The following is a 55,464-nucleotide window of genomic DNA, read 5'->3' as shown; positions in this document are numbered from 1 at the left end:
CGCGCAGGCTCCTAGGCCGCGGCGTCCAGCAGGCCGTGCCGCCGCATCAGCTCGGCGGTCATGCTCTCCTCGAGCGAGTAGACGCCCCGCTTCTCTTTCCAGACCAGCGACTTGTCCTGCAGCGCGCCGAGCGCCGCCTGGACGTTGGACACCTCCGGCACCATCGTCTCGCCCGGCGCCAGTGCCGAAAGCATCGCGCGGTAGCGCTCCATGGTCCCCGCCTCGAAGGGCGCGTACTTCTCGCCCTCGCGCGCCAGCACCCGCAGAACCGCGGACTGCAGCGGGGTGAGCGCCTGGATCACCCGCAGGGTCTGCAGGTCGGCTTCCTCGATCTGCTCGTCGACGGCCTTGGCGAAAGCCGCCGCGGCATCGGCCGGCCCGATGTTGAAGTCGAAGCGGATGCTGTCGGCGGCGGCACCGAGGATCTCCGGCCGATGGCCTGCCCGCTCGAAGAGCTTCGTGACCGCATCCGGATCCAGCGGGCCCGCCAAGCCGACACCCTTGCAGAACCACTGGATGTAGTCGGCGTCCAGGGGCGGGAATGCGACCAGGGGAGCGCCGAAGAAGGCCTGGTCCTTGCTGTTGCGCAGCATCGCCAGCTTGTCGCGGTTGGAGCCCGTGGCCACGATGCGCAAGCCGTGGTGCTTGCTGCTGTTGAGCTCGTCCCGCGCGGCCTTCAGCGCGAACAGGGCGTCGTAGCCGCCCTCCGTGGCGATCGCGTGCTGGGCCTCGTCGATCAGCAGCACGATCGGCTGCCCGGTCTCGTCGGAGAGCGCCGCCAGGGCCGCGCTCAGCGAGATCTCCTTGCCCAGTCCGACGCGATCGAGCGAGAAGGCCACGCCGCCCACGGTGACCTTCTCCATGCCGGCCGTCCTGGCAAGCCGGGCCACGACGCCCTCGTGGCGGGCAAGCTCGGCGCGCACCGCGCCGACGATGACGGCGCCTGGATCCGCCTTCTTGTTCGCCCAGAGATCGACGTAGAGGACCGTGGCGCCCCGGTTCTGCAGCGCGGGGCGGAGATCCTCGCGCACGAAGGTGGACTTGCCGGTGCGCCGGGGCGCGGCGAGAAACAGGCCCGAAGCGGCAGCCGATCCGACGGCCGAGGCCATGACGCCCTGGGCCATCCGTTCGGCCAGCTGGGTGCGGTGAAAAACCGTGTCCGCCATGGATGTCTCCTCGAGGGCCGCCGCCTGGATCAGGTCGGGCGATTACAGCAGATTATAGCTTTGACCTCGAAATTATAGTTAGCAGCCGCCAACTATAGATTCGAGGCATAAAGTGCTGTAGTTGCCACGGCCTAAGGTGCCGGAGCACGGGCCGCGTCCTCATCCCGCAACTGCGCCACGGCCGCCTGCGCCAGCCCGATCGCGCCAGCCAGGGACCCGGCGCCCGCAATGAACAGGTTGTTGTGGCAGAAAACGGCGTCCTCGACGCCGGTCACGGCCGCCAAGTCCTGGTTGCGCAATCCGGCCCAGGCGGACGGCAGATCGCGGCGCGCCACGAAGGACTGGGGCTCGATCGGCGCCACGCGCACCTGGTGCTGGCCGCCCGGGGTCTCGGGGTAGACCACGAACAGGACATCGGGCATCTCGGCACAGACGACACCCGACCAGGACAGCCCCGACGTCTTCAGCACCAGGATCTTCCCGTCCGCCAGCAACTCGCCCTGCCGGACCAGCGACTCGCCGGCGAACTTGTCCGAGAAGCGCACCATGAGGCGGTCGATGAAAAGGCCCATGAAGCCCATCACGGTCTTGAACTGCGCCAGCTCGAGCGCGGCGATCGCCGGCGGTGCGCCGGCGGCGCCCTCCTCACTGCGCGACGTGTTGAAGGCACTGACCATCGCGGAGATGCCGAAGTACCCGGGCGCGGCATTGAGCGCGCCGGTGTCGGCCATGTCCAGGTGCTGCACGAGCTCGTCGTCGATAGCGTCGCGCACGCGCAGCGCGATCTGCTCGTCGATGCCCGGCAGGCGCTGGCGGATCAGGTCCAGGCCATGGGCCAGCCACACCAGGCCGGAGCTCGCGTAGACGACGCCGCTGGACCGGTGCTCGGCGAAGCCCTTCTGGTGATGGTCGAAGCGGCCGCGCGCGGGATCCCATTCCCCGCCCACGTCGACGGCGAAGTCCGCCGCGGCAACGAGCCTCGTGTCACGCGTGCGGATCAGCGTTGCACCGGGGTGCAGCGCCATCAGCACGGCCGCGGCGAAGACGTCGTCCGCATGGAAGGAGTTGCCATGCACGGCGACGGTCGGCGAAGGGTTGCTCATGGACGCCGATCCGCTAGTCGGCGGAGAAGAAGCAGCGGAACGCGACGTTCTTGTCGCCCATTTCCTCCGCGACGTCGCGGAACATGTCGAGGATCTCCTGGCACAGGGCGTACTGGGCCCGGGTGGACAGATGCTCGAGGACCACGACGAAGCCCGTGTCCGCCGAGCGCGGGACCGAGCGCACGATGCTGGCGCCCAGCTCGGTCAGGCCCTTCTGCGCGCCCAGGCCGAAGTCCTCGACGATCTTCGCCACGGCGTCGGCCTTGGTGGCCATGTCGCGCAGCGACGTGCGCCAGAAGACGTTTCGCTCGCGCTGCGCGGCTTCCTGCAGGTCGCCGATGCGCAGTGCGCGGATGGACTGCACGAAGTTCGAGCGCATGTCGCCCAACTTGAGCATCGCTTCCAAAACCAATTCCATTCAATCTCTCTCTGTCGTTGATCGGGGCGGTGGTCGGTCGGATGACCGCTGCAGTGGGACTTCACGTGTGAGGCCGCCCCGACAGGGCAAACCCTCGATTATCGAGCTTCGCTCCTTTCCACGGAAGCGGCGTCGGTCACTCGCATCGACTAGGATATAGGAACGCCCACAAAGCAATGGTTGATCCAATCATAAGTCCGGCATATGATGGCCCGAGCCCACTCTCAGCCACCAGCGCTTCGCCCGATGGATCTAGACACGCCCCCCGATCAAGCCACTTTCCGCAACGAGGTCCGTCGATTCATCAAGGACCGGCTTCCCGCCGACATCCGCGAACGCCTGCGCCTGGGCCATCCGCCGCGCAAGCAGGACACCGTCACCTGGCAGCGCATCCTCAACGAGAACGGCTGGGCGGCGCCGCACTGGCCGCGTGAGTACGGCGGTGCCGAGCTCGGCCAGGCCGAGCGGCTGATCCTGCTCGACGAGCTGTTCCGCGCGCCCGCGCCGCTGCCGCAGGTGTTCAACGTGGGCATGCTCGGGCCGGTGCTGCTGAAGTTCGGCACCGAGGCGCAGAAGCGCTTCTTCATGCCGAAGCTCGCAAACCTCGACCTCTGGTTCTGCCAGGGCTTCTCCGAGCCGGGCTCGGGCTCCGACCTGGCCTCGCTGCGCACCTCGGCCAGGCGGGAGGGCGAGCACTACGTCGTCGACGGCCAGAAGATCTGGACCACCACCGCGCACCTGGCCGACTGGGTGTTCGCGCTGGTGCGCACCGACGGCACGGGCAGCAAGCAGCACGGCATCTCCTTCCTGCTGATCGACCTGCGCAGCCCCGGCATCACGATCCGCCCGATCACCTCGATCGACGGCCAGCACCATCTCAACGAGGTCTTCTTCGACGCGGTGCGCGTGCCGGTCGACAACCTCGTGGGCGAGGAAGGCCGCGGCTGGGACTGCGCCAAGTACCTGCTGATGAACGAGCGCACCGGCATCGCCAACGTGGGCCTGTGCCGCGAACGGCTGGACTATGCGCGCGAACTGGCCGGCCGCCTCACGCAGGCCGGCCGGCCGCTGCTCGACAGCCCGCGGCTGCGCGCCGAGATGGCCGTGCTCGACGCCGAGATCCGCGCGCTCGAGGTCACGAACTGGCGCTTCCTGCTGTCGAACGACACGGCGCAGAAGAACCCGGGCTTCGCCTCCGTGCTCAAGCTCAAGGGCACCGAGTTGCAGCAGGAGATCGCGCAGCTGCTGCAGCGCATCGCCGGTCCCGCGGCGATGGAGCGCCGCGCGCACGACGGGCCCGGCGCCGAGCACTGGGCCGGACCGCTGGCGATGCGCTACTTCTACAGCCGCGCCGCCAGCATCTACGGCGGCACGAGCGAGGTCCAGAAGGACATTCTTTCCAAGACGATCCTGGGATAGGCCCGCATGAACTTCGAACTCAATGAAGAGCAGCAGGCGCTGCAGGCGAGCCTCTCGCGCCTGCTCGGCGATGTCTATGGCTTCGAGCAGCGCCGCGCGATCGCGGCCACGCCCGCGGGCTGGAGCGAAGCGGTGTGGCGGCAGTTGGCCGAGCTGGGCCTGACCGCCCTGCCCTTGCCGCAGGCCCATGGCGGTTTCGGCGGCGGCGCCGTCGACCTGCTGCCGGTGATGCAGGAGCTGGGCCGCGCGCTGTCGCTCGAGCCCTTCCTTGCCTCGGTCGTACTCGGCGCCACCGCGTTGCGGCTCGCGGGCGACGACGCCCTCCAGGCGCGGTTGCTGCCCGGCGTGGCCAGCGGCGAAGTCCGCCTGGCCTGGGCCCACGACGAAGCGGCCGGGCACCAGGCCCCGCTGTGGATCGAGACCGTCGCGCGCCACGATGGCGAGCGCTGGCGGCTCGACGGCGCGAAATGCAACGTGCTGCATGCCACGGCCGCTCACCATGTCGTGGTGAGCGCGCGCGTGGCCGGCGCGCCCGACGATGCGCAGGGCCTCGCCCTGTTCCTGGTCGATGCCGAGGGCCCAGGCGTGCATTGCCGCGCCCATCGCCTGGTCGACGACACGCCGGCCGGCGAACTGCGCTTCGAATCCGCCGCGGCACTTCCCCTTCACGATCTGCACGATGCCGCCACCGCGCAGCGCGCGCTCGAGGGAACCCTGGCAGCCGGCACCGCCGCGGTCTGCGCCGATGCCGTCGGCCTCATGGAGTCGGCCTACCGGCTTGCCGTCGACTACCTGAAGACGCGCCGCCAGTTCGGCCGCCTGATCGGCGAGAACCAGGCATTGCGCCACCGCGCGGCGGAAATGCTCGTGAGCCTCGAGATGTGCCGCAGCATGGCGCTGGTGGCGGCGGTCGCCGCCGACGACCTCGATGCACCCGGCGCGCGCGCCGACCTCGCGCGCGCCAAGCTCATGATCGGCCGCCACGGCCGCGGCCTGTGCCACGCGGCGATCCAGCTGCATGGCGGTATCGGCATGACCGAGGAATACGCGGTGGGCCACTGCCTGCGCCGCCTCGCGCTGCTCGATCAGCTCTTCGGCGACGTCGATGCCCAATCGGCGCGGCTGGCGGCGATGGCATGAGCGGTCCCACTTTCGAGACCTTGCGCTGGGACCTGTCGGGCCCGGTGCTCACGCTGACGCTGCACCGCCCCGAGCGCATGAACGCGATGACGCGCACGATGCGCCGCGAGCTGTGCCGGGCGCTCGACCTCGCGGATGCGCAGGACGCGGTGCGCGCCATCGTGATCACCGGCGCGGGCCGCGCCTTCTGCGCCGGCTTCGACCTGTCGGAAGGCGCGCAGGCCTTCGACCCGGCCGCGGCCGCGCGCGACGCCGAATCCGGCGAGGAACCGGGCCGCGACGGCGGCGGCGTGCTCGCGCTGCGCCTGTTCGCGAGCACCAAGCCGCTGATCGCCGCCGTGAACGGCGCGGCGGTCGGCATCGGCGCCTCGATGCTGCTGCCGATGGACATCCGCATCGCCTCGCGCGACGCGCGCTTCGGCTTCGTCTTCGCGCGCCGCGGCATCGTGCCCGATGCCTGCGCGAGCTGGTTCCTGCCGCGCGTGGCCGGCATCTCGAAAGCGCTGGAGTGGAGCATGGGTGGCCATGTCTTCGATGCCGAGGAAGCCCGCGCGGGCGGGCTCGTGAGCGAGCTGTGCGAGCCCGGCGAGCTGCTGGCGCGCGCGCAATCGCTGGCCGCGGAGATCGCCACGCATGCGGCACCGGTGTCGGTGGCGCTCACGCGGCAGCTGATGTGGCGCATGCTCGGCGCGGCGCATCCGATGGAAGCCCATCGCCTCGAAAGCGCCGCGCTGCGCTCGCGTGGCGCTTCGGCCGATGCGGCCGAGGGCGTGGCCTCGTTCCGCGAGAAACGGCCCGCGCGCTTTCCGGATGCCGTCAGCACCGGCATGCCCGCGCCCTACCCCTGGTGGACGGAGCCGCCGTTCGCCCCCACCGGAGACACGACGACATGAGCCAGGTGATCCTCGACGGGCGCGCCATGGAACGCGACCTGCTGACCCGCCGCGCGCTGCAGGCCGCTCGCGGCCTCGATGCGCTCGGCGTGCGCGAAGGCGACGCGGTGGCGCTGCTGCTGCGCAACGACTTCGCCTTCCTCGAGGCGCAGCAGGCCGCGGCCGCGCTCGGCGCCTACGCCGTGCCCATCAACTGGCACGGCAAGCCCGAGGAAGTGCTCTACATCGTCGAGGACGCGCGCCCGCGCGTGCTCGTGGGCCACGCCGACCTGCTCGCACCGGTGCGCGACCGCATCCCCGCGGACATCATCGTCGTGACAGTACCGACGCCACCCGAGGCAATGCGCGCCTTCTCGCTGACCGAGGAAGACGCCGCGCCACCGACCGATGCGCTCGAATGGAACGCCTGGCTCGAGGGCTTCGCGCCCTGGGACGGCCCGCCGATGCGCAGCCGCGCCACCATGATCTACACCTCGGGCACCACCGGCCGCGCCAAGGGCGTGCGACGCGAGGCCGCCACGCCCGAGCAGGCGCGCGCCTATGTCGAGCTGCTGCGCAGCGTGTACGGCCTGCAGCCCGGCGTGCGCGCGCTGATCGCGGGGCCGCTGTACCACGCCTCGCCCAATGCCTACGCGCGCCAGGCGCTGCCCGCCTGCGAGGTGCTGGCGATGCAGACCAAGTTCGATCCCGAGGCCGTGCTCGCAGCGATCGAGCGCCACCGCATCAGCCACATGGTGGCGGTGCCCACGATGTTCGTGCGCATGCTCAAGCTGCCCGAGGCGGTGCGCCGCCGCTACGACCTGGGCTCGCTGCGCTGGGTCACCCACACCGGCGCGCCCTGTGCGCCCGAGACCAAGCGCGCGCTCATGGACTGGTGGGGACCGGTGGTGTACGAGACCTATGGCGGCACCGAGGTCGGCACCGCCACGCTGAGCACGCCGCAGGACTGGCTGGAGTTTCCGGGCAGCGTGGGCCGGCTGACGCCCGGCGCGCGCATGGCGTTGTACGGAGAAGACGGCCACCCGGTCGCACCGGGAGAGATCGGCGAGATCTTCGTGCGCGTGCCGGCCTATGCCGACTTCACGTACCACAACCATCCCGAGAAGCGCCGCGAGGTCGAGCGCGACGGCCTGATCAGTTGCGGCGACGTGGGCTACGTCAAGGACGACCACCTGTACCTGTGCGATCGCCGCGCCGACATGGTGATCTCGGCCGGCGTGAACATCTATCCGGCCGAGATCGAGGCCGTGCTGCTGCAATGCCCCACGGTGCGCGACTGCGCGGTGTTCGGCATCCCCGACGACGAGATGGGCGAGTCGCTGGCCGTGGCCATCGAATGCATGCCCGGCGCCGCGCCCGACGCGGAAGCGATCCGCGCCTTCCTCGCCGAGCGGCTGGCCCGGTACAAGGTCCCGCGCCGCATCGACTTCCACGTGGCGCTGCCGCGCGAGGACAGCGGCAAGATCTTCAAGCGCCGCCTGCGCGACCCGTTCTGGCAAGGCGCCGGCCGCAGGATCTGAGATGGAACCTGCCACGGAAGCGATGGCGCAACGGCTCGCCGCAGCGCTGGGCCGTCATGCGGGACTGCACGGCCGCGTCGAGGCGCTGCGCCGCCTCACGGGCGGCGCGACCAAGACCACCTGGTCCTTCGAGCTCGCGACCGCCGACGGCCCTGTCGCGCTGATCCTGCAGCAGGCGCCCGCGGCCACATCCGAAAGAAGGGAATCGTCGGCACCCAAGCTCGATGCCGCCGACGATGCGCGGCTGATGATCGCCGCGCGAAACCACGGCGTGCCGGCGCCCAGGGTGCGCGCCATCCTCGACCTGCACGACGGCCTCGGCCGCGGCTACATCACCGAGCATGTGGAAGGCGAGACGCTGGGTCGCAAGCTGGTCTCGGACTCCGCGCATGCCGGCGCACGCGCCGCGATGGCGGAGCAGGCCGGACGGATCCTCGCGACGATCCATCGCATGCCCACCACCGGGCTGGATTTCCTGCAGCGGCTATCACCTGTGCAGGAACTCGCGGTATATGCGGGCCTGCTCGACGCCACGGGCTTCCGTCATCCCGCGCTCGACTTCGCGCTGCAATGGGTACGCCGCCATCTGCCCGCGGACGATACCGACGCGCTGGTGCACGCGGACTTCCGCACCGGCAACCTGATCGTCGGACCCGAAGGCATCCGCTGCGTGCTCGACTGGGAGATCGCGCGCCGCGGCGATCCGATGCAGGACCTCGGCGTGCTGTGCATGCGGACCTGGCGCTTCGGCGCCGCGCCCGAGGTCGGCGGCTTCGGCGCGCGCGAGACGCTCTACGCAGCGTATGAAAGCGCCGGCGGCGCGCCGGTCGATCCCGCGCGCGTGCGCTTCTGGGAGGCCTTCTCCAACCTCAAGTGGGCCATCGGCTGCGTGCGCCGCGGTCTCGCCACGCGCGACGACGGCACGCCCGCGAGCCTCGAGCTGTGCGCCGTGGGCCGGCGCATGGAAGAGCCGCTGTGGGACTTCTTCCAGCTCGTCGAGCACTGAACAAAGGAACCGCGGCCATGTCCGACAGCGTCCCGCCCGCCCCCACCCTGCTCGCGGCGACCGCGCGCTATCTCGAGGACGAGCTGATGCCCTCGCTCGAGGGCTACCACCGCTTCCAGACCCGCATCGCGATCAATGTGCTGCGCATCGTCGAGCGCGAGCTGCGGCTCGGCGCCGCGCACGACGCGGCGGCGCGCGAGCGCCTGCTCGCGCTGCTGCAGGACGCGCCCCCTCCCACCTCCCCGTCCCTGGTGCTGGCCGATGCACTGCGCGACGGCCGGCTCGACCCCGACGCGCCCGGCGTCGCGGCGCACCTGCGCGCCGCGCTGGCCGAGGCGCTGGCCATCAACAACCCCCGCTGGATCACCAAGGACCTCCCCCCATGAACTTCACCGAAGAACAGATCGCCTTTCGCGACAGCGTGCGCCGCATGGTCGAGCGCCACGTGGCGCCCATCGCCGCCGAGATCGACGAGAACGACCGCTTTCCCGAGGAGCTGATCCCGATCTACGGCGACATGGGACTGCTGCAGCTGTGGGTGCCCGAGGCCTACGGCGGCCCCGGCGCCAACCTCACGATGGTGTGCATCGCGCGCGAGGAGATCTCGCGCGTGTCGGAATCGTGCGCGCTGATGGCCGGCATGAACACCATGTTCGCGCTGCCGCTGATGCACTTCGGCACCGAGGAACAGAAGCAGCGCTTCCTGCCGCTGCTGGCCGAGGGCCGCACGGTGACGGCGATCGCGCTGTCGGAACCCGACTGCGGCAGCGACGTGGGCGGCATGCGCACGCGCGCGGTGGCGGACGGCGACAGCTACGTGCTCAACGGCCAGAAGCAGTGGTGCACCTTCGGCAGCCGCGCCGACTACATCCTGGTCTTCGCCAAGACCGGCGAAGGCGGTGGCGCCGACGACATCAGCCCCTTCATCGTCGACGCGAAGAACAGCCAAGGCCTGAGCTTCGGGCGCAACGAGCGCAAGATGGGCATGAAGGGCACGATCAACGTGCCGATCTACCTCGACAACGTGCGCGTGCCGGCCGAGAACCGCCTCGGCGAGGAAGGCAAGGGCTTCCGCTCGGCGATGCGCGCGCTCGACCTCAACCGCCCCGCCATCGCCGCGGCCTCGGTCGGACTGGCGCAGGGCGCGCTCGACGCGGCGCTGGCCTACGCCAAGCAGCGGCGCCAGTTCAAGCGCGCCATCATCGAGTTCCAGGGCATCCAGTTCATGCTGGCCGACATGGCGATGCAGATCGAGGCCGCGCGCTGCCTGGTCTACGAGACCGCGCGCCTGGCCGACACCGGCGACCGGGCCGCGCTGCCCAAGTTCGCGAGCATGGCCAAGTGCTTCGCGAGCGACGTCGCGATGAAGGTCACGACCGATGCGGTGCAGGTCTTCGGCGGCTACGGCTACGTGAAGGACTACCCGGTGGAGAAGATGATGCGCGACGCCAAGCTCAACCAGATCTTCGAGGGCACCAACCAGATCCAGCGCGTGGTGATCGCGCGCGAACTCATGCGGTGAGGCCGGGCGCGGGCCTAGCGCCCGCCCCGGCCCTGGCTCAGGCCAGCAACTGGCGCGCGATCATGTTGCGGTGGATCTCCGAGGCGCCCTCGTAGATGCGCAGCACCCGCAGGTCGCGGTACACGCGCTCGACGATGGTGCCGCGGCAGTAGCCCGAGCCGCCGAAGATCTGCAGCGCCTTGTCGGCGATGCGGCAGGCCGCCTCGGTGCAGATCACCTTCACCATCGAGGCCTTCATGCGCGCGTCCTCGCCACGCGTGGCGCGCCACACGGCCTCGAACAGCACCATGCGCGCGGCATGCAGGTCCATCGCCATGTCGGCGATCATGTGCTGGATCGCCTGGTGCTCGGCCAGCGCCTGCCCGAAGGTGACGCGCGTGCGGGCATGCTCGATGGTCTCGTCGAGCGCGATCTGCGCCGGGCCGAGCGCCTGGCAGCCCACGTTGAGGCGGCCCTCGTTGAGCCCCGACATCGCGTACGAGAGGCCGCGGCCCTCCTCGCCCAGCAGGTTCTCCACCGGGATGCGGCAGTCGGTGAAGGTGATCTCGCAGAGGCTGTCGTCCATCCAGCCCATGGTCGGCATGGTGCGCGCGACCTCGAAGCCCGGTGTGGTGGTGTCGAGCAGGAAGGCCGAGATGCCGTGCTTGCCGGCGGCGCGGTCGGTCGAGGCCAGCACGGTGATCGAGTGCGCGTGGTTGGCGTTCGAGATGAAGGTCTTCGTGCCGTTGAGCACGTAGTGGTCGCCCTCGCGCTTCGCGGAGCTCAGCATGCGCGCCGCGTCGGAGCCCGCATGCGGCTCGGTGATCGCGATGCAGTTGCGCGAGCGGCCCGAGGCGATCTCGGGCAGCCACTTCTTCTTGAGGGCCTCGCTGCCGTGGTCCACGATGATGTGCACGCCGGGCCCGATCGCCGAGCGCACGAAGGGCCAGAACTGCGGCGGCAGCCGCGCGAGCTCGAGCTGCACCGCCACGCTCGTAAGGTGGTCCACCGGCATGCCGCCGTAGGCCTCGGGGATCGCCATGCCGTAGAAGCCCATCTCGCGCAGGGTGCTCTCGACCTGCTCGGGCACCTCCCCGGTCTCGTGGTAGCGCGGTTCGAGTTTGAGCAGCGCGTCGACGGCGTCTCGCGTGGCGACGCGCATCTCCTCGGCATCGGCGGGCAGGTTGAAGTCCATCATGTCTCCTTTGGTAGAACCATTGATTCTACGCAAGCGAATTCGGTCCTGCACGTTCCGTCGGTGACATCAGGGACATCGTGAGGATGGCCTTGCCGCAGATGCGCCGCCGCGCCAGGGCAGCCAGCGCCTCGGGCAGCCGCGCGAAGTCGAAGGCCGTGGCCTCGAGCGGACGCAGGCGCCCTTCGCGCCACCAGTCGCGGATCTCCCGCGCCAGCCGGCTCGCCAGGGCCGGGTCGCGCTTGCGCACCTCGCCCCACAGCACGCCGATGGCCGAGGCATTGGCGAGCAGCAGCCGATTGGCCGGCAGCTGCGTGAGCGCGCCACCCGCGAAGCCGACCACCAGCAGCCGCGCGCCGAAGCCGAGGCAGCGCGCGCTTTGCGCACCGACCTCGCCGCCCACCGGATCGAAGACGAGGTCCACGCCGCGCGGCGCGAGCGCGCGCACCGCTTCGACCCAGCCGGCATCGCCATAGTCGACCACCGCGTCCGCGCCCAGCGCGCGGCAGAGCTCGCGCTTGGAGTCGCTGCCCGCCGTGGCGATCACGCGCGCGCCCATGGCCTTGCCCAATTGCACGGCCGCGCTGCCCACGCCGCCCGCGCCCGCGTGCACCAGCAGGGTCTCGCCGGCGGCCAGGCGGCCCGCATGGCGCAGCGCATACAGCGCGGTGGGATAGTTGCCACGCAGCGCGAGCGCCACGCCGGGCGGCACGTCGGCCTCGAGCACCACCGCCTCGGCGCGCGGCACCAGCGCGTACTCCGCGAAGCCGCCGAAGCGCCCGGACGGCGTCGCGGCCGCCACGCGCAGGCCCGCATCGGCCCCGCCGACCACGGTGCCGACCACCTCCATGCCGGGCGTGAACGGCAGCGCGGGCCGTACCTGGTAGCGGCCCTCGACCAGCAAGGTGTCGAGGAAGTTGAGGCCCGCCGCCTCGACCTTCACGAGGTACTCGTCGGCGGCCGGTGTCGGCGTGGGCGCGTCGGCGAGGCGCAGGCCGGCCGGATCGCCGATCGCCTCGACGCGCCAGGCCTTCATCGCAGCTCGGCGCGGCCGTGCGTCAGCACCAGCACGTCGCGCTCGATTGCGCGTGCGCGAAACGCCACCTCGTTGCCGTTGCGCCAGCTCTCGAGGCGGATCGTCTCGCCCGGATAGACCGGTGCCGACAGACGCGCGCGCATCGCCACCAACCGTGCCGGATCGAGGCCGGCATGCGCCTCGAGCAGGCCCCGGCCCGCGATGCCCCAGGTCGCGAGGCCATGCAGGATCGGCTTCGCGAAGCCCACCTTGGCCGCGAAGGCCGGCTCGGCATGCAAAGGGTTGAGGTCGCCCGAGAGCCGGTAGAGCAGCGCCTGGTCGGGCCGCGTGGGCAGGTCCAGCACATGCTCGGGCGCGCCCTCGGGCGTGGCCGGCGCCGGCGCGGCGGCTTCGTCGCTGCGCCCGTCCGTCCGGGAGAAGCCGCCGTCGCCGCGCAGGAAATACACGCTCTCGACGGTGGCGAGCGCCCGGCCCTCGGCATCGGCCAGTTCCTTCTCCACATGCAGCACCGCGCCCTTGCCCTCGCCCTTGTCGACCACGCGCGTGACGCGCGTGCGCCCAAGCACCGTGCCCGACGGCGGCAGCGGCGCATGCAGGCGCAGCGCCTGTTCGCCGTGTACCAGCTTCATGAAGTCGATGCCGATCTCGCGCCGCTCGCGCATCCAGAAGCCCGGCGAAGCGAGCACCGCGGCCATGGTCGGCAGCGCCGCGAGCTCCTTCTCGTAGACGAAGCGCAGTTGCCGCTCATCGAGCGGGTCGGCGCCCAGGCCGAGGCCGAGCGCATAGAGCATGGTGTCCCTCGGTGCGTAGTCGTGGCGCACCTCGCCGGATTGCCAGTCGCGGACCTTCCGATAGTCGAGCATCGTCGCTTGCCTTGTCGTGTCGTGGATCTGTCGGAGTCGCCGCGCTTCACGCAGCGCCGGGCGGCCAGCGGAACTGCGCGGGCTCGCGCGCCGCGAAGCGCCGCACCGCCTCCTTCGCGTAGTCGCTGTTCGAGGCCAGCGCCTGGCCGGACGACTCGATCTCGAGCAGCGTCTGGAGGTCGCTGCCGAGCGAGGCCTGCAGGGCGCGCTTGGCGATGCTCATCGCCACCGGCGAAGCGCCCGCGAAGCTGCGCGCGATCGCCTGCGCGCGCGCGGCCAGCGCCTCGGCGGGCACGACCTCCATCGCCAGGCCCAGCCGAAGCGCCTCGGCGGCATCGATCTCGCGCGCCGAGAAGATCAGCTCCTTCGCGCGCTGCAGGCCCACCACGCGCGGCAGCGTGTAGAAGGCCCCCATGTCGGGCACGAGGCCGATGCGCTGGAAAACCATGCACAGGCGCGCGCGTTCCGAGAGCAGCACGATGTCGCACATCAGCGCCAGGCTGAAACCCGCGCCGTAGGCCACGCCGTCGACGGCGGCGATCACCGGGCGGTCGAGCGCCATGAGTTCGGTGCAGATGCGCGTGTAGCGTGCCATGCCCGCGCGCCGCTGCTCGGGCGTGCGCGGCCCGCCCTGCCCCATGGCCTTGACGTCGCCACCCGCGCAGAACGCGCCGCCGGCGCCGGAGAGCACCAGCACCCGCACCGATTCGTCGGCGCGGATCGCGGCGAGGCATTCGCCGAGTTCGTCGGCCATCGTCGGATCGAGCGCGTTCTTCGCCTCGGGGCGATGGAGCGTGAGCGTCGCCACGCCATCGTCGAGCCGGTAGTCGAGGGTCTTCATCGCGCCGCCTCCTCGCGCACCGAGATCGGCACGCCATCCACCATCAGGTCGCAGTACTCCGACATGCCCAGTGCGCTACGCCCTTCGCAGCGGTACTCGGTGATGCCCTCGGTGATGCGCGTGTAGTCGCCGGCACCGCCCGCCACGCGGCGATGCCGCAGCGGCACCAGCGCGCCGACCTTCCCGGTCAGGGTGTAGCTGCGCTCGGCCGTGCGGACCTGCGCGGTGAAGGCGCGCGGATAGTGCTTCGCGTCGTAGTCGGTCTCGATGCGACCGTCGATCACCGGTTCGTAGCGGCCGTCGCGCAGCACGTTGCCGCTCACGTGGTTCGGCTGTCCCTTGCGGCCCTTGATCGACAGCAGCACGCCGAAGTCGTCGCCGAAGGTCACGGGCAGCCACTTGTACCAGTAGAAGCTGTGCCAGTGTCGCGGGCCCCAGGACTTGTCGCGGTAGCCGTGTCCCGCGATGTCGAAGCGCAGGCCATCCACCGCGATATGACCGGCCACCGCCATGTTCTGCTCGATGTGGCCGCGGTACACCGCATGCTCGGGGTCCAGCACGATCGGGCTGCCGTCGAGCGCGACGATCTCGCCGCCGTGCATCGGCGAGACGCCGCGGAAGTCGAGCGCGATCGAGGTGGGACGCTTCGGATAGCGCTTGAAGGCGCTACTCGGGTCGGCCATCGCATGCGGGTCGTCCATCAGCAGCAGCTCGCCCTCGTAGCGCACGCGCAGGTGCCTGAAGGGTTCGATCACCTCGAAGCGCATGCCGCCCGCGTCCAGGGCCTCGTTGTGCTCGATCTTCGGGCGCTGGTGCATGAAGCCCACGCGGCCGTCGGGCAGGTAGACGCAGCAGCTGAGCTCGGCATGTCCCTCGTGCGGCCGGTTGCCCAGACGCATCCAGGCACCGATGCCGCGCGCGCTGTCGAAGGCGTTGAAGTACGCGCTCTCGTTGTAGTTGGACACGGCCTCGGGCACGTGGTTGTATTCGTCCCGCGGATCGAGCCGCAGCTTGCTGTGGGGCGGCATGTACATGGTTCGCCCCGTACCTACAGGCTGATGTGGAAGCCGCCGTTGACCCCCAGGTGCTGGCCGGTGATGTAGGAGGCCGCGTCCGACATCAGGAAGCACACCGTCTTCACCACCTCCTCGGGCGTGGACCAGCGGCCCAGCGGAATCTGCGCGAGCATGCCGTCGCGGAATTTCTCGCCGCGCACCACCTCGGTCATCGGGGTCTCGACCACGCCGAAGCAGATCGAGTTGGTGCGGATGTTGTAGCGGCCCCATTCGCGCGCCGCCGTCATCGTGACGCCCAGCATGCCGGCCTTGGCAGCCGCGTAGTTCACCTGGCCGATCGAGCCCTTGCGGCCGGCGTCGGATGAGATGTTGACGATGGCGCCGCCGCTGGTGTCGCCCGCCTTCGCGCGTGCCACCATGTGGCGGCCCACGGCCTGCAGCCAGTAGAAGGTGCCGGTGAGGTGCACGTCGATCACCTCCTGCCATTGCTGCGGCGTCATCTTCTCGATCATGGCCGGGCGCGTGATGCCGGCGTTGTTCACCAGGCCGTGCACGCCGCCGAAGCGCTCCACGGCCTCGGCGACGGCGCGCGCGGCGAGGTCCGCGTCGGTCACGCTGCCCACGACCTGCTGCACGCGGTTGGCGGGCAGCGCGGACATCGCCGTGCCCAGCGTGTCGGGGTTGAGGTCGAGCGCGACGACGTTGCCGCCGAGCTCCACGGCAAGCGTCGCGATCGCCTTGCCGATGCCCTGCCCGGCGCCGGTCACGACGATGGTGCGGCCTTCGAGATTGACGAGGTTCTGCATAGGTCTCCGTTGGATGATGGATAGAGGTTGAACTGGGGGTATGCGGCGCTGCAGATCGCTCAGGCGGACGCCATCGCGGCCTTCGCGCGCTCGGCGTCCTGCAGCTGGCGCCAGGCGATCTTTCCGGTCGGCGACTTGGGCAGCTCGCGCACGAACTCGACCAGCCGCGGGTACTTGTAGGCGGCCATCTTCTGCTTCGCCCATTCGATGACGTCGGCTTCGCGCACGTGGCCCGCATGTGCCTCGCGCAGCACCACCACCGCCTTCACGGTCTCGCCGCGGTAGGGATCGTGCGCGGCGATCACGCAGGCCTCGGCGATGGCCGGATGCTCGTGCAGCATCGCCTCGACCTCGGCCGGCCAGACCTTGTAGCCCGAGGCATTGACCATGCGCTTGAGCCGGTCGACGATGAAGAAGTAGCCGTCCTCGTCGCGCCGCCCGAGGTCGCCGCTGCGCACGAAGCGCCGCCCGTCGATCTCCAGCAGCGCCGCGCGCGTGGCCTGCTCGTTGCGCCAGTAGCCCGTGAAGACCTGGGGGCCCGACATCACGATCTCGCCCACCTCGCCGGGCGGCAGCTCGCGCAGGGTCTCGGGGTCGACGATGCGCAGGTCGGTGCCGAACAGCGGCATGCCCAGGCACTGACGCTTGAACGCCTGCGGCGGGTTGCCCGAGACATGCGCCGTTTCCGACAGGCCGTAGCCCTCGAGGAAATCGAGGCCGGTCAACTGCTTCAGGCGCTCGCACACGGCCTCGGGCATGCCCGCGCCGCCGCCGCCGATGCGGCGCACCGAACTCAGGTCGTATTCGGCCAGCCGCGGGCTCGCGAGGAAGTCGATCACCATGGTCGGCATCGCCGTCCAGTGGCTGACCCGGTGCCGCACGATCAGCGCCGCGGCCTGGTCGCGGTCCCAGCGCTTCATCAGCACCAGCGTGCCGCCGCCGTAGATCGGCGCGTTCAGCAGGTTCTGCATGCCGGTGATGTGGAAGTACGGCAGCGCCACCAGCTGCACCGAATGCGGGACCATGCCCATCCAGTGCGCGACCGCCACCGTGCTGGCATTGAGCGTGCGGTGCGTGTGCATGCAGCCCTTGGGCACGCCGGTGGAGCCCGAGCTGTAGAGGATCAGCGCGAGCGCGTCGGGCAGGTGCTCGAGCGGCGCGGCGGCGGCCGCGAGCACGCGGCGCAGGCCGATGGTGCGCGATGCGCCGGATGCCGCATCCGAAGGCTCGGCGGCTTCCACCAGGTCCTCCACCGGCCCCGGGCTGCCGACGATCACCACGCGGCGCAGCCGGTGTGCGCCCGGGACCGCCAGCAGCTCCGCCACGTTGTCGGCGCCGCAGAAGGCCACCACCGCCTCGCTGTCCTCGAGGTAGTGCGGCAGCTCGTCGCGCTTGTTCATCGGGTTGACGGGCACCACGACCGCGTTGATGCGCAGGATCGCGAAGTAGGCCGCGATCCAGCCGCGGCCGTTGGGCAGGTAGAGCAGCACGCGGTCGCCCAGGCGCACCGCCAGTTCGTGCTGCAGGAAGGCAGCGATGCGCTCCACCTGCTCCACCAGCGCCGCGTACGACAGGCTGCCGAAATCGTCGATCACCACCGCGCGCTGCGGAGAACGCATGGCCGACACCAGCAGGTTCGCGCACAGGTTGGTGGGCGGAACGTCGATGTCGCGCGGCAGGGTGCGCGGCCAATGCTTCGAATCGTGCGGGGTCATGGCTGTCGTCCTTGGTCTTCGCCGGGCCGCGGCATCGCGCGAGAGACAGCGCCGCCGATTTGCCTGTTGATTTATTTTGGTTGAACCAATGATAATCAGCCTCGCGACACAGCGTCAAGGCGGGACGGCGATGATCCGGCCGGCGCGACGCACCCCGAGCCCGCAACGGGCGATCACACGGAGCCATTGGAATGAGCATCAAGCGACAGGCCTGCATCGCGGGCGCTTTCGAACACCCCACGCGCAAGGCGCCCGACAAGACGGTGCCGCAGCTGCATGCCGAATGCGCGCGCGGCGCGCTGGCCGACGCCGGCCTGTCGCTGCAGGACGTCGACGGCTATTTCTGCGCGGGCGACGCGCCGGGCATGGGCCCGCTGAGCATGGTCGACTACCTCGGCCTCAAGGTGCGCCATGTCGACAGCACCGACACCGGCGGCTCCGCCTACCTGGTGCAGGTCTCGCATGCCGCACAGGCCATCGCCGCGGGCAAGTGCAACGTGGCGCTGATCACGCTCGCGGGACGCCCGCGCAGCGAGGCCAGCGGCGTGGGCACCGGCCCGCGCAACGTGACCGCGGCCACGCCCGACGTGGCCTGGGAAATGCCCTATGCGCCCGTCACGGTCAACATGTACGCGCTGGCCGCGGCGCGCCACATGCACGAGTTCGGCACCACCAGCGAGCAGCTCGCCTGGATCAAGGTCGCTGCCGCCGCGCATGCGCAGCACAACCCGAACGCGATGCTGCGCGATCCCGTCACCGTGGAGGAGGTGCTGGCCTCGCCGATGATCTCCGACCCGCTGCACAAGCTCGACTGCTGCGTCGTGAGCGACGGCGGCGGCGCGCTGCTGGTGGTGCGCCCCGAGATCGCGCGCTCGCTCGCACGGCCCGCGGTCAGCGTGCTCGGCGCCGGCGAGACCGTGAAGGGCCAGGCCAATGGCCAGCTCGACCTCACCTACTCGGGCGCCGCCGTCTCGGGCCCGATCGCGTTCGCCGAGGCCGGCGTGACGCCGGCCGACATCCAGTACGCATCGATCTACGACAGCTTCACCATCACCGTGCTGATGCAACTCGAGGACCTGGGCTTCTGCCGCAAGGGCGAAGGCGGCCGCTTCGTGGCCGACGGCAACCTGATCTCGGGCGTCGGCAAGCTGCCGTTCAACACCGACGGCGGCGGCCTGTGCAACAACCATCCCGCCAACCGCGGCGGCATCACCAAGGTGATCGAGGCCGTGCGCCAGCTGCGCGGCGAGGCGCATCCGAAGGTGCAGGTCCCCGGCTGCGGCCTCGCGCTCGCGCAGGGCACGGGCGGCCTGCTCGGCTCGCGCCACGGCAGCGCCACCCTGATCCTCGAAAGGAATTGAAGATGAGCACCCCCTACCAGGACCGCGCCCTCGGCGCACCGATCGTCGACGCCGCCACCGAGGCCTACTGGAACGCCGCGCGCGAAGGCGTGCTGCGCATCAAGCGCTGCACCGCCTGCGCCAAGGTCCACTGGTATCCGCGCGCGCTGTGCCCCTACTGCGTGGGCGACACCGCCTGGGAAGACGCCAGCGGCCTCGGCACGATCTACAGCGTCAGCGTGACGCGCCGCGCCGGCCCGATCCCCTATGCGATCGCCTACGTCACGCTCGACGAAGGGGTGACGATGCTCACCAACATCGTCGATGCCGATCTCGATGCGCTGCGCATCGGCGATCGGGTGAAGGTGTGCTTCAAGCCGGCGGACGGCGGGTTCGCGGTGCCGATGTTTGCGCCGGCTTGAGCACGACGAGACGACCGCGCGATTGAGAGCTTCCGCAAGATGACCACGTGGGGCCGGATGACCTAAGCAAACAGCCCGGCGATTTGCGACATGGGCAAGAACAGCCGCAACGGCGTTTGCTGGAACGGCTGGAAATCGAAATGCCGATAGAAGCTCTCGGCCTGCGCGTCCTTCGCATCCACGACCACCGCCATGGCTGCGATCTGCTGCGCGGCCTCCAGGCTGCGACGCATGGCATCCACCAGAAGAAACTCTCCCACGCCCTGCCCTCGGGCCAAGCGATCCACGGCCAGGCGCCCAAGCAGCGTGACGGGCAACTGTCCATAGCGCGGCAGCCGCTTCATCAGATCCGCCGGTAGCTCGCCGGCGGGAATGATCGAGGACGAAAGGGTGTAGAAGCCGAGCACCTTCGGAGCGCCCGGTTGCGTGAGCACGAAAGGCGCGGCCACCCGCTTTTCAGCGTCTTGCCGCGCCTGTTCGCGCAAGTAGCGATTCAGGTCTTCGTTGCCGCAATCGAACGACTTGCGGTCATGCGCCTTCTCGAGCGGGCCGATGTGCTCCGGTGCGAGGAGGAGCGCCAATCACAACCCCGCCTTCCGACGATAGCCTTGGACGGCCTTCTTCAGGCGTGGGCCCGGCTCGGGAGGCGCCAGCAAAGCGGTGACGAAGGCGATCTGCTCCTCCCGGCTCAGGCGAATGACTTCGTGCTCCTGCACGATCTTCGTTGCCGCCTCCTGCGTACTGTCGATGACGAGTTCGCTCAGGGTGCGCCCCGTCAGGGTTGCCGCGCGCTGGAAGAAGTCCTTCTGGTCACTGGACACGCGTGCTTCCAGCCGCGCGTTGCGCGGCTTTTCTTGGGTTTCGGGCGTATTCAGCATGGATGACCTCGCGAAGGATCGGGATGACCTGCATCGCAGAATGTACGCCGTTTGTCCGTACACGTCAAGGTGATGCCCCACCCTCGATACCCAGTGACGCGGGCTTGTCCAACTAATCCGTCCTGATGTTGGCTTCGCGGATCACCGAAGTCCACGTCGCATATTCCTCCGCGATCCGCGCCCCCAATTGCTCGGGCGTGCTCCCAGTGGCGGCCGCCCCCGCGGTCTCGAACTTCTCCTTCACCTCGGGCAGCGCCAGCGACTTCACGATCGCGTCGTTGAGCCGCGCCACCACCTCGCGCGGCGTGCCGGCCGGGGCGAACAGGCCGAACCAGACCTCGGGGTTGAAGCCCGGCAGCGTGTTGGCGATCGGCGGCGCGCCGGGCGCGAGCGGCGAGGGCTGCAGCGAGGACACGCCGAGCAGGCGCACCCTGCCCTCCTTGATGAAGGCATTCATCTGCGACGAGCTCGTGCTCAGCAGCACCTTCGACTCGCCGGTCAGGATGGCCTGGGTGGTCGGGGCCTGGCCCTTGTAGGGGATGTGGGTCATCTCGACGCCGGCGCGCCGGCTGAAGAGCTCGGTGGCCAGGTGGCCGAAGGAGGCCGGTCCGGCGGTCGCGAAATCGAGCTTGCGCGGATTGGCCTTCGCGTAGTCGATCAGCTCCTGCACCGACTTCGCGGGCACCGAGGGATTGATCGCGAGGATCATCGGCTGCAGCGACACCAGCGACACGGGCGCGAAGTCCTTCAGCGGCGCGTAGTCAGCCTCCTTCGAGACCTGCGGCGAGATCACCAGGCCGTTGTTGGGGAACAGCAGCGTGTAGCCGTTGGCCGGCGCCTTGGCGACGAACTTGGTGCCCAGCACGGCCGAGGCGCCGGCCTTGTTCTCGATGATCACGGGCTGCTTGAGGAAGCGCTGCATCGGCTCCTGCAGCACGCGCGCGAGCACGTCGGTGGTGCCGCCCGGCGGATAGGGCACGACGATGGTGATCGGGCGATTCGGGAAATCCGACGACGCGGACTGGGCGATGCCGGCCTGCGGCAGCGCGAGCGCGCCGGCCGCGAGCAACGCCGCCCAGAAGCCCCGGGCCGCGGCGCGCACCGGGCCCTTCGCCTTGCCGGCGACTCCCGGCAGGCGCATCCAACTGTTCATCATGTCTGTCTCCTTCGTTGTGTGTCTCAGCCGCGCACGTGCAGCGCGCGGCTCTCGCGCAGCGCCGCGATCCGCTCCTCGCCGAGCCCGAGCAGGCTGCCCAGCAGCGCGGGGCCGTCGGCACCGAGCTCGGACACGCTGCCGCGCGCATGCGCCGCGGTGCGGGCGAAGCGGAAGGCGGGGTTGGGCACCTGGAACGCGCCGGCGCCGTCGTCGATGGTCTGGAAGGCCTGGCGCTCCACCAGCGGCGGCAGCTTCATCGCCTCGCGCACGGTGAAGTAGCGCGAGCACGGCACGCCCGCGGCATTCATCTCGGCCTCGCACTGCGCGGCGCTGCGATCGGCGGCCCAGTCGTCGAGCAGCTGCATCAGCGCGCCCCAGTGGTGCTCGCGCTCCTGACTGGTCGCGAAGCGCGCGTCGGTGATCCATTCGGGATGGCCGGTGCCGCGCGCCAGTGCCTCGAAGTTGTTCTGGCTCACGGGCGCGATCAGCAGGAAGCCGTCCTTCGCCTTGGTCGGGCGATAGAGCGGGCGGCGCCGCTCGGCCGGGAACTGCGCCTCCTGGCACTCGTAGACGAGCAGGCCCAGCATCGCGTCCATCAGCGCGAGGTCGATGTGGTCGCCCTCGCCGGTGCGCGCGGCGCGGAACAGCGCGCTCTGGATCGCGCCGAAGGCCAGCGAGCCGCCGAGCACATCCGCCACGAAGATGCCGTTCTTCAGCGGCCGCTCGACGTCGCCCTCCTGGTAGTCGAGGTTGGCCATGTCGTAGCCGCTGGCCGCATGCAGCACCGGCGCGTAGGCGCTGCGGCCCGACCAGGAACCCTCCTGCCCGAAGCCCGAGATCGAGCAGTACACCAGCCGCGGATTCAGCGCCGCGAGCGTCGCGTAGTCGAGGCCCAGGCGCTGCATGACGCCGGGGCGGTAGTTCTCCACCAGCACGTCGCACTGGCCGACGAGTTCCCGCACCAGCGCGACCGCCTCGGGCTTCTTGAGGTCGAGCGCGAGGCTCTTCTTGCCGGCGTTGAGCTGCGCGAAGTAGGTGCTGCGGCCCTGGCGCCGCGGCGGCCGCAGCCGGATGTGGTCGCCTTCGGGCGGCTCCACCTTGATGACCTCGGCGCCGAGGTCGGCCATCAGCCGCGTGCAGTAGGGGCCCGACATCATCGCGGTGAAGTCGAGCACGCGCACGCCGTCGAGCACGCCGGGCTTCGCGGCGGTGGGGGCGATGGGGTTGGTGGTCGGCTCAGCCAAGGTTGCTCTCCGTCACGGCAAGGCCGGCCAGGCGCGAGCCGCCGAGCGCGTCGAGGTAATCGGCATGCGCCGCGGTGCCGCGCGCATAGCGCGCGAGGTAGGCATCGAAGGCCGCGTCGTCGGCGCTCGCCTTCACGTACTCGCGCAGGTGGCGCTCGTCGGCGCGGTACAGCGTGGGCGAGGCGCTCGGATGGGCGCCATAGGGCGCTTCCACCACCGCGTCGACCATCACGCTCGGCAGCTTGGTCAGGTGGTTCGAGCGGCGGATGGTGTCGGACGACACGATGCGGTCCACCGAGACGATCACGTGGCGCGAGGCCTGCGCGAGCATCGCGTCGAAGAAGGGCGTGGCGAGGTACTGCACATTGCCGTGCTCGTCGGCCTGCTGCGCATGGAGCAGGCACACGTCGGGCTTGATCGCGGCGGCGGCGAGCATCTTGCGCTCGCCGGGCTTCGAGGGCAGCGGCCAGTAGTGCTCGGGCGTGTGGCGCGGCAGGTCGGTGCCCAGGTCGGGGATCGCGGTCCAGGGCATGTCGCAGATGCCGGCGCGCAAGCCTCCGGCGATGCCGGGCCCGTCGAGCTCGTACACCTTCAGCGTGCCGGCCTCGGCGCGGCGGCGGAAGTGCGGCGCGAGGCCGAACTGCTCGAAGCTGATGAACACGCAGGCGGTGCTGCGCGCGCAGCCGGCGCCGATCAGCATGTCCGGCGCGATCGAGCCGGGCGCGGGCACCAGGTCGAGGTCGCGCGCGCCCTTGCGGATCAGCGCGCGCACCAGCGCCATCGGCTGGGCATTGAAGATCCAGCCGCCCAGGCCGACGCGCTGGCCGTCCTGGATGACCGACACGGCCTCGTCGAGGGTGGTCAGCTTGCTTTTGTTGTGGGGGCTCATGGCTCGTCTCTTCAGGGGAACTTGCGGCGCAGGGTGCCGCGCGTGTCGACGCGGGTGCGCAGCAGGCGCAGCTCCTCGGGCTCGGGCATGCGCGTGACGGGCGGCGTGCCCTCGACCACCAGCTCGAAGCCGGTGGCCTTGCGGATCTGCTCGAGCGTCACGCCCGGATGGACAGAGCGCACGCGCATGGCCTTGCTCACGGGCTCGAAGTCGAACACGCCCAGCGGCGACACCACCAGGCGCGGCCCGCCCGGCGGCAGGCCGGCCTCCTCGCGCGAGTTGCCGCCTTCCATGTGGCCCGGTCCGCAGAGGAAGTCGACGCGCGGCACGAAGGCGCCGGGATCGTGGCGCGTGAGCGCGACATAGAAGCGCTTGGCGAGCCCGCACAGCGCGCTGATGCCCACCGTGCCGGGGCCGCGCACCTTGGGCCGGGCCTGGTCGCCGACCACCACCGTGTTGATGTTGCCGAAGCGGTCGACCTGCAGCGCCGAGAGGATCGCGAAGTCGAAGAAGTGGATCTTCCAGTCGATGAAATCGATCATGTTCGGCAGGTCCATCCAGGCCTCGGAGGACTCGATGTTCTCCGAGTCGGCCGTGGACAGCAGGTGGTCGCGCACCGGGTTCACCATGCCGCCGGGCCCCGAGATCCACCACAGCCGCGGCGCCTGCATCTCGCGCGCGAGGTTGCAGGCGGCCAGCTGGATGTCGGAGTTGGTGCCGATGATGACCTTCTCGCCATCGGCGAAGTCGCGTGCCAGCAGCACGGCGAGCAGCTCGCCGGTCGACGGCTTGTCGTCGTCCGGTGTTCTTTGCTTGATATTTGGTTCAACCATTCATTGATCCTAGGAATCAACCATGGCACTGTCAAGCGGGATTCACCTGCCGGGCGCGCAAGAACGAAGGACCGCGCGCCTTGCGGCGGGCGGTCCCTGGCGGATCGGGTGAAGGGCGGCGGCGCGCGCCGCGCGGGTTCAGCGCGTGGTTTTCGCCGCGCGGGTGGCGGACTTGGCCGCGGCCTTCACGGCCGGTTTCTCGGCCGGCGCCTTGGCCGCCGCCTTGCGCGGCGCGGCCGGCGCCGCGGCCGGAGCTTCCTGCGCGGCGTCCTCGCCCACCTTCGACAGGTAGCTGCGCTGCAGCCGCTTGAGGCTGGACTCCATCTCCGCCGCGGCCGCGTCGGCGTCCTTGGCCGCGAGGTGCTTGAGGAAGCGGCGGCGCGAGGGCAGCACGTAGGCGTTCTCCTCGTGGCCGATCTGGCCGATGAACTCGGCCAGCACGTTGAGCACGCCGTTCATCACGATCACCATGATCGGATTGCCGGTCATGCGCGCGAGGATGCGGTGGAACTCGAGGTTGGTCGCCGCGCGCGCGGGGAAGTCGTCGCGCCGCAGCGCCTCCTCGGCCGCGTCGATGTTGGCCGCCAGTGCCTCGAGATCGGCGGGCGTGGCGCGCGCGCAGGCCTCGCGCACCAGGATCGACTCGAGCCAGATGCGCGCCTCGGTGAGCTGCGCCGGCTGGATCGCGCCCATGTGGTACATGTCCATCAGGCCGGTGGCGATGGCGTCGCCGCTGCGCCCGCTGATGAAGGCGCCACCGCTGGCGCCCTTCTGCAGCCGGATCAGGCCCGCATGCTCGAGCGAGCGCAGCGCCTCGCGCAGCGTGTTGCGCGATACGCCGAACTGCTCGGACAGCGCGCGCTCCGACGGCAGCCGCGTGCCGACCTTGAGCCGGCCCTGCGACAGCTCGCCGCGGATCTGCTGGGCGATCTCCTCGAAGGCACGCGCGGAACGGATGGGCTGGAACTTGGCGCTCCGTGCGTCGGCCGCGGGCGGCGACGGTTCTTTGGCGTCCATGGGGAATCCTCCGTTGGAAAAACTAAAAGTTGGACCTTTGAGCCAAATGATAAGGGGCGGCGTTGCGCAGGCCGCTGCGGGCCGAGCCCTCGCGACCATTGCGGTTGCCGGATCTCATTAATGGTTCTACCATTTAATTTTTCTTAGATCCAGGAGAGACTCGTCCATGCCCCCGACCACCCTTCCCGGCGACGAAGAGCGCGCCCTGCTGCGCGACTCGGTGCGCGGCTTCCTCGAACGCCACTGGCCACCCGCCACCGCCGTGCCATGGGCACGCGAACCCGCGCGCGTGCAGGCGCTGTGGCAGCAGCTCGCGGCCCAGGGCCTTGCCGCCTTGGGATCGGATCCCTCGGAGGGCGGCCTGCGCGAGATCGCGCCGGTCATGGAGGAACTGGGCCGCGCGGGTTGCACGCTGCCGCTGCACCACGGCACGCTGCTGAACCTCGCGGCGCCGCGCACGCCGCAGGGCGAGGAGCCCGCGCTGCTCGCGCTGCAACGAGCCGGCGAGGCGCGCGTGGTGCTGTGCTTCGGGGCCTTCGACGGCGACCGCGGCGCGGGCCAGGCACGTGTCGACGATGACGGAAAGCTCCACGGCGAACTCGCCTTCGTCGAGCATGCCGACAGCGCCACCCATCTCGCGGTGGTCGTGGACGGCCCCGCGCTCGCGCTGGTCGACCTGCGCGCGGTGGGCGTGCGCATCGAGGCCACGCCCGCGATGGGAACGCAGGGGCTGTTCCGCGTCGCGCTGGACGGCATCGCCGCCACCATCCTCCCGTTGTCCGAGGAGCAGCTCGGCGCCCTGCACGCGATGACGCGCCTCGCGCTGTGCGCGCGCGCCACCGGCGCCGCCGAACGCGCCTTCGAGCTCGCCGTGGCCTATGCGGGCGAGCGCCGGCAGTTCGGCCGCCCGATCGGCAGCTTCCAGGCGATCCAGCACAAGCTCGCCGACGGCCACATCGCCCTGCTGGGCGCACGGCTCACGCAGGCCGGCGCCGCGCGCCAGCACGACCTCGGCGCCGACAACTGGCGCGTGTTCGCCGAGGCGGCCTGCGCGCTGGCCGCGACGACGCTGCGCCGGGTGTCGCTGGAAACGCAGCACACCTTCGGCGCCATCGGCTACAGCGAGGAGCACGAGGCGCCGCGCCATTTCAAGCAGGTGCATCTCGACGTGCTGCGCCACGGCGGTGGACGCCGCGCGCGCGAGGCGCTGGCCGATCACTTCCTCGGCGAGACGCCGCGCACGCTGCCCGAATACGACCTGGGCCCGGCCGGCAACGCCTTTCGCGAGGAGGTGCGCGCCTGGCTGCAGACGCACTGGTCGGGCGAACGCAAGGCCGCGCACGAGGCGCTGGACTTCAAGGCGCGCGAGTACGACCGCGAGTTCGCGCGCGCGCTCGGGCGCACCGGCTGGATCGGCCTCTCGTGGCCGCAGCGCTTCGGCGGCCAGGCGCGCGGCGCCTTCGAGCAACTGGCCTTCGTCGAGGAGATGGAACGCGCCGAGGCGCCGCGCGTGGGCGCGCCGGTGCAGGCCGCGATGCTGCAGGTGCACGGCAGCGCCGCGCAGCAGGCGCGCTACCTGCCCGAGATCCTGCGCGGCGAGGCGATCTACGGCATGGGCTACAGCGAGCCCGACGCGGGCTCCGACCTCGCGTCGATGCGCACCCGCGCGGTACGCGACGGCGACCACTACGTGATCGACGGCCAGAAGATCTGGACCACCACCTACTGGGGTGACTACATGCTGCTGGCCACGCGCACCGACCCCGATGCGAGCCCGCCGCATGCCGGCCTGAGCCTGTTCATCGTGCCGATGGACACGCCCGGCATCACCATCCGCACCTCGACCACGATGTACGGCGGCAGCTTCGCCAATGTCTTCTACGACGGCGTGCGCGTGCCGGCCACGGCGATGGTGGGCGAGCTCCACGGCGGCTGGAAGGTGCTGGTCGGGGCGCTGGCCACCGAGCGCGGCTTCATCGGCGGCGGCATCGTGATGAAGGTGGCGCATGCCTTCGAGCAGCTGTGCGAGCACCTGCGCGGCGCGACGGGTGCCGACGGCCGGCCGATGCGCCTCGATCCGCTGGTGCGCGAGCGCATCGCCGACCTGGCGGGGCAGATCGAGGCCGGGCGCCGCATGATGATGCACTGCGCCGAGCGCGTCGACGCGGGCGAGACGCCGCTGCACGACGCGGCCGCGAGCAAGGTCTATTCGGGCGAGCTGATGGAGCGTTTCGGCGAGGTGGCGCTCGATCTGCTCGGCATGGAAGGCACGCTCGGCGAGGGCAGCCCCGGCGCGGTGCTGCGCGGGCGCATCGAACAGAACCTGCGCCATGCGCTGATGTGGGTGATCAGCATCGGCACCAACGAGATCCAGCGCAGCCTGATCGCGCAGCGCGGGCTCGGCCTGCCGCGCTGAACGCGCCCGGGGCCGGCGCGGCTCAGCGTGCCGGCTTCTTGCGCTCCATCTCGAGCAGCAGCACGTTCAGTGCGTTGAGGTGCTTGGCCAGCGCGGCGCCGGCCTTGTCCGCATCGCGGTCGCGCATCAGGCGCAGCACCTTGCGGCGCACCTGCACCACGTTGCTGTGCGGCGTCTGCAGCTGCGCGATCAGGCCGCGCAGGATTTCCGACAGGGCGTCGATCAGCATCACGATCACCTCGTTGTGGGTGGCACGGCCGATCAGGCGATAGAACTCCGTGATCTGCCCGCTGTCGCGCACCGGCCGGCCCTGCTTCACCAGCTCGGCGAAGCGCTCGATGTCGGCCTCGATCGCGGCGAAGTCCTCTTCCGTCGCGCGCTCGCAGGCCAGGCGGATCGCCAGCCCGCACAGCAGGATGCGGGCCTCGGTCAGGTCCGACACCGGCACCTGCTTGAGCGCCACCATGTCGCGCACCGCCTGCGTGATGCCCTCGGGATGCGACTGCTTGATGTAGAAGCCGCCGTTGATGCCGGTCACGGCCTCGACCATGCCGGCCATCTCGAGGCTGCGCAGCGCCTCGCGCACGCCGCTGCGGCTCACGCCGAACTGCTCGGACAGCTCGCGCTCGCTGGGCAGGCGGTCGCCGGCGCTCAGCACGCCCTCCACCACCTGCTGGCGGATCTGGTCGCAAATCGCCTCGAAGGCGCGGCGCATGCGCACGGGCGCGAAGACTGGTGCGGATTCCGACATGGCTCCTTTCCTCCTCTGGATCACGAACGTCGATGGCTGGATGCCGAGCCGATAGTGTGCCTGTGCCTGTGCCTGCCCTGGCACAGGCTCCAATTGACCATCATCCCTGGTTTCGCTATGGTTCAACCAATTACATCACAACTATCCGACCAGGAGACAAGCCTCATGACCCACTCCCGCCGCCACGCGCTGGCCACCGGCCTCGGCCTGCTGGGCGCCTCGGCGCTGCCCGCCTTTCCCCTGGCCGCGCGCGCCGCGCCGGGCTATCCCGACAACGTCATCAAGTTCATCATTCCCACGCCGGCCGGCGGCGGGCACGACACGATGATGCGGGTCATCGGCCAGAAGCTCACCGAGGCCTGGGGCCAGCCCTGCATCGTCGAGTCGAGGGCCGGCGCGAGCGGCGCGATCGCGGCGTCCGCGGTGGCGCGCGCCACGCCCGACGGCTACACGCTCGGCGTCAGCTACAGCGCGCTGATCAGCAACCTCGTGCTGCAGCCCGCTCAGCAGCCCTACAAGCTCGCCGACCTCGCGCCCATCAGCATGCTGGCGCTCACGCCCATCGCCATCGGCGTGCGCGAGTCGCTCAACGTCAGGACGCTCGACCAGTTGGTGGCGCTCGCGAAGTCCAGGCCCGGCAAGGTCTCGTACGGTTCCTACGGCCCCGGCTCGGGCGGCAACTTCGTGGGCGAGCTGCTGAACATGGCCGCCGGCATCGACACCGTGCACGTGCCCTACAAGGGCGAGGCGCCGGCGCTGCAGGACCTGATCGGCGGCCAGATCGATACCGCCGTGGTGTCGCTGGGCGGGGTCTCGCGCTACCCGGGCAAGATCCGCGCGCTCGCGGTCGCGAGCCCAACGCGTTTTCCGCTCTATCCCGACGTGCCCACCTTCGCCGAGGCCGGCTTCCCCGACGTGAACATGCCGGGCTTCGGCGCGCTGTTCGCGCCGGCCTCCACGCCCAAGGCCATCATCGACAAGCTCGATGCCGAGATGGCGCGCATCGTGAAGCTGCCCGACGTGGCGCCCAAGCTGCTCGAGCTGGGCTTCGAGCCCGCCGGCTGGGGCCCGCAAAAGCTCTCGAGCTTCCTGGCCGAGCAGCTCGCGCTGACGCAGAAGCTGGTCGCGACCGGGCGCATCAAGGTCTGAGCGGGCGCCGCATGCGGCGCAGCGGGCCTGGCCTATAGTGCACGCATGACCTTGCCCAGCGGCGAACCCGTCGACTACGCTCCTTTATCGAGGCGATCAAGGAGCGTGTCGCGGCGGCTCGCCAGTCCGCGGCCCGCGCGGTCAATCACGGCCTGATCGCCTTGTACTGGGACATCGGCGAAGCCATCCTCCACAAGCAGCAGGCGCAAGCCTGGGGCGAGGCCGTGGTGGAACGCATCGCCCAGGACTTGCGCGCGGCCTTCCCCGGCACCCAAGGCTTCTCGGCGCGCAATGTCTGGGACATGCGGCGCATGGTCGAGGCCTACAGCGAGCCCGGATTTCTGCGACAGCTTGTCGCAGAAAGTTCCAAGGACAAGGCCTCGGGCCGAAGCATCGAACGCTCCGCCGACAAGCGGAAACCCGGGGTCTTCGGCGGCAACGAATCTCTGCGACAACTCGTCGCAGAAATCCCCTGGGGTCACCATCTCCAGATCCTGGGCAAGACCGACGACCCGGCGCAACGCCTCTACTACCTGCGCGCCAGCGCGGCGCTGGGCTGGAGCCGCAACATTCTGCTCAACCAGATCAAGGCCGGCGCCTGGGAACGCTCGCGCGCGGAGGGCAAGAGCCACAATTTCCCGCGGGTGCTGCCGCCCGCCATGGCCGAGCAGGCCGAGGAGGTCCTCAAGAGCAGCTACAGCCTCGAGTTCCTGGGCATCCGCCAGGCGGTGAAGGAACGCGAGCTGGAAACCCGGCTCCTCGACAGGCTGCGCGACTTCATCCTCGAACTGGGCTACGGCTTCTGCTTCATCGGCCGCCAGCACCGCCTCGTGCTGGGACGCAAGGAATACTTCATCGACCTGCTCTTCTACCACCGCTTCCTCAAGGCCCTGGTCGCCGTGGAACTGAAGGTCGGCTCCTTCGAACCCGAGTACGCGGGCAAGATGGACTTCTATCTCAACCTGCTCAACGACAGGGAGCGCGCGCCCGGCGACGCTCCGTCGATCGGCATCATCCTGTGCGCCGAAAAGGACAACCTCGAGGTCGAGTTCGCCTTGCGCAGCAAGACCAATCCTATCGGCGTGGCGGAGTACCAGTTGCAGGCCGCCCTGCCGGCGGAATTGCGCGGCAAGCTGCCTTCGGTGCGCCAGCTCCAGCAGGTGGTGCGCGGTGCGCTGCCGCCTCCGGTCGCGACACAGAAGCGACGCGGCAAAGACTGAGCGCCCCCGCCAGTTCGCTACGAGGTCACTCCTCGACCCAGCGCGCGGCGTCGCCGACGGCCGCGCGAGGTGCGGAAACCGTTGGCCGGGCGCGCCGCGAGCGGGCCGGCGCGTGCATCTATATGATTTGCCTCGCCCGCCGCCGATCGCCCCGCGCTTGAATCCCAGCAATCCCACCGCCCCGAACGCAGCCTCGCTCTGGAGTCCGCTCGCCCAGCCCGCCTTCCGGGGGCTCTGGGGTGCCGGCAGCCTGTTCTTCGTAGGCAATGCGATGCAGAACATGGCGGCCTCGTGGCTGATGATCGAGCTCACGGCCTCGTCCTTCCTCTCGGCGCTGGTCCAGACCGCCTCCTTCCTGCCGATGTTCCTGCTGTCGCTGCCCGCCGGGGTGCTGGCCGACACCATCGACCGCCGGCGGCTGATGCTGCGCATCCAGGGCGTCTACGGGCTCGCCGCGCTGACGCTCACGCTGCTCGCGCTGGCCGGCTGGATCGGCCCGGGCGGGCTGCTGTTCTTCACCTTCCTGCTCGGCGTTTGCACGGCGCTGCAGTCGCCCTCGTGGAATTCCGCCGTCAGCGACACGGTGGCGCGCACCGAGCTGCCGCTGGCCATCACGCTGGTGTCGATGACCTTCAACGGTGCGCGCGCCGTCGGACCCGGGCTCGCGGGCGTGCTGTTCGCGCTGACCGGGGGCGCCGCCGTGTTCGCGGTCGCGGTGCTGACCGCCTTCGGCATGAGCTGGGCCACGCGGCGCTGGCCGCCGCGGCCGCCCTCGCCCGGGCGCCTGCCGGCCGAGCGGCTGTGGGGCGGCATGCTCAGCGCGCTGCGCTATGCGCGCCATTCGCCCGCGATCTTCGCGCAGCTGGTGCGCACGGCCGGCTTCAGCGGGCTCGGCTCGGCCCTGTGGGCCCTGCTCCCGGTGATCGCGCAGCAGCGGCTCGGGCTGGGCGCGGCGGGCTACGGCCTGCTGATGGCCTGCCTGGGCACGGGCGCCGTCGCCGCCGGCTTCTTCGTCGGGCGCATCCGTTCGCGCTTCTCGCTCGATGCGCTGGCCGCCGGCTGCTGCCTCGTGTTCTCGGGCGCGATGCTGGTGGGCGCGCTCTCGACCTGGCGGCCGCTCGTGTGCGCCAGCTTCGTGCTCGGCGGCGCGGCCTGGATGACGATGATGTCGACCTTCAACGCCGCGACCCAGACCAGCGCGCCGTCCTGGGTGCGCGCACGCGCCGCGTCGATGCACACGCTGTGCTCGCTCGGCGCCTTCGCGCTCGGCTCCGCGCTCTGGGGGGCGATGTCATCGCTGATCGGCCTGAGCGCGGCGCTGTGCCTGTCGGCCGCGGGCATGCTCGCGAGCATCGCGCTGGCGCGGCCGTATCCGCTGCGCATGGGCGCGGACGACGAGGTCACGCTGGCGCCGCTGCACGAGGAGTTCTCGGTGCAGCACGAGCCCGAATTCGAGGCCGGGCCGGTCGCCGTCGAGGTGGTCTACCGCATCCGCGATGCCGATGCGCGGCGCTTCCTCGACGCGGTGCAGCAGCTCGCGGTGCCGCGCAAGCGCGACGGCGCCACCTTCTGGCGCGTCTACCGCGACCTCGACGACCCGAGCCGCTACGTCGAGCGCTTCATCGTCACCTCGTGGGCCGACTACCTGCGCCAGCGCGCGCGGGCCACCGTCGCGCGCCACGAGCTGGAGGCGCTCGCGCGCAGCTTCCAGGTGCCGCACGAGCCGGTGCTCACGCGCCACTACCTGGCCGAACGCAGCCCCTGAGCAAGGGCCGCCGGATCAGTCTTCCACCCAGCGCGCGGCGTCGCCGACGGCAGCGCGCGAGGTGCGGAAACCGTTGGCCGGGTGCGCCGGGTCCTCGTAGCCGAAGGAGATCCCGCAGACCACCTGGCGGTCGTCCGGGATGTCGAACCAGCGGTGCAGGAACTTCGCGCGCGAAGCCAGCGCGGCCTGCGCGATGCTCGCCACGCCGCGGCTGCGCGCGGCCAGCATGAAGTTCGACACATAGGCGCCGCAGTCCAGCGCGCCATAGGCGCCGAGCGCGGCATCGGTGTGGATCAGCGCCACGTGCGGCGCGCCGAAGAACGAGAAGTTCAACAGGCCCTGGCGCGCCGAGGCCTCGCGGTCGCCATGGGCGATGCCCACGCTGTCGTAGAGCTGGAAGCCGCATTCGCGGCGGCGCTCGCGGTAGACGCCGCGGTATTCGGCGGGCGGCGCGATCTCGAAACCCTGGTCGACCAGCGCCTCGGGCGTGGCCATCGCCGCGCGCAGGCGCTCGGTGGCGGCCGCGCCGGTCACGATCACCTGCCAGGGCTGCGAGTTGCACCACGAGGCCGTGCGCTGGGCGGCGCGCAGGATCGCATCGACGACGTCGCGCGGCACCGGGTCGGCGAGATAGCCGCGGCAGCTGTAGCGCGCGTCGAGCACGGTGTCGAGGGCCGCGGCGAGATCCGGCGCGGGAACGGGCGGGGAAGTGGTCATGGCTCGGGCAACGGGATGAAGACGAGGGAGCCTAACCGTGCCGGCGCGCTCGCGCTGGCGACACGGCGAAAGACATGCGCGACGGCGGCCACCTCGCTTGCCTCGACCATCTATGGTTGATCCATTCACAAGGTTATTGAGACAAAAACTTTGCATCGCGCGGGCTCGAATTTAGCATTGGTCCTACCAATCTGGTCATCCAAGGTGGTCCACCACGCCGGATGGCCCTGCCCCACAAGGAAAACCGCAGCCATGCTCTCGCTAGAAGACAACGAAACCCTCGTGCGCGTCGGCGCCGGCACGCCCATGGGCGAGCTGATGCGCCTCTACTGGATCCCCTTCCTGCCCAGCCGCGACCTCGAGACCGACGGCCAGCCGCAGCGCGTGCGCCTGCTCGGCGAGGAGCTGATCGCGTTCCGCGACAGCGAGGGCCGCGTCGGCCTGATCGACCATGCCTGCCCACACCGCGGCGCGCCGCTGGTGTTCGGCCGCAACGAGGACTGCGGCGTGCGCTGCATCTACCACGGCTGGAAGTTCGGTGTCGACGGCCGCGTGCAGGACACGCCGGCCGAGCCCGCGCAGAGCCGGCTCAAGGACACGGTCACGATCAAGAACTACCCCTGCCGCGAACGCAACGGCATCGTCTGGACCTACATGGGGCCCGACCGCGAGAACCCGCCGCCGCTGCCGAACCTCGAGTGGAACCTGGTGCCCGAGGAGAACGTGTATGTGAGCTTCCGCGTGCAGGAATGCAACTGGCTGCAGGCCGTGGAGGGCGAGATCGACTCGGCCCACGCGCCGATCCTGCACGGGCGCATCGACCAGCAGGGCGCGATCAGCGACTGGACCGCGAAGAAGGACCTGCGTCCCACCTTCGAATGCAAGCGCCAGGACTTCGGCATGAGCGTGGCTTCCAAGCGCGTGCTCGACGAGAGCACCCACTACTGGCGCGTCAACCAGTTCCTGCTGCCCTTCTACACGCTGGTGCCGCCGCAGTCGAACTACCCCGAGCTCAGCGGCCACGCCTGGGTGCCGCTGGACGACCACCACACGCTGTGCATCATGTTCTCGTACACGCCGGCGCAGAAGTTCTACGAGAAGACGCGCAAGCTGTTCGACAACGGCCACGGCGGCCGCGAGACCGGCCACCCGAGCATCAACGCCTATGCGCCACGCCCGGCCACCGAGCCCTTCGCGAAGTACTGGACCCGATTCAACCTGCAGAGCGCCTTCCTCTTCAACTACGACGCGCAGACCAAGACCTGGTTCTCGGGCCTGCCCGGCCTGTGGGTGCAGGACGCGGCCTGCCAGTCGGGCGTGGCGCCGATCTACGACCGCTCGAAGGAACACCTGGGCATGAGCGACACCGGCATCGCGATGACGCGGCGCCTGCTGCTCGAGACGGTGCGCAACCTCTCGGTGCGCCAGCAGCGCCCGCCGCGCATCGAGGACCCCGACCTGCCGATGGTGCGCGCGGTGTCACTCACGCTGCCGGCCGGCGAGGCCTGGAGCGAATCGGGCCGCGAGCTGATGACCGCGCGCCTGGGCGCCGACTTCGGCTACACGCCATGAGCCTGGGCAACCCCGCGCCGCTGGACCTGTGTCTGCGCCAGATCCGGCTCGAGGCACGCGGCATCGCGTCGTACGAGTTCGTGTCGGCCGACGGCCGTCCGCTGCCGCCGTTCACCGCCGGCGCGCACATCGACCTGCACCTGCCGCGCGAGATGATCCGCAGCTATTCGCTGCTCAACGCGTCCTCGGATGCCGCACGCTACGTGGTGGCGGTGCAGCGCGACGCGCAGGGCCGCGGCGGCTCGGCCTGGATGCATGCGCAGCCGCGCGTGGGCGACCGCATCCGCGCCAGCCTGCCCGGCAACGACTTCGCGCTGGCCGAGGAGGCCGCGCACTCGGTCTTCATCGCCGGCGGCATCGGCATCACGCCGATCCTGTCGATGCTGCACCGGCTCGAGGAACTCGGCCGGCGCTGGCAGCTGCACTACGCGGGCCGCTCGCCCGAGGAGACCGCCTTCGCCGACACGCTGCGCGCCATGCAGGGCGGACGCGGCCGCGGCGAGGTCGAGTTCTGCTTCGGCGACTCGCGCGCCGAGCGGCTGGACATCGCGGCCATCGTGCGCAACGCGCCCGCCGGCGCGCACCTGTACTGCTGCGGCCCGTCGCGCATGATCGACGCCTTCGTCGAGGCCTGTGCCGGCCGGCCCGCGCACACGGTGCACTTCGAGCGCTTCGCCGCCGGCAGCGCGGCCGCCACCGAGGGCGGCTACGAGGTGGTGCTCGAGCGCAGCGGCCAGCGCCTCGCGGTGGCGCCGGGCAAGACCATCCTCGACACGCTGCTCGACAACGCCATCGACGTGCCCTATGCCTGCAGCGCGGGCGTATGCGGCACCTGCCGCACGCGCGTGATCGCGGGCGAGCCCGACCATCGCGACGACTACCTGGATGCGCAGGAGAAGCAGTCGAACGAGGCCATCATGATCTGCTGCTCGGGCTCGCGCTCGAAGACGCTGGTCCTGGACCTCTGAGGCAAGGGAGCAGTCCATGACGACCCGGCTCGACACCACGGCGGAACCGCAGGAAGCCGGCACCGCCAACGCGGTGGGCGCGGGCAACGGCGCCATCGCCGGCATCCTCGCCTACCTGCGCGACCGGCGGCTGCAACCGGGCGACCGGCTGCCCTCCGAGCGCGACCTCGCCGAGCGCCTCGGCGTCGGCCGCAATGCGGTGCGCGAGGCGCTGGCCACGCTGGTCACGCTGCGCATCGTCGAATCGCGGCCCAACTCGGGCATCTACCTGCGGCACGTCGAGCGCGAAGGCAGCTTCGAGGCGCTGGTGATGCTCACCGACATGGGCGCCGTGCCCACGCCGGTGGAAGTGGCCGAGACGATGGAGGTGCGCGGCCACCTCGAGGTGCTGGCCGCGGGCCTGGCCTGCCAGCGCCGCACCGAGGCCGACCTGGCGCGCATGGAAGCCGTGCTGCAGCGCACCGAGCAGGTGCTGGCCGAGGGCGGCAACATCGCCGCGGCCGACACCGAGTTCCACGTCGCGCTGGTCGATGCCACCCACAACTCGGTGCTGGTGCGCGTGCTGCATGCCTTCTACCGCTTCACCGGCCGGCGCCGCGAGGCGATGTTCGCCGACACGGTGCAGGGCCGCGCCTCGCTGCTCGACCACCGCCGCCTGCTCGGCCACATCCGCGCGCGCGACGCGGCCAAGGCGCAGCTGCTGATCCTGCGCCACATGGACCGCGCGCGCAGCTACTGGTCGAGCGTGCTCGGCGCCACGGATTGACACGACACCCACGAACCCAAGGAGACCCCCGATGACGACCACTTCCCTCCACCGCCGCGCGCTGCTGGGCGCCGCCTGCGCCGCGCTCGCGCTCGGCGCCCTGCCCGCCTGGGCACAGGGCGGCTACCCGAACAAGCCGATCCGCATGATCGTGCCCTATGCGGCCGGCGGCAGCACCGACCAGCTCGCGCGCGCCATCCAGCAGTCGATGAGCGAGACGCTGGGCCAGACCGTGATCGTCGAGAACAAGCCCGGCGCGGGCGGCACCATCGGCACCGACTACGTGGCCAAGGCCGCGCCCGACGGCTACACGCTGGTGTTCGGCAACACCGGCCCGAACGCGGTGGTCTCGCTGATGCGCAAGGTGCCCTACGACGAGCTCAAGGACCTGCGCCCGATCTCCACCGTCGCGATCACGCCGATGATCCTGGCCGTGCCCGCCGACAGCCCGGCGAAGACGCTGAAGGACTTCCTCGCCTATGCGAAGAAGAACGGCAACGCGCTCAACGTCGGCTCGGTCGGCAACGGCTCGCTGTCGCACCTGACGGCCGAGTACTTCAACGAGGCCGCGGGCCTGCGCCTGCAGCACATCCCCTACAACGGCGGCGCGCCGATGATGACCGCCTTCGCCGGCGGCCAGCTGCAGGCCGCCTTCGTGACCGGCCTGGACGGCGCCACGCTGGTGAGCTCGGGCCGGGTGCGCTACCTGGCCGTGGGCACGCCCAAGGCCACCGAGACCGTGCCCGGCCTGCAGGCCATCGCCGACGAGGTGCCGGGCTTCCGCAGCTCGGCCTGGTTCGGCGTGCTCGCGCCGAAGGACACGCCCGACGAGATCGTCACGAAGCTGCACGACGCGATCGTGACCGCGGTCGCGCGGCCCGAGGTGCGCAAGATGTTCTCGGCGCGCAACGTCGAGGCGCGCAGCAGCACGCCGCAGGAGCTCGAGAAGCTGATCCGCGACGAGATGGGCCAGTGGGGTCCGGTCGTGCGCAAGGCCAACATCCAGATGTGAGAACCGACCCCATGCTTGAAAAACTGGAATCCGATTTTCCCGAGCACCAGCCGCGCCCCGCGGGCGCGCCGCAGGCGCTGGCCGGCATCAAGGTGGTGGACTTCACCCACTTCATCGCCGGCCCCTTCGCCACCATGATCCTGGCCGACATGGGCGCCGACGTGATCAAGATCGAGGCGCCCGGGCGCGGCGACGACTTCCGCCAGTACCCGCCGGTGCATCCCGAGCTCGCGCAGGGCGCGCCCTTCCTCTGGTCGAACCGCAACAAGCGCAGCGCGGCGCTGGACCTGAAGACGCCCGAGGGCCTCGAGGTGGCACGCGCCCTGGTCGCGAGCGCCGACGTCGTGGTCGAGAACTTCTCCACCGGCGTGATGGAGCGCTTCGGACTCGACTACGAGAGCTGCCGCAAGGCCAACCCCGAGCTCGTCTACTGCTCGGTGTCGGCCTACGGCCGCGAGGGCGCCTTCGCCGACCGCCTGGGCTTCGACCCGATCGCGCAGGCCGAGAGCGGCTTCGTCTCGATGAACGGCTATGCCGACCGCCAGGGCGTGCGCGCGCTGTCGCCGGTGATGGACATCAGCACCGCGATGATGGCGGCCAACGCGATCCTCGGCGCGCTGGTCGCGCGCGAGCGCACGGGCCGCGGGCAGGCGGTGGAAGTGGCACTGTTCGACAACGCGGTGCTGATGACCGGCTACGCAACGCTGCAGCACGTGTTCAGCGGCGCCGAGCCGCAGCGCCACGGCAACACCAGCCCCGACACCTGCCCCTCGGGCGTGTTCGAGGCGCGGGACGGCTCGTTCTACATCAACTGCGGCAACAACAAGATCTTCCAGCGCCTGATGACGCAGGTGCTCGAGCGGCCCGACGTGGCCGCCGACCCGGCCTACGCCAGCGGCCGCGAGCGCTCGCAGCGGCGCGAGGTTCTGTTCGCGCTGCTCGGCGAGGCCTTCGCGAAGGAGCCCTGGTCGCACTGGCAGTCGCGCATGCGCGCGGCCGGCGTGCCCTGCGGCCAGGTGCGCTCGGTCGGCGAGGCCATCCGCTCGCCCGAGGCGCGCGAGCGCCGGCTGGTGACGCGCATCCCGCATCCGCAGGTGGGCTGGGTGCCGAACATGGCGCTGCCGATCCGCTACTCGCGCACGCCGATCGCCGACCCGGTGGCCGCGCCCACCGTCGGCCAGCACACGCAGGAGGTGCTGCGCGAGGCGCTGGGCTACGACGAAGAACGCTTCGCGGCGCTCGCGCGCGCCGGTGCCTTCGGTCCGCCCGCCGAACGGCACGAACCCGCCGGCACGCCGGCATGACCAGCCGCACGCTGCGCGGCCGGGTCGCCGTGGTCGGCATCGGCGAGACCGCCTACTACCGCCACGGCCAGTCGCCCGACGCCGAGTTCAAGCTCGCGCTCAAGGCCATCCTCGCCGCCTGCGCCGACGCGGGCCTCGATCCGCGCGAGATCGACGGCTTCGCCTCGTACAGCGACGACCGCAGCGAGGCCTCGCGGCTGGCGGCCGCGCTCGGCATCCATCGCCTGCGCTCGGCCACCATGCAGTGGGGCGGCGGTGGCGGCGGTTGCGCGGCGGCGGTGGCCAACGGCGCGGCCGCCATCGCGGCCGGGCTGGCCGACTGCGTGGTCGTGTTCCGCGCGCTCGCGCAGGGCCAGCACGGGCGCTTCGGCCAAGTCGGCGGCATCGACACCATCGCGGGCGAGAAGGCCTACCTGATGCCCCACGGCGTGCTCTCGCCGCCGCAACGCTTCGCGATGCGCGTGCGGCGCTTCATGCACGAGCACGGCGTGCGGCAGGAGGCACTGCGCGCCATCGCGCTCGCCTCGTACCACCATGCGCAGGCCAATCCGCGCGCCGTGATGCACGGCAAGCCGCTCGACGCCGCGAAGTACGACGCCTCGCGCTGGATCGCCGAGCCCTTCCACCTGTACGACTGCTGCATGGAGAACGACGGCGCCGCCGCGATCGTGCTGGTGACGGCCGAGCGCGCGAAGGACTTCGCGCACAAGCCCGCCTACCTGCTCGGCGCGGCCTCGGGCTCGGGCTTTCGCGCCGGCGCCCATCCGCACAACGCGCCGCGCTATGCGAGCGCGGGCTTCGACACCGTGGCGCCCGATCTCTACGCGATGGCCGGCATTACTCCGGCCGACGTGGGCGTGGTGCAGAGCTACGAGAACTTCACTGGCGGCGTGGCGATGGCGCTGGCCGAGCACGGCTTCTTCGAACCCGGCGAGGCCAACGACTTCCTCACGCTCGAGAACCTCGTCGCCCCCACGGGCCGGCTGCCGCTCAACACCAGCGGCGGCAACCTCGCCGAGTGCTACATGCACGGCTTCGAGCTGGTGCTCGAGGCGGTGCGCCAGGTGCGCGGCAGCTCGACCAGTCAGGCGGCGCGCAGCGACGTGGCGCTGGTGATCGGCGGCCCCATGGTCACGCCCGCGAGCGACCTGCTGCTGGGATCGGAGAACGTGCTGTGAACGACACGAACGACGCGAACGACGAGAAGCGCTACCTGCCCGCGGGCCTGCCGATCCCCGTGTCGGAGCCCGACGGATTGTCGGAACCCTACTGGCAAGGCCTGCGCGAGGGCGTCTTGCGCGTGCAGCGCTGCACGCACTGCGGCACTTGGCAGTTCGGCCCCGAGTGGATCTGCCACCGCTGCCATGCCTTCGATCCCGCATGGGTGGACGTCGCGCCGCGCGGCCGCATCTACAGCTGGGAGCGCGTGTGGCATCCGGCGCATGCGGCGCTCAAGGACCATGGCGCCTACCTCGTGGTGCTGGTCGAGCTGCCCGGGGCCGGCAACGTGCGCATGGTCGGCAACCTGCTCGGCGATCCGATGCAGGCGGTGGAGATCGGCGCCGAGGTCGAGGGCGTGTTCGAACACCATCCGGATGCGCAGCCGCCGTACGCGCTGCTGCAGTGGCGGCGTGCCTGAGTCCGCGCGCACCGGCGATCAGGAGGCCGACACCTGCGACCTGCTCGTGGTCGGCGCGGGCGCGGGCGGCATGAGTGCCGCGCTCGCGGGCGCGCTCATGGGCCTCGACGTGGTGCTGTGCGAAGCCGGCGAGCAGGTCGGCGGCACCACCGCCACCTCGGTCGGCACGCTGTGGGTGCCCGGCAATGCGCAGGGCGCGGCGGCGGGCTTCGCCGACTCGGCCGCCGAGGCCGCGCGTTATCTCGATGCGATCCTCGGCGCGGACGATCCGCGCGGGCTGCGCGCTGCCTACCTCGCGAGCGCCCCCGAGGCGATCGCCTTCCTCGAAGCGCATTCGGAACTGCGCTTCGCCTCGGCCGGCCGCCATCCCGACTACCTCGCACTGCCCGGCGCGGCCGTGGCGGGCCGCGCGCTCTCGCCGTTGCCCTTCGACGGCCGGCGGCTGGGCCGCGACTTCGAACGCATCCGTGCGCCGATGCCCGAGTTCATGGTGCTCGGCGGGATGATGGCCAACAAGGCCGACGTGCAGGCCCTGGCCTACCGCTGGCGCAGCATCGCGAACTTCCGCCATGCCGCGCGGCTGGTGCTGCGCCATGCGCGCGACCGGTTCACGCATGCGCGCGGCACGCGCCTGGTGCTGGGCAATGCGCTGGTCGCGCGGCTGTACTTCAGCCTGCGCCAGGCCGGCGTGCCGGTGCGCTTCGGCATGCGGCTGCGGCAACTCGATATCTCGGCGGGCCGCGTCACGGGTGGCGTGTTCGACCACGAGGGATCGACGCGGCGCATCGCGAGCCGCCTAGGCGTGGTGCTCGCCACCGGCGGCGTTGGCCATCATGCGGCGTTGCGGGCCCAGCTAGCGCCGGCCGGCGTGTCGCCGCGCACGCTGCGGCCGCAGTCCTTCGAAGGCAACCGCGGCGAGGGCCTCGATGCCGCGCTGCGCGCCGGGGCGCGGCTCGAACGCCATCGGGGCGACTTCTTCTGGCAGCCCGTCTCGCTGGCACCGCGCGCCGGCGGCGAACCCGGGCTCTTTCCGCACCTGTACCTCGACCGCGCCAAGCCCGGGCTGATCGCGGTCGATGCCGACGGGCGCCGCTTCGTCGACGAGAGCGCCTCGTACCACCACTTCGTCGAGGCCTTGCTCGCGCGCATGCGCCCCGGGGCATCGACACCGCCGGCCTGGCTGGTCTGCGACGCGGCCTTCGTGCGCGCCTACGGCCTCGGCACGATCCCGCCCGGCACGCGCGCGAGCGCGCTGCGGCGGCACGAGGCATCGGGCTATCTCGTGCTCGCGCATGATATCGACGCACTGGCCACACGGCTGGGCATCGATGCGCGCACGCTGGCCGCCACCGTGGCGCGCCACAACCGTCATGCCGAAGCCGGCGAGGACCCGGACTTCGGCAAGGGCAGCACCGAACTCGGCCGCTTCAACGGCGATGCGGCGCATGCACCGAACCCCTGCCTCGGCCCGATCGCGCAAGCGCCGTTCTGCGCGCTGGCCGTCTGGCCCGGCGAAGCCGCATCGAGCGCGGGCCTGGCCACCGATGCCGACGGGGCCGTGCTCGACACGAGCGGGCAGCCCATCGCGGGCCTCTATGCCTGCGGCAACGACATGGCCTCGATCATGCGCGGCGCCTATCCGGGGCCGGGCATCACGCTCGGGCCCGCGATCGTGTTCGGCTGGCGCATCGCGCGGCATGCGGCACGACACAACCTCCACACACCTTCCTCCCCACGATGAATCCCACCTCCACTCCCCGCGAGGCCAGCGGCCCGCTCGCCGGCCTGCGCGTGATCGAGTTCGCCGGCCTCGGGCCCGCGCCCTTCGCCTGCATGCTGCTGTCGGACATGGGCGCCGACGTGATCACCATCGACCGCCCCGCGCGCCGCCTCGGCGACCGCAGCGACATCACGGGCCGCGGCCGCACCGTGGTGCTGGCCGACCTCAAGGACCCCGGCTCGCGCGAGGAGGTGCTGGGCCTGCTGGCGCGCGCCGACGTGCTGGTCGAGGGCTTCCGGCCCGGCGTGATGGAGCGCCTGGGCCTGGGCCCCGACGAGGCGCTGCGGCGCAATCCACGGCTGGTCTACGGCCGCATGACGGGCTGGGGCCAGCACGGCCCGCTCGCGCAGGCAGCGGGCCATGACATCAACTACATCGCGCTGACCGGCGCGCTGCATGCCATCGGCCCGGCCGGCGGCGCGCCGGTGCCGCCGCTGAACCTCGTGGGCGACTATGGCGGCGGCAGCCTCTACCTCGTCGTCGGCCTCCTGGCCGCGCTGCTCGAAAGCCGGCGCTCAGGGCAAGGTCAGGTGGTCGACGCGGCCATCGTCGACGGCGTGAACTCGCTGATGAGCCTGTTCGCCACCAGCGCGATGCGCGGCACCTTCCGAGAGGAACGCGGCACCAACGCGCTCGACGGCGGCGCGCCCTACTACGGCAGCTACGCCACCGGCGACGGCCGGCATGTCTGCATCGGGCCGATCGAGCCGCAGTTCTTCGCCGAGCTGTGCGAGCGCCTGGGCGTCGACCCCGCGCTGCGCGACGCGCAGCACGACCGCGCGCGCTGGCCCGCGCTGCGCGCCGAGTTCGAGCAGCTGTTCCGCACCCGCGGCCGCGACGAATGGACCGCGCTGTTCGACGGCAGCGATGCCTGCGTCGCGCCCGTGCTCGCGCTGAGCGAGGCGCCCGCGCATCCGCACCAAAGTGCGCGCGAGGCCTTCGTCGATGTGGAAGGCGTGCGGCAGCCGGCACCGGCGCCGCGTTTCTCGCGCACGCCGTCGCGAATCCAGGGGCCGGCGGCGCGCGAGGCGACGCCGGCTGCGCGGGTTCTCGCGCGCTGGGACTGAGCGGGCCGTCGGCGCTTCAGTCCTCGCCGAGCCAGTCGAGCAGGTCCGCCACCGGATCGATCACCTGCCGCATGCCGGCATCGCGCAGGCCCGCGGCGAGCCCGATACCGACCACGCCGACCACGAAAACCGGCTGCCGCCCGCCGAAGCTCTCGCAGCGTTCGCGCAGCGCATCCAGCGCGATCTCCGGCTGCGCGGCGATGACGGCCGGCGCGAGATCGATCACCTGCCAGCCGTCGATCGTGCACGCATGGCCGGTCGCCTCGAAGGCAGCCTCGTAGAGCGCCGTCATGCCGCGGTCGAAGGTCACGATGTCCAGCCGGTGCCCGAGCTTCCGGTGCAGCGCCAGCACGCTGCGCGTGAAACCATGGGCCGCGTCGCCGAAGCGCTCGCGCACGATCTCGTAGCCCGTGTCGACCGACGACATGGCCACCACCCGGTCGAAGCCTTCGCTCAGGCCCGGCAATGCACGCGCCAGCGCCGCCTCGGCCCGCGCGTTGTCGGCGGCTGAGCCGATGATCCGTGGCGCCGCCTCGACCTCGGCGGCGGCCCAGCATCCGGACGGCCAGCCGCCGCGCGCGATGTGGCGCCGCAGCGTGGCGGTGATCTCGCGACTCGAGTTCGGATTGAGGAACAGCGTCCTCGCCGTCATGGCGTGGCCGGAAAGCGGTGGCGCCAGAACTGCGCGATGTCGCGCCGGCGGCAGAACCAGACATCGGGGAATTCGGAGGCCGCGAGCAGGAACTCGCGCAACGCCTCCGCGCGCCCGGGCCGCCCGGCCAGGCGCAGGTGCAGGCCGATCGACATCATCGACGCCTGCCGGCGGCCCTCGCGCCGCAGGCAGGCGAGCGTGCGCCGCAGGTGGTCGGTGAAGTCGTCGGGCGTGTCGAAGCCCGGCGCCGAGGCGAAGCGCATGTCGTTGCAGTCGAAGCTGTAGGGCAGCACCAGATGCGGCTTGTCGCCGACCCGCGTCCAGTACGGCAGGTCGTCGTTGTAGGCATCCGAGTCGTACTGCAGCCCCTGCTCGACGGCCAGCGCGCGCGTGCGCGGGCTGACACGGCCGGTGTACCAGCCGACCGGGCGTTCGCCGCACAGGCGTTCGAGCACGTCGAGCGAACGGGCCATGTGCGCGCGCTCGGTCGCCTCGGGCACCTCGTCGTAGTCGATCCATCGCGCGCCGTGCGAGACCACCTCGTGCCCCGCCTCGACGATCGATCGCGCGGCCTCGGGATGCTTCTCGAGCGCGCCCGACACCGCGAAGTAGGTGGCCGGCACCCGGCATTCGGCGAGCAGGTCGAGGATGCGCCAGTGGCCGGCCCGGCTGCCGTACTCGTAGTGCGACTCCACCACCAGGTTGCGGCGCCCGGCGCGCGCCGTCGCGCCCGACACGTCGCTGTTGAGCACCTCCGAGAAAGTGTCGCCCTCGAGCACGCAGTTCTCCGCGCCCTCCTCGTAGTTGACGACCACGCTGAGCGCGACGCGTCGCCCGCCCGGCCATTCGAAGTCGGGACGCGCGCGGCCGTAGCCGATGAAGTCGCGCACCGCCTCGCTCATCGCTGCACCTTCGCCTTCGCCACGCACACCCCGATCAACAGCAGGCCGAGGGTGCAGTAGATCGAGATCGACAGCGGGCTGTCGAAGCGGTCGAGCAGCCAGACGCAGATGCTGGGCGCGAGCGCGCCGCCGAACACGCCCGCGAGTTGGAAGCCCAGCGATGCGCCCGTGCACCGCACCCTGGACTCGAACATGTCGGGGATGAAGGCCGCGAGCGGCGCCCACAGCGAGGCCTGGCAGACCATGCCGATCGCCGAGGCCAGCACCACCAGCGAGGGATTGCGCGTCTCCAGCAGCGGAAAGTACGCGAACGACCAGACGATCGAGGCGGCCACGCCGAGCAGCAGCATCGGCTTGCGGCCGAAGTGGTCGGACAGCGCGCCGAACAGCGGGATCGCGACCACGCCGACCGCCGCGCCCCACAGCACGGCGTTCAAGGCCACCTGCCGCGGCAGGCCGAGCCGATTCGGCACGTAGATCAGCAGCAGCAGCGAGAACACATACCAGATGACGCCCTCGCCGGCGCGCACCCCGATCGCCAGCAGCACCTGGCGCCAGTGCTTGCGCAGTGTCTCGGCCAGCGGCGCCTCGGCCTTGTGGGCGCTCTTCTCGAGGCTCTTGAAGACCGGGGATTCCTCGATCGTGCGGCGGATGAAGTAGCCGATGCCCACCAGGAGGATGCTCGCGAGGAAGGGCACGCGCCAGCCCCAGTCCATGAACTGCGCGTCGGTGGTGACCGTGTTCATGAAGCCGAACATCGCATTGGCGATCAGCACGCCGATCGGGCTCGCGACCTGCACCAGGCTGCCGTAGAAGCCGCGGCGGCGCCCGCTGGCATCGAACTCGTTGACCATCAGCGCCGCCCCGCCCCACTCGCCACCGAGCGCGAGCCCTTGGGCGAAGCGCAGCACCGCCAGCAGCAGCGGCGCGAGCAGCCCGACGTGCTCGTAGGTCGGCAGCAATCCGATCAGGAAGGTCGACAGGCCCATGACGAGCAAGGTCGAGACCAGCACGAAACGCCGCCCGAGCTTGTCGCCCAGCGAGCCGAAGATCGCGGCCCCCACCGGCCGCGCGACGAAGGCGATGCCGTACGACAGCAGCGACAGGATGGTCGCGACGAAGGGATCGGCCTGCGGGAAGAACAGCTTCGGAAACACCAGCGCCGCCGCCGTGCCGAACACGAAGTGGTCGTAGAACTCCAGCGTGGTGCCGACCAGGCTCGCGGCGGCGACGCGCCGCGGACTGGTCGAGGATGCGGGCCGGTCTTCGGCGCGCGGGGCCGTGTTCGCCGTGGCGGATGTCGTCATGGGGATGCTCCTGATCGATGGACGGCGCCATTGCAGCACCGGCTCAATGCTTGGACAATCAGAATGATCCGAACGATTATTCGCCAAAGATGAATATTACGCTGCGCCAGATCCGCGCCTTCCTCGCGGTGGCCGAGGTCGGTGCCTTCGCGCGCGCGGCCGAACGCATGCACCTCTCGCCCTCCGCGTTGTCCACGCTGGTCAAGGAACTCGAGGAGCAGATCGGGCTGCGGCTGTTCTACCGCAGCACGCGCGTGGTCCAGCTGACCGAGGCGGGCGCCGAGTTCCTGCCGCTGGCGCGCAAGGCGCTCGAGGACCTCGAGGCCGCCGTCGCCGGATCGCGCGCGCTGGCCGAGGTCAAGCGCGGCCGGGTCACGGTGGCCGCCTCCATCGTGATCGCCGCCACGCTGCTGCCCTGGGTGATCCAGTCGTTCCAGCAGCGCCATCCGGGTATCCAGTGCATCCTCAAGGACGGCTTCGAGGAGACCATCCGCGACCAGGTGCGCCGCGGCGAGGTCGACCTCGGCGTCGGCACGCTGGTCGAAGGCGAACCGGGGCTGACGGAGGTCACGCTCTACCAGGACCATCTGGTGGCGCTGGTGCCCGATGGCCATCCGCTCGCGGAGCGCGGCGCCGTCACCTGGCGCGAGCTGGCCAAGCATCCGCTGATCAGCCTGTCCGACCAGAGCCCGTCGCGCGCGCTGGCCGACGCGGCCTTCGATTCGGTCGGCCTGCGGCCGGTGCCCGCGCATGTCGCGACCTTCTCCTCCACGCTGATCAGCATGGTGGCCGCGGGCATGGGCGTGGCCGCGCTGCCGGTCAACGTGCGCCAGCTCTCGCGCCGCACCGGCGTGCAGACGCGCATGCTGGTGCGGCCGACGGTCAAGCGGAACATGGGCGTCTATTCGCGCAGCGACGCGGAGCTGACGCCGGCGGCGAACGCCTTCCTGAAGCACATGCAGGCGTTCGTGAAATCGAAGGGGAGCTTGCCGGACGAGGCGGCCGAAGCCGCCGCGCATTGAAGCGGCATCGAGGAGCGAAAGACGTTTCCGCTGTGTCAATCTGTTCCAGGCCGTTGACGCCCGCGCAACCCCGTCGCTACATTCGTTCGACCCCTTCCCAGAGCACACCCATTGCACGGCCCCCTCCCCTACGTCCTCGCAGCCATCGCCATCGCGGTCCTCGCGGGCGACCTGGCCGCAACGGTCGTGGTACTGCGCAGCGATTTCTACTCGGGCCGGCAGCGCGCATGGCAGCTGGCCCTGGTATGGCTCATCCCCATCGTCGGCGCCGCCTGCTGCCTGAGCTTCGCGGCCATCCACAGGCGCGCGATCCCAAAGCCTTCCGCGGCATTCCCCGGTTCCGAGACCTACAACCTGCCCGGTGGTGAAGCCAACAGTCTCTGAACCGATGCGATGCCTTGCCGGTGCCGCCCTTCTGCTCGCGATGTTCGCCTGCCCGCCAGCGCTGGCGCAGACGCCTTCGCGCGATCTCCCGTCGTCCATCGGGCCCGACCACAGCGCATCGCTGACGGTGGAAGACTTCCTGCGCGGCGCGCAGGTGCTCGGCGAGCTCGGTCCCGAGCGCGCCGAGCAGAACGCCGACTACGTGGCGGCGATCCGCGGGCTGGCGAACATCGGCGACAACTACCGCACCGATGTGCTCAAGGCCAGGGCCGCGGGCACCACGATCGACAGCTGCCCCGGCAAGTCCGCGAAGATCACCACCGACACGCTGATCCCCTTCCTGCTGCGGCTGCCGCCCGAGCAGCGAACGATGCCGATGGAGCAGGCGTTCCGGCTGCACATGCGCGAGCTCTACCCATGCCCCGGGAAAGGCGCAACGCGGTAACCGCAAGCTCGCCCGATCGAGCGCCTACTCGGGCTTGATCCCCTGCTCGCGCACCACGCGCGTGAACTGCACGATCTCCTGCGAGACCAGCTTGTCGAGCGCCTCGGGCGACCCGCCGATCACGCGCCCGGCCTGGGTTTCCATGCGTGCCTTGACCTCGTTGTCGGCCAGGGCCGCGAGTGTGGCCTGGTGCAGCTTGTCGACCACGGCCTGCGGCGTGCCGTGCGGCACGAAGGTGCCGATCCAGGTGTCGGATTCGTAGCCCGGCACCGATTCCGCGATGGTCTGCACCTCGGGCAGCAGCGGCGAGCGCTCCTTCGAGGTCACGGCGATCGCCTTGAGCTTGCCGCTGCGGATGTGCGGCAGCGCGCCGCTCAGGGTGCCGAACACCGCGGGCACCTGGTTGCCCACCACGTCCGCGATCGCGGGTCCCGCGCCGCGGTAGGGAATGTGCTGCAGCGAGAGCTTGGCCATCGACTGCAGCAGCCCGCCCGCGAAGTGGCCCGGCGAGCCGATGCCGCCGGTCGCGTACTGGCGGTACCGCGGATCGCGCTGGCCCAGCGCGATCCACTCCTTGAGGTTGCTGGCCGGCACCGACGGATGGACCGCGAGCACCTGCGGCAGCGCACCGATCAGCGTGACACCGCGCAGGTCGCGCTCGGTGTTGAAGGGCAGCGAGGGGTACAGGGCCTGGTTGATGCTGTGCGAGGAGACGGTGAACAGCACCGTGTAGCCGTCGGGCGCGGCCTTCGCGACGTAGTCCGTGGCGATCGATCCGCCGGCGCCTGGCTTGTTCTCCACGATGACCGTCTGGCCGAGCTTCTCGCTCATCTTGGCGTTGAGCGAGCGCGCGATGGTGTCGGAGCCGCCACCCGGCGCGAAGGTCACGATCAGCCGCACGGGCTGGCGCGCGGGATAGTCGGGCTGCGCGCCCGCCAGCAGGGGCATGGCGATCAGCGCCCAGGATACGAGCCGTGTGGCCCTGAGGATGTTCATGGTGTCTCCGTCGATTTGTGCAGTCGACTGTAGGGACGGCCTCCCGAACTGAACACTACGAAATCCTGCTACCGGTATAGCGCCGACCGATGGCGCCGCACGCACGCGCTCAGCTGCCGGTCACCAGCCGCGCCCCGTCCCAGCGGCGGGAGCGCACCAGCTCGCGCACCACGCTCACGACCAGTGCGTGCACGCAGGCGGCGGCGGGCTGCAACCGGTTCAGGCGCGAATGCGCGAGCGTCGCGCGGCGCACGATCTGCGGCTCGATCGGGGTCTGGCGCAGCAACTGCGCGGCGGCATGCCAGGCCAGTGCCGAATGCGGGATCACGGTGCCCGCGCCGCCCTGCGCGACCATGGCCAGCACAGTGTGGATCGAGCTCGCCTCGGCCTTGATCTGCGGCGCCACGCCCGCCTCGGCGAAGGCGCGGTCGACCAGGTCGCGCAAGGTGGTGACCTGCGTCGTGAGCATCAGCGGCACGCTGGCCACCGTCGGCAGGTCGATGCTGCGGCCCGCGCGCACCAGCGGCTTGCGGCGCGGCTGCACGAAGTACAGCGGCTCGTCCACCAGCGGCACGGCCTCGATGCCGGGCAGCGCCACGTCGTCGACCAGCACGCTGAGCTCGACGCGCTCGTTGATCAGGTGCGCCGCGAGGAAGGTGCTGGGGCTCTCGTAGACCTCGAGCACGATCTGCGGATGGCGCTCCTCGAGCGCGGCGATCAGCGGCCCGACCAGCACCATCGCGATGCTCGACGGCAGCCCGAGCCGCACGCGTCCGCTCAGGCCCGCATCCGACGCCTTCACCACGTTCTTCGTGTCGCCCGCGAGCTTGAGGATCTGCTGCGCATGGCGGTACAGCGCCTGTCCCGCATCGGTCGGCGTGACGCCCTTGACGCTGCGCTGCAGCAGCTGGGTGCCGAGCTCTTCCTCGAGCTGGGTCATCTGCTGGCTCAGCGCGGGCTGGACGATGTGGACCAGCGCCGCCGCGCGCGAGAGCGAGCCGCTGTCGACGATCGCGACGAAGTAGCGCAGCTGGCGTATTTCCATGGCGAGAAGGGGTGATGGCCGCCCCGGCGCGGGGGCAGGCCGATGGTGGAAAGGAGGGGGCCGAACTCAGCCGAGGCCGTACTGGCTCACGACACCGTCGGCGAGCCAGGCGTCGATCCGCTCGCGACCATAGCCGAAATCCCGCAGCACTTCGACCGTGTGTTCCCCGAGCAGCGGTGGCGGCAGGCGCACACTGCCGTCGCGCAAGCCGTCGATGCGCACCGGGTTGCCGACCTGCCGCATGGGCCCGATGACGGGATGGGTGAACTCCTCGACCAGCCCGCAGTGCTGCACCTGCGGATCGGCGAACACGTCGGCGATGTCATTGATCGGCCCCGCCGGAATGCCCAGCGCGACCATCTGCGCGGTCCAGGCCGCGCGCGGCTGCGTGCGCAGGCGTTCCTCGAGCAGCTCCTTGAGCGCGATGCGGTGCTGCATGCGCGCCGCGTTGTTGACGAAGCGCGGATCCGACAGCAGCGCCTCCAGGCCGAGCAGCCGGGCGATCTTCACCCATTGCTCCTGCGTGGCGCCACCGATGTTCAGCGGCCCGTCCTGCGCCTCGAACACGCCGTACGGCGCGATCACCGGATGCACGTTGCCCACCGGCGCCGGCACCTCGCCGAGCGACAGGTAGCGCTGCCCCTGCACGCTGAGCAAGCCGACCAGGCTCGCCAGTAGCGAGGTCTCGACCTTCTGACCTCGGCCGCTGGCCTGGCGCTGGATCACCGCCGCCAGGATGCCCATGGCGGTCCACATGCCGGAGGTGAGATCGCCGATCGCCACGCCCACGCGCTGCGGGCCGGACTCGGGCGTGCCCGTGAAGCTCATGAAGCCCGAGAAGCCCTGCGCGATCTGGTCGAAGCCCGGCCAGTGGCCCTTGGGGCCGTCGCTGCCGAAGCCGGTGATGCTGCCGTGGATCAGCCCGGGGTTCAGCGCCAAGAGCTCGGCCTGGCCCATGCCCATCTGCGCCATCACGCCGGCGCGGAAGTTCTCCACCAGGATATCGGCCTTCGCTGCCATCTCGCGCACGATCGCCAGGCCTTCGGGGTGGCGGAAGTCCAGCGCCACGCTCTTCTTGTTGCGATTGCCCGAGAGGTAGTAGACGCTGGTGTCCTCGGCGAAAGGACCCCACTGGCGCACCATGTCGCCGTGCGGCGCCGGCTCGATCTTCACGACCTCGGCGCCGAAGTCGCCGAGGATCATCGAGCAGAACGGGCCGGACAGCGCGCGCGAGAGGTCGAGCACGCGGAGGCCCGCGAGGGGCAGCGCTTGGGTCATGAGCAGCTTTCTTGAGGGGCGATCGGCACGGTGCCGGCCAGGGTTGCTAGCGGCCGATGAATTCGGGACGGGTCTTCTCGCGAAAGGCGCGCAGTCCCGTGCGGTAGTCCTGCGTGTCCGCGAACGCATAGCTCGCCAGGCGTTCTTCCCGCGTCACGGGACTCGGGTCTTCCATCAGGCGGCGCAGCTGCCGCTTGAGTGCGCGAACCGCCAGCGGCGCGCTCTGCGCGACGGCGTCCGCGGCCGCCTGGACGCGCCGCTCGACATCCGCATCGTCCACCACGTCGGTCAGCAGGCCCTTGGCCCACGCAGTCTGCGCATCGAGCATGCGGCCTTCGAACAGCAGCTCGGCCGTGAGCGCGGGACCGGCAAGCCGGTAGAGCCACTCCATCTCGCCGAGCGCGAGCGGAAAGCCCAGCAGCCGGATCGGGATGCCGAGGCGAGCGCCACGGCCCGCGATGCGCAGGTCGCAGACCGAGGCGATCTCCAGGCCGCCGCCCGCGCAGGCGCCCTCGATCAGCGCGATCACCGGCACGGGCAGGTCGTGGATGGCGCGCAGGGCACCTGACACGCACTGCTCGTGAAACTCCGTCACCTGCTCGCGCGTGGCGCGCACCTGCTCGAACTCCGAGATGTCGGCGCCGGCCGCGAAGTTGCCCGCCGCACCGCGCAGCACCACGCAGCGCAGCGTCTCGCTTTGCCGCAGGTCGGCGAACACCACCCGTAGCGCCTCCCACATCACCACCGTCAGCGCATTGCGCCGGCCGGGGTTCTCGATGGTGACCGTGGCGATGAAGCCCGATTGCGACAGCCCGATGCGGCCAGGGGCGCGAAGGCCTTGTTCTTCATTCATGTGGCACGGATCCTAGGATCCGCGCGCTGCGCCGAAAACTACAACGTATTGATACCACCATAGGTTTTTCTGATGGCATCGTCGCTGGGCGCGCGCTCGGGCCGGCTACGGGCGGCGGCGCGCCATGAACGCCACCACCTCGCCCATGATTCCCTTGCGGAAGGCCAGCACGCACACCACGAAGATCAGGCCCGTGACCATGGTCACCGACTCGCCCAGCGTGTTGAACCACTCGATGGTGGTGAGGCGCGCGAGCAGGCTGCCGAACTCGCCGAGCTTGTTCTCCAGCAGCACGACCACGGCCGATCCCACCAGCGGGCCCGACAGGGTGCCGAGTCCGCCCACCAGCGTCATCAGCACGACCTGGCCCGACGCGGTCCAGTGCACGTCGGACAAGGTGGCGAAGCCCAGCACCAGCGTCTTGAGCGAACCCGCGAGGCCCGACAGCGCCGCCGAGATCACGAAGGCCAGCAGCTTGAAGCGGCTGACGTCGTAGCCCAGCGAGAGCGCGCGCGGCTCGTTCTCCTTGATGCCCTTGAGCACCTGGCCGAACGGCGAATGCACGGTGCGCACGATCAGCAGGAAGGCCAGCACGCACACGGCGAGCGCGACGTAGTACATCGTGAGGTCGTTGCTCAGGTCGAGCAGGCCGAACAGCTTGCCGCGCGGCACGCCCTGCAGGCCGTCCTCGCCACCGGTGAACCTCGCCTGCAGCGCGACGAAGAACATCATCTGCGCTAAGGCCAGCGTGATCATCGCGAAGTAGATGCCCTGGCGGCGGATCGCCAGCGAACCGAAGACCCAGCCGAGCAACGCACCGGTGAGCGTGCCCGCGACCAGGCCGAGCTCGGGCGTCAGGCCCCAGGCCTTCATGGCCTGGCCCGCGACATAGGCCGAGCAGCCCAGGAACGCCGCGTGCCCGAAGGACAGCAGGCCGGCGAAACCCAGCAGCAGGTTGAAGGCGGCCGCGAACAGCGCGAAGCACAGGAGCTTCATCACGAACACCGGATAGGCGCCGAGGAAGGGCGCGAGCAGCAGGCCGGCGAGCAGCAGCGGATAGAGGACGAGGGAGAGTTTCTTCATGACCGCGAACTCACTTTTCCTTGCCGAACAGGCCGGCCGGCCGCACCAGCAGCACGATGACCATGATCACGAACACGACCGAGGACGAGGCCTCCGGGTAGAACACCTTGGTGAGGCCTTCGATCACGCCCAGGCCCAGGCCGGTGAGGATGGCGCCCATGATCGAGCCCATGCCGCCGATCACGACGACGGCGAACACCACGATGATGAGGTTCTGCCCCATCAGCGGCGAGACCTGCATCACCGGCGCGGCCAGCACGCCGGCGAAGGCGGCCAGGCCGCAGCCGAAGGCATAGGTCAGCGTGATCATCAGCGGCACATTGACGCCGAAGGCTTCCACCAGCCGCGGGTTCTCGGTGCCCGCGCGCAGGTAGGCGCCCAGCCGCGTCTTCTCGATCGCATACCAGGTGGCGAAGCACACGGCGAGCGAGGCCACGACCACCCAGGCACGGTAGTTGGGCAGCACCATGAAGCCCAGGTCGCTGGCGCTGGCCAGTGCCGCGGGCGTGTCGTAGCTCAGGCCCGAAACGCCGTAGACCGAGCGGAACGCTCCTTCGATCAGCAGCGTGAGGCCCAGCGTGAGCAAGAGGCCGTAGAGGTGGTCGAGCTTGTAGATCCAGCGCAGGAACAGGCGCTCGATCAGCACGCCGAGCAGGCCGACGATCAGCGGCGCCACGGCGAGCATCGCCCAGTAGCTGATACCGAAGTAGCTCATCGCCATCCAGCTGAACACCGCGCCCACCATGAACAGCGCGCCATGCGCGAAGTTGATGACGTTGAGCAGCCCGAAGATCACCGCAAGCCCGAGGCTCAGGATCGCGTAGAACGACCCGTTGACCAGGCCCAGCAGCAGTTGGCTCAACAGGGCCTGCACGGGAAAACCAAAGACAGTCGTCATCGCCTCAGACTCCCAGCAATTCGTTGAGCACAGGCATCCTGGCTTCGAGCTCGGCAGCACCGAACTTCTCGACGATGCGGCCGTGCTCCATCACGTAGAAGCGATCGGCCAGCGGCGCCGCGAAGCGGAAGTTCTGCTCCACCATCACGATGGTGTAGCCCTTGGAACGCAGCGTGGTGATCATGCGAGCGAGCGCCTGCACGATCACCGGCGCCAGGCCTTCGGAGATCTCGTCGAGCAACAGCAGCTTGGCGCCCGTGCGCAGGATGCGCGCCACCGCGAGCATCTGCTGCTCGCCGCCCGACAGCCGCGTGCCCTGGCTGTGGCGGCGCTCCGCCAGGTTCGGGAACATCGCGTAGATCTCGTCGACCGACATGCCCTGCCCCGCGCCCTTGAGCTCGGGCGGCAGCATCAGGTTCTCCTCGCACGACAGGCTCGCGAAGATGCCCCGCTCCTCGGGGCAGTAGCCGATGCCCAGGTGCGCGATGCGGTGCGTGGGCATCGCGATCGTCTCCCGGCCATTGACCTCGATGCTGCCCTTGCGTGCGCCCGTCAGGCCCATGATCGCGCGCAGCGTGGTCGTGCGGCCCGCGCCATTGCGGCCCAGCAGCGTGACCACCTCGCCCGGCTGCACGACCATGTCGACGCCATGCAGCACATGCGATTCGCCGTACCAGGCCTGCAGGCCCTTGATTTCCAATGCGGCGGTCATCAGTGAGCCCCTTGCAGTTGGCCGTCGGTGGTGCCCATGTAGGCCTCCATGACCTGCGGGTTCTTCGAGACTTCCGCGTACGGCCCCTCGGCCAGCACGGCGCCGCGCTGCAGCACGGTGATGGTGTCGGCGATGGTCGAGACCACGCTCATGTTGTGTTCGACCATCAGGATGGTGCGTCCGGCCGACACGCGCTTGATCAGCTCGGCCACGCGGTGCACGTCCTCATGGCCCATGCCCTGCGTGGGTTCGTCCAGCAGCATCAGCTCGGGCTCCATCGCGAGCGTGGTCGCGATCTCCAGCGCGCGCTTGCGGCCATAGGGCAGGTTCACGGTCTGCTCTTC

General features: G+C 70.4%; 54 protein-coding genes and 1 pseudogene. 25 read left to right on the top strand and 30 right to left on the bottom strand.

Annotated elements, in window-relative coordinates:
* Positions 1 to 11: 11 nt before the first annotated feature.
* From BM109_RS26525 to BM109_RS26515, 3 genes are all read right to left on the bottom strand, one after another.
* Positions 12 to 1,166, bottom strand: a complete 1,155-nt coding sequence (locus tag BM109_RS26525) for an ATP-binding protein (protein WP_093349440.1) — start codon at positions 1,164 to 1,166, stop codon at positions 12 to 14.
* Positions 1,167 to 1,297: 131 nt separating this feature from the next.
* The gene (locus BM109_RS26520) at positions 1,298 to 2,269 is read right to left on the bottom strand and encodes an MYG1 family protein (RefSeq protein ID WP_093349437.1); all 972 of its coding nucleotides are present in this window, start codon (positions 2,267 to 2,269) and stop codon (positions 1,298 to 1,300) included.
* 13 nt (positions 2,270 to 2,282) lie between these two features.
* Positions 2,283 to 2,687: a hypothetical protein gene (locus BM109_RS26515; RefSeq protein WP_143129266.1), complete on the bottom strand. Its 405-nt coding sequence runs from the start codon at positions 2,685 to 2,687 to the stop codon at positions 2,283 to 2,285.
* Positions 2,688 to 2,933: 246 nt separating this feature from the next.
* Between BM109_RS26515 and BM109_RS26510 the strand changes: the two genes are divergently transcribed.
* From BM109_RS26510 to BM109_RS26480, 7 genes are read left to right on the top strand one after another with little or no spacing between them, the layout of a single operon-like run.
* A complete protein-coding gene (locus BM109_RS26510) occupies positions 2,934 to 4,106 on the top strand; it encodes an acyl-CoA dehydrogenase family protein (protein ID WP_093349432.1) in 1,173 nt (390 codons plus the stop codon).
* A gap of 6 nt (positions 4,107 to 4,112) precedes the next feature.
* Positions 4,113 to 5,246, top strand: a complete 1,134-nt coding sequence (locus BM109_RS26505; protein WP_093349430.1) for an acyl-CoA dehydrogenase family protein — start codon at positions 4,113 to 4,115, stop codon at positions 5,244 to 5,246.
* A complete protein-coding gene (locus BM109_RS26500) occupies positions 5,243 to 6,139 on the top strand; it encodes an enoyl-CoA hydratase-related protein (protein WP_093349427.1) in 897 nt (298 codons plus the stop codon). Before BM109_RS26505 ends, BM109_RS26500 begins: the two co-directional genes overlap by 4 nt.
* A complete protein-coding gene (locus tag BM109_RS26495; protein ID WP_093349424.1) occupies positions 6,136 to 7,659 on the top strand; it encodes an acyl-CoA synthetase in 1,524 nt (507 codons plus the stop codon). Before BM109_RS26500 ends, BM109_RS26495 begins: the two co-directional genes overlap by 4 nt.
* A gap of 1 nt (position 7,660) precedes the next feature.
* Positions 7,661 to 8,665 carry a phosphotransferase family protein gene (locus BM109_RS26490; protein ID WP_256222786.1) on the top strand — a complete coding sequence of 335 codons (1,005 nt, stop codon included), beginning with the start codon at positions 7,661 to 7,663 and terminating at the stop codon, positions 8,663 to 8,665.
* A 17-nt stretch (positions 8,666 to 8,682) separates the two neighbouring features.
* A complete protein-coding gene (locus BM109_RS26485; protein ID WP_093349422.1) occupies positions 8,683 to 9,051 on the top strand; it encodes a DUF6285 domain-containing protein in 369 nt (122 codons plus the stop codon).
* Positions 9,048 to 10,187: an acyl-CoA dehydrogenase family protein gene (locus tag BM109_RS26480; protein ID WP_093349419.1), complete on the top strand. Its 1,140-nt coding sequence runs from the start codon at positions 9,048 to 9,050 to the stop codon at positions 10,185 to 10,187. Before BM109_RS26485 ends, BM109_RS26480 begins: the two co-directional genes overlap by 4 nt.
* A gap of 37 nt (positions 10,188 to 10,224) precedes the next feature.
* Here BM109_RS26480 and BM109_RS26475 read toward each other — a convergent pair whose 3' ends face one another.
* Genes BM109_RS26475 through BM109_RS26445 form a run of 7 tightly spaced genes read right to left on the bottom strand, consistent with a single transcriptional unit; the run spans position 10,225 to position 17,638 of the window.
* Positions 10,225 to 11,361 carry an acyl-CoA dehydrogenase family protein gene (locus tag BM109_RS26475; protein WP_093350143.1) on the bottom strand — a complete coding sequence of 379 codons (1,137 nt, stop codon included), beginning with the start codon at positions 11,359 to 11,361 and terminating at the stop codon, positions 10,225 to 10,227.
* 28 nt (positions 11,362 to 11,389) lie between these two features.
* A complete protein-coding gene (locus BM109_RS26470; RefSeq protein WP_093349418.1) occupies positions 11,390 to 12,397 on the bottom strand; it encodes an NADPH:quinone oxidoreductase family protein in 1,008 nt (335 codons plus the stop codon).
* A complete protein-coding gene (locus BM109_RS26465) occupies positions 12,394 to 13,260 on the bottom strand; it encodes a MaoC/PaaZ C-terminal domain-containing protein (protein WP_093349416.1) in 867 nt (288 codons plus the stop codon). The genes BM109_RS26470 and BM109_RS26465 overlap by 4 nt, the downstream gene beginning before the upstream one ends.
* Positions 13,261 to 13,306: 46 nt before the next feature.
* Positions 13,307 to 14,101, bottom strand: coding sequence for an enoyl-CoA hydratase/isomerase family protein (locus BM109_RS26460; protein WP_093349415.1), 795 nt, complete (start codon positions 14,099 to 14,101; stop codon positions 13,307 to 13,309).
* Positions 14,098 to 15,135, bottom strand: a complete 1,038-nt coding sequence (locus tag BM109_RS26455) for a DUF7064 domain-containing protein (RefSeq protein WP_093349412.1) — start codon at positions 15,133 to 15,135, stop codon at positions 14,098 to 14,100. The genes BM109_RS26460 and BM109_RS26455 overlap by 4 nt, the downstream gene beginning before the upstream one ends.
* Before the next feature lie 14 nt (positions 15,136 to 15,149).
* Positions 15,150 to 15,923 carry an SDR family NAD(P)-dependent oxidoreductase gene (locus tag BM109_RS26450; RefSeq protein ID WP_093349409.1) on the bottom strand — a complete coding sequence of 258 codons (774 nt, stop codon included), beginning with the start codon at positions 15,921 to 15,923 and terminating at the stop codon, positions 15,150 to 15,152.
* Between the two features lie 59 nt (positions 15,924 to 15,982).
* Entirely contained in the window at positions 15,983 to 17,638 is a 1,656-nt protein-coding gene (locus BM109_RS26445) for a long-chain-fatty-acid--CoA ligase (protein ID WP_093349407.1), read from the bottom strand.
* A 191-nt stretch (positions 17,639 to 17,829) separates the two neighbouring features.
* Here BM109_RS26445 and BM109_RS26440 point away from each other — a divergent pair, with 191 nt between their 5' ends.
* Positions 17,830 to 18,999 (top strand): thiolase domain-containing protein, encoded by a 1,170-nt coding sequence (locus BM109_RS26440; protein WP_093349404.1) that lies wholly within the window; start codon positions 17,830 to 17,832, stop codon positions 18,997 to 18,999.
* A 2-nt stretch (positions 19,000 to 19,001) separates the two neighbouring features.
* Entirely contained in the window at positions 19,002 to 19,400 is a 399-nt protein-coding gene (locus BM109_RS26435; protein WP_093349402.1) for a Zn-ribbon domain-containing OB-fold protein, read from the top strand.
* A gap of 62 nt (positions 19,401 to 19,462) precedes the next feature.
* On the opposite strand, the gene BM109_RS26430 is transcribed toward BM109_RS26435, so the two are convergent.
* The 7 genes from BM109_RS26430 to BM109_RS26400 form a co-directional block, all read right to left on the bottom strand.
* Positions 19,463 to 19,981, bottom strand: a complete 519-nt coding sequence (locus tag BM109_RS26430; RefSeq protein ID WP_093349399.1) for a GNAT family N-acetyltransferase — start codon at positions 19,979 to 19,981, stop codon at positions 19,463 to 19,465.
* On the bottom strand, positions 19,982 to 20,278 hold the full coding sequence (locus BM109_RS26425; RefSeq protein ID WP_093349396.1) for a type II toxin-antitoxin system TacA family antitoxin: 297 nt from the start codon (positions 20,276 to 20,278) through the stop codon (positions 19,982 to 19,984).
* 112 nt (positions 20,279 to 20,390) lie between these two features.
* Positions 20,391 to 21,434: a Bug family tripartite tricarboxylate transporter substrate binding protein gene (locus BM109_RS26420; RefSeq protein WP_093349394.1), complete on the bottom strand. Its 1,044-nt coding sequence runs from the start codon at positions 21,432 to 21,434 to the stop codon at positions 20,391 to 20,393.
* 23 nt (positions 21,435 to 21,457) lie between these two features.
* On the bottom strand, positions 21,458 to 22,678 hold the full coding sequence (locus tag BM109_RS26415) for a CaiB/BaiF CoA transferase family protein (RefSeq protein WP_218159417.1): 1,221 nt from the start codon (positions 22,676 to 22,678) through the stop codon (positions 21,458 to 21,460).
* On the bottom strand, positions 22,671 to 23,567 hold the full coding sequence (locus tag BM109_RS26410; RefSeq protein ID WP_093349391.1) for a CoA transferase subunit A: 897 nt from the start codon (positions 23,565 to 23,567) through the stop codon (positions 22,671 to 22,673). The genes BM109_RS26415 and BM109_RS26410 overlap by 8 nt, the downstream gene beginning before the upstream one ends.
* A gap of 11 nt (positions 23,568 to 23,578) precedes the next feature.
* Positions 23,579 to 24,400: a CoA-transferase subunit beta gene (locus BM109_RS26405; RefSeq protein WP_093349389.1), complete on the bottom strand. Its 822-nt coding sequence runs from the start codon at positions 24,398 to 24,400 to the stop codon at positions 23,579 to 23,581.
* 138 nt (positions 24,401 to 24,538) lie between these two features.
* Positions 24,539 to 25,417: a FadR/GntR family transcriptional regulator gene (locus tag BM109_RS26400; RefSeq protein WP_093349386.1), complete on the bottom strand. Its 879-nt coding sequence runs from the start codon at positions 25,415 to 25,417 to the stop codon at positions 24,539 to 24,541.
* 166 nt (positions 25,418 to 25,583) lie between these two features.
* Between BM109_RS26400 and BM109_RS26395 the strand changes: the two genes are divergently transcribed.
* On the top strand, positions 25,584 to 27,833 hold the full coding sequence (locus BM109_RS26395; protein WP_093349383.1) for an acyl-CoA dehydrogenase family protein: 2,250 nt from the start codon (positions 25,584 to 25,586) through the stop codon (positions 27,831 to 27,833).
* A gap of 22 nt (positions 27,834 to 27,855) precedes the next feature.
* Here the strand turns inward: BM109_RS26395 and BM109_RS26390 are convergent, their stop codons facing one another.
* The gene (locus BM109_RS26390) at positions 27,856 to 28,584 is read right to left on the bottom strand and encodes a FadR/GntR family transcriptional regulator (RefSeq protein ID WP_093349380.1); all 729 of its coding nucleotides are present in this window, start codon (positions 28,582 to 28,584) and stop codon (positions 27,856 to 27,858) included.
* A 165-nt stretch (positions 28,585 to 28,749) separates the two neighbouring features.
* On the opposite strand from BM109_RS26390, the gene BM109_RS26385 reads away from it, so the two are divergent.
* The 3 genes from BM109_RS26385 to BM109_RS26375 all read left to right on the top strand — a co-directional run bounded on the left by BM109_RS26385 (position 28,750) and on the right by BM109_RS26375 (position 32,718).
* A complete protein-coding gene (locus BM109_RS26385) occupies positions 28,750 to 29,733 on the top strand; it encodes a Bug family tripartite tricarboxylate transporter substrate binding protein (protein ID WP_177239464.1) in 984 nt (327 codons plus the stop codon).
* Between the two features lie 86 nt (positions 29,734 to 29,819).
* Positions 29,820 to 30,953 carry a PDDEXK nuclease domain-containing protein gene (locus BM109_RS26380; protein WP_093349375.1) on the top strand — a complete coding sequence of 378 codons (1,134 nt, stop codon included), beginning with the start codon at positions 29,820 to 29,822 and terminating at the stop codon, positions 30,951 to 30,953.
* A 157-nt stretch (positions 30,954 to 31,110) separates the two neighbouring features.
* Positions 31,111 to 32,718 (top strand): MFS transporter, encoded by a 1,608-nt coding sequence (locus BM109_RS26375; protein WP_093349372.1) that lies wholly within the window; start codon positions 31,111 to 31,113, stop codon positions 32,716 to 32,718.
* 15 nt (positions 32,719 to 32,733) lie between these two features.
* Here BM109_RS26375 and BM109_RS26370 read toward each other — a convergent pair whose 3' ends face one another.
* Positions 32,734 to 33,435: a nitroreductase gene (locus tag BM109_RS26370; protein WP_093349370.1), complete on the bottom strand. Its 702-nt coding sequence runs from the start codon at positions 33,433 to 33,435 to the stop codon at positions 32,734 to 32,736.
* A 252-nt stretch (positions 33,436 to 33,687) separates the two neighbouring features.
* Here BM109_RS26370 and BM109_RS26365 point away from each other — a divergent pair, with 252 nt between their 5' ends.
* Genes BM109_RS26365 through BM109_RS26325 form a run of 9 tightly spaced genes read left to right on the top strand, consistent with a single transcriptional unit; the run spans position 33,688 to position 43,543 of the window.
* On the top strand, positions 33,688 to 35,007 hold the full coding sequence (locus tag BM109_RS26365) for a Rieske 2Fe-2S domain-containing protein (RefSeq protein ID WP_093349367.1): 1,320 nt from the start codon (positions 33,688 to 33,690) through the stop codon (positions 35,005 to 35,007).
* A complete protein-coding gene (locus BM109_RS26360; protein WP_093349365.1) occupies positions 35,004 to 35,975 on the top strand; it encodes a PDR/VanB family oxidoreductase in 972 nt (323 codons plus the stop codon). Before BM109_RS26365 ends, BM109_RS26360 begins: the two co-directional genes overlap by 4 nt.
* A gap of 16 nt (positions 35,976 to 35,991) precedes the next feature.
* Positions 35,992 to 36,741, top strand: a complete 750-nt coding sequence (locus BM109_RS26355; RefSeq protein ID WP_093349362.1) for a FadR/GntR family transcriptional regulator — start codon at positions 35,992 to 35,994, stop codon at positions 36,739 to 36,741.
* Between the two features lie 31 nt (positions 36,742 to 36,772).
* Positions 36,773 to 37,753 (top strand): Bug family tripartite tricarboxylate transporter substrate binding protein, encoded by a 981-nt coding sequence (locus tag BM109_RS26350; RefSeq protein WP_093349360.1) that lies wholly within the window; start codon positions 36,773 to 36,775, stop codon positions 37,751 to 37,753.
* Between the two features lie 11 nt (positions 37,754 to 37,764).
* The gene (locus tag BM109_RS26345; protein WP_093349357.1) at positions 37,765 to 39,057 is read left to right on the top strand and encodes a CaiB/BaiF CoA transferase family protein; all 1,293 of its coding nucleotides are present in this window, start codon (positions 37,765 to 37,767) and stop codon (positions 39,055 to 39,057) included.
* Entirely contained in the window at positions 39,054 to 40,235 is a 1,182-nt protein-coding gene (locus BM109_RS26340; protein WP_093349355.1) for a thiolase C-terminal domain-containing protein, read from the top strand. The genes BM109_RS26345 and BM109_RS26340 overlap by 4 nt, the downstream gene beginning before the upstream one ends.
* Positions 40,232 to 40,696: a Zn-ribbon domain-containing OB-fold protein gene (locus tag BM109_RS26335; protein ID WP_093349352.1), complete on the top strand. Its 465-nt coding sequence runs from the start codon at positions 40,232 to 40,234 to the stop codon at positions 40,694 to 40,696. Before BM109_RS26340 ends, BM109_RS26335 begins: the two co-directional genes overlap by 4 nt.
* The gene (locus BM109_RS26330) at positions 40,689 to 42,437 is read left to right on the top strand and encodes an FAD-binding protein (protein WP_256222784.1); all 1,749 of its coding nucleotides are present in this window, start codon (positions 40,689 to 40,691) and stop codon (positions 42,435 to 42,437) included. The genes BM109_RS26335 and BM109_RS26330 overlap by 8 nt, the downstream gene beginning before the upstream one ends.
* Positions 42,434 to 43,543 (top strand): CaiB/BaiF CoA transferase family protein, encoded by a 1,110-nt coding sequence (locus BM109_RS26325; RefSeq protein ID WP_093349346.1) that lies wholly within the window; start codon positions 42,434 to 42,436, stop codon positions 43,541 to 43,543. Before BM109_RS26330 ends, BM109_RS26325 begins: the two co-directional genes overlap by 4 nt.
* Positions 43,544 to 43,559: 16 nt before the next feature.
* Here BM109_RS26325 and BM109_RS26320 read toward each other — a convergent pair whose 3' ends face one another.
* From BM109_RS26320 to BM109_RS26310, 3 genes are read right to left on the bottom strand one after another with little or no spacing between them, the layout of a single operon-like run.
* Entirely contained in the window at positions 43,560 to 44,195 is a 636-nt protein-coding gene (locus BM109_RS26320) for an aspartate/glutamate racemase family protein (RefSeq protein ID WP_093349343.1), read from the bottom strand.
* On the bottom strand, positions 44,192 to 45,097 hold the full coding sequence (locus BM109_RS26315) for a polysaccharide deacetylase family protein (RefSeq protein WP_093349340.1): 906 nt from the start codon (positions 45,095 to 45,097) through the stop codon (positions 44,192 to 44,194). The genes BM109_RS26320 and BM109_RS26315 overlap by 4 nt, the downstream gene beginning before the upstream one ends.
* Complete coding sequence (locus BM109_RS26310; protein WP_093349337.1) at positions 45,094 to 46,404, bottom strand: MFS transporter; 1,311 nt, start codon at positions 46,402 to 46,404, stop codon at positions 45,094 to 45,096. Before BM109_RS26310 ends, BM109_RS26315 begins: the two co-directional genes overlap by 4 nt.
* Positions 46,405 to 46,493: 89 nt before the next feature.
* Between BM109_RS26310 and BM109_RS26305 the strand changes: the two genes are divergently transcribed.
* From BM109_RS26305 to BM109_RS26295, 3 genes are all read left to right on the top strand, one after another.
* On the top strand, positions 46,494 to 47,426 hold the full coding sequence (locus BM109_RS26305) for a LysR family transcriptional regulator (protein WP_177239463.1): 933 nt from the start codon (positions 46,494 to 46,496) through the stop codon (positions 47,424 to 47,426).
* Positions 47,427 to 47,537: 111 nt separating this feature from the next.
* Entirely contained in the window at positions 47,538 to 47,810 is a 273-nt protein-coding gene (locus BM109_RS26300) for a hypothetical protein (RefSeq protein WP_093349332.1), read from the top strand.
* 4 nt (positions 47,811 to 47,814) lie between these two features.
* Positions 47,815 to 48,255, top strand: coding sequence for a hypothetical protein (locus BM109_RS26295; RefSeq protein WP_143129264.1), 441 nt, complete (start codon positions 47,815 to 47,817; stop codon positions 48,253 to 48,255).
* 24 nt (positions 48,256 to 48,279) lie between these two features.
* On the opposite strand, the gene BM109_RS26290 is transcribed toward BM109_RS26295, so the two are convergent.
* The 8 genes and pseudogenes from BM109_RS26290 to BM109_RS26255 all read right to left on the bottom strand — a co-directional run.
* Positions 48,280 to 49,251, bottom strand: coding sequence for a tripartite tricarboxylate transporter substrate binding protein (locus BM109_RS26290; protein WP_093349327.1), 972 nt, complete (start codon positions 49,249 to 49,251; stop codon positions 48,280 to 48,282).
* A gap of 109 nt (positions 49,252 to 49,360) precedes the next feature.
* Positions 49,361 to 50,296 (bottom strand): LysR substrate-binding domain-containing protein, encoded by a 936-nt coding sequence (locus tag BM109_RS26285; RefSeq protein WP_093349325.1) that lies wholly within the window; start codon positions 50,294 to 50,296, stop codon positions 49,361 to 49,363.
* Between the two features lie 66 nt (positions 50,297 to 50,362).
* Complete coding sequence (locus tag BM109_RS26280; RefSeq protein WP_093349323.1) at positions 50,363 to 51,574, bottom strand: CaiB/BaiF CoA transferase family protein; 1,212 nt, start codon at positions 51,572 to 51,574, stop codon at positions 50,363 to 50,365.
* Between the two features lie 46 nt (positions 51,575 to 51,620).
* Entirely contained in the window at positions 51,621 to 52,427 is an 807-nt protein-coding gene (locus BM109_RS26275; RefSeq protein ID WP_093349320.1) for an enoyl-CoA hydratase-related protein, read from the bottom strand.
* 105 nt (positions 52,428 to 52,532) lie between these two features.
* A complete protein-coding gene (locus BM109_RS26270; RefSeq protein WP_093349318.1) occupies positions 52,533 to 53,510 on the bottom strand; it encodes a branched-chain amino acid ABC transporter permease in 978 nt (325 codons plus the stop codon).
* Positions 53,511 to 53,520: 10 nt separating this feature from the next.
* On the bottom strand, positions 53,521 to 54,408 hold the full coding sequence (locus BM109_RS26265; RefSeq protein WP_093349315.1) for a branched-chain amino acid ABC transporter permease: 888 nt from the start codon (positions 54,406 to 54,408) through the stop codon (positions 53,521 to 53,523).
* A 4-nt stretch (positions 54,409 to 54,412) separates the two neighbouring features.
* The gene (locus tag BM109_RS26260) at positions 54,413 to 55,120 is read right to left on the bottom strand and encodes an ABC transporter ATP-binding protein (RefSeq protein ID WP_093349313.1); all 708 of its coding nucleotides are present in this window, start codon (positions 55,118 to 55,120) and stop codon (positions 54,413 to 54,415) included.
* Positions 55,120 to 55,464 (bottom strand): annotated as a pseudogene (locus BM109_RS26255) (ABC transporter ATP-binding protein); the annotation flags it as partial. The gene BM109_RS26260 and the pseudogene BM109_RS26255, both read right to left, overlap by 1 nt.

This window comes from Variovorax sp. PDC80, from assembly GCF_900115375.1.
GTDB lineage: Bacteria > Pseudomonadota > Gammaproteobacteria > Burkholderiales > Burkholderiaceae_C > Variovorax.
The sequence above is the reverse complement of the archived record's forward strand: the minus strand, read 5'-3'. Positions and strand labels throughout refer to the sequence as shown.

Coding starts and splice junctions, on each gene's coding strand:
- BM109_RS26355 (WP_093349362.1), top strand. CDS start 35,992: ATGACGACCCGGCTCGACACCACGGCGGAACCGCAGGAAGCCGGCACC.
- BM109_RS26465 (WP_093349416.1), bottom strand. CDS start 13,260: ATGCTCGACTATCGGAAGGTCCGCGACTGGCAATCCGGCGAGGTGCGC.
- BM109_RS26265 (WP_093349315.1), bottom strand. CDS start 54,408: ATGACGACTGTCTTTGGTTTTCCCGTGCAGGCCCTGTTGAGCCAACTG.
- BM109_RS26510 (WP_093349432.1), top strand. CDS start 2,934: ATGGATCTAGACACGCCCCCCGATCAAGCCACTTTCCGCAACGAGGTC.
- BM109_RS26360 (WP_093349365.1), top strand. CDS start 35,004: ATGAGCCTGGGCAACCCCGCGCCGCTGGACCTGTGTCTGCGCCAGATC.
- BM109_RS26295 (WP_143129264.1), top strand. CDS start 47,815: ATGCGATGCCTTGCCGGTGCCGCCCTTCTGCTCGCGATGTTCGCCTGC.
- BM109_RS26390 (WP_093349380.1), bottom strand. CDS start 28,584: ATGTCGGAATCCGCACCAGTCTTCGCGCCCGTGCGCATGCGCCGCGCC.
- BM109_RS26495 (WP_093349424.1), top strand. CDS start 6,136: ATGAGCCAGGTGATCCTCGACGGGCGCGCCATGGAACGCGACCTGCTG.
- BM109_RS26385 (WP_177239464.1), top strand. CDS start 28,750: ATGACCCACTCCCGCCGCCACGCGCTGGCCACCGGCCTCGGCCTGCTG.
- BM109_RS26310 (WP_093349337.1), bottom strand. CDS start 46,404: ATGACGACATCCGCCACGGCGAACACGGCCCCGCGCGCCGAAGACCGG.
- BM109_RS26470 (WP_093349418.1), bottom strand. CDS start 12,397: ATGAAGGCCTGGCGCGTCGAGGCGATCGGCGATCCGGCCGGCCTGCGC.
- BM109_RS26280 (WP_093349323.1), bottom strand. CDS start 51,574: ATGACCCAAGCGCTGCCCCTCGCGGGCCTCCGCGTGCTCGACCTCTCG.
- BM109_RS26260 (WP_093349313.1), bottom strand. CDS start 55,120: ATGACCGCCGCATTGGAAATCAAGGGCCTGCAGGCCTGGTACGGCGAA.
- BM109_RS26455 (WP_093349412.1), bottom strand. CDS start 15,135: ATGTACATGCCGCCCCACAGCAAGCTGCGGCTCGATCCGCGGGACGAA.
- BM109_RS26350 (WP_093349360.1), top strand. CDS start 36,773: ATGACGACCACTTCCCTCCACCGCCGCGCGCTGCTGGGCGCCGCCTGC.
- BM109_RS26270 (WP_093349318.1), bottom strand. CDS start 53,510: ATGAAGAAACTCTCCCTCGTCCTCTATCCGCTGCTGCTCGCCGGCCTG.
- BM109_RS26285 (WP_093349325.1), bottom strand. CDS start 50,296: ATGGAAATACGCCAGCTGCGCTACTTCGTCGCGATCGTCGACAGCGGC.
- BM109_RS26345 (WP_093349357.1), top strand. CDS start 37,765: ATGCTTGAAAAACTGGAATCCGATTTTCCCGAGCACCAGCCGCGCCCC.
- BM109_RS26490 (WP_256222786.1), top strand. CDS start 7,661: ATGGAACCTGCCACGGAAGCGATGGCGCAACGGCTCGCCGCAGCGCTG.
- BM109_RS26440 (WP_093349404.1), top strand. CDS start 17,830: ATGAGCATCAAGCGACAGGCCTGCATCGCGGGCGCTTTCGAACACCCC.
- BM109_RS26340 (WP_093349355.1), top strand. CDS start 39,054: ATGACCAGCCGCACGCTGCGCGGCCGGGTCGCCGTGGTCGGCATCGGC.
- BM109_RS26370 (WP_093349370.1), bottom strand. CDS start 33,435: ATGACCACTTCCCCGCCCGTTCCCGCGCCGGATCTCGCCGCGGCCCTC.
- BM109_RS26400 (WP_093349386.1), bottom strand. CDS start 25,417: ATGGACGCCAAAGAACCGTCGCCGCCCGCGGCCGACGCACGGAGCGCC.
- BM109_RS26445 (WP_093349407.1), bottom strand. CDS start 17,638: ATGACCCCGCACGATTCGAAGCATTGGCCGCGCACCCTGCCGCGCGAC.
- BM109_RS26425 (WP_093349396.1), bottom strand. CDS start 20,278: ATGCTGAATACGCCCGAAACCCAAGAAAAGCCGCGCAACGCGCGGCTG.
- BM109_RS26325 (WP_093349346.1), top strand. CDS start 42,434: ATGAATCCCACCTCCACTCCCCGCGAGGCCAGCGGCCCGCTCGCCGGC.
- BM109_RS26315 (WP_093349340.1), bottom strand. CDS start 45,097: ATGAGCGAGGCGGTGCGCGACTTCATCGGCTACGGCCGCGCGCGTCCC.
- BM109_RS26395 (WP_093349383.1), top strand. CDS start 25,584: ATGCCCCCGACCACCCTTCCCGGCGACGAAGAGCGCGCCCTGCTGCGC.
- BM109_RS26275 (WP_093349320.1), bottom strand. CDS start 52,427: ATGAATGAAGAACAAGGCCTTCGCGCCCCTGGCCGCATCGGGCTGTCG.
- BM109_RS26420 (WP_093349394.1), bottom strand. CDS start 21,434: ATGATGAACAGTTGGATGCGCCTGCCGGGAGTCGCCGGCAAGGCGAAG.
- BM109_RS26305 (WP_177239463.1), top strand. CDS start 46,494: ATGAATATTACGCTGCGCCAGATCCGCGCCTTCCTCGCGGTGGCCGAG.
- BM109_RS26405 (WP_093349389.1), bottom strand. CDS start 24,400: ATGGTTGAACCAAATATCAAGCAAAGAACACCGGACGACGACAAGCCG.
- BM109_RS26485 (WP_093349422.1), top strand. CDS start 8,683: ATGTCCGACAGCGTCCCGCCCGCCCCCACCCTGCTCGCGGCGACCGCG.
- BM109_RS26515 (WP_143129266.1), bottom strand. CDS start 2,687: ATGGAATTGGTTTTGGAAGCGATGCTCAAGTTGGGCGACATGCGCTCG.
- BM109_RS26520 (WP_093349437.1), bottom strand. CDS start 2,269: ATGAGCAACCCTTCGCCGACCGTCGCCGTGCATGGCAACTCCTTCCAT.
- BM109_RS26450 (WP_093349409.1), bottom strand. CDS start 15,923: ATGCAGAACCTCGTCAATCTCGAAGGCCGCACCATCGTCGTGACCGGC.
- BM109_RS26435 (WP_093349402.1), top strand. CDS start 19,002: ATGAGCACCCCCTACCAGGACCGCGCCCTCGGCGCACCGATCGTCGAC.
- BM109_RS26525 (WP_093349440.1), bottom strand. CDS start 1,166: ATGGCGGACACGGTTTTTCACCGCACCCAGCTGGCCGAACGGATGGCC.
- BM109_RS26410 (WP_093349391.1), bottom strand. CDS start 23,567: ATGAGCCCCCACAACAAAAGCAAGCTGACCACCCTCGACGAGGCCGTG.
- BM109_RS26505 (WP_093349430.1), top strand. CDS start 4,113: ATGAACTTCGAACTCAATGAAGAGCAGCAGGCGCTGCAGGCGAGCCTC.
- BM109_RS26460 (WP_093349415.1), bottom strand. CDS start 14,101: ATGAAGACCCTCGACTACCGGCTCGACGATGGCGTGGCGACGCTCACG.
- BM109_RS26365 (WP_093349367.1), top strand. CDS start 33,688: ATGCTCTCGCTAGAAGACAACGAAACCCTCGTGCGCGTCGGCGCCGGC.
- BM109_RS26290 (WP_093349327.1), bottom strand. CDS start 49,251: ATGAACATCCTCAGGGCCACACGGCTCGTATCCTGGGCGCTGATCGCC.
- BM109_RS26480 (WP_093349419.1), top strand. CDS start 9,048: ATGAACTTCACCGAAGAACAGATCGCCTTTCGCGACAGCGTGCGCCGC.
- BM109_RS26475 (WP_093350143.1), bottom strand. CDS start 11,361: ATGGACTTCAACCTGCCCGCCGATGCCGAGGAGATGCGCGTCGCCACG.
- BM109_RS26500 (WP_093349427.1), top strand. CDS start 5,243: ATGAGCGGTCCCACTTTCGAGACCTTGCGCTGGGACCTGTCGGGCCCG.
- BM109_RS26320 (WP_093349343.1), bottom strand. CDS start 44,195: ATGACGGCGAGGACGCTGTTCCTCAATCCGAACTCGAGTCGCGAGATC.